Origin of the sequence: Vibrio sp. 16 (assembly GCF_963681195.1) — a bacterium.
Classification (GTDB): domain Bacteria; phylum Pseudomonadota; class Gammaproteobacteria; order Enterobacterales; family Vibrionaceae; genus Vibrio; species Vibrio sinaloensis_D.
In genome coordinates this window covers 230,686-288,356 of the sequence record NZ_OY808997.1, presented here as the reverse complement: position 1 = coordinate 288,356, position 57,671 = coordinate 230,686, and the positions used below count along the sequence as shown (strand labels likewise).

General features: G+C 45.7%; 51 protein-coding genes and 1 tRNA gene (2 of these 52 only partly in view). 24 read left to right on the top strand and 28 right to left on the bottom strand.

What is annotated here, in order from left to right:
* A protein-coding gene (locus U9J37_RS01275) for a diguanylate cyclase domain-containing protein (protein WP_005475994.1) crosses the window boundary here: on the top strand, positions 1–1,095 show its 3' portion. Its footprint begins 402 nt before the window's first position; only the last 1,095 of its 1,497 coding nucleotides appear in the window; its start codon lies off the left edge, out of view; the stop codon is at positions 1,093–1,095.
* A 64-nt stretch (positions 1,096–1,159) separates the two neighbouring features.
* Here U9J37_RS01275 and sucD read toward each other — a convergent pair whose 3' ends face one another.
* The 8 genes from sucD to sdhC form a co-directional block, all read right to left on the bottom strand.
* Complete coding sequence (gene sucD, locus U9J37_RS01270) at positions 1,160–2,032, bottom strand: succinate--CoA ligase subunit alpha (RefSeq protein ID WP_005476019.1); 873 nt, start codon at positions 2,030–2,032, stop codon at positions 1,160–1,162.
* Positions 2,032–3,198 (bottom strand): ADP-forming succinate--CoA ligase subunit beta, encoded by a 1,167-nt coding sequence (gene sucC, locus U9J37_RS01265; RefSeq protein WP_004744517.1) that lies wholly within the window; start codon positions 3,196–3,198, stop codon positions 2,032–2,034. Before sucC ends, sucD begins: the two co-directional genes overlap by 1 nt.
* A gap of 205 nt (positions 3,199–3,403) precedes the next feature.
* Positions 3,404–4,612: a 2-oxoglutarate dehydrogenase complex dihydrolipoyllysine-residue succinyltransferase gene (gene odhB / locus U9J37_RS01260; protein WP_005476020.1), complete on the bottom strand. Its 1,209-nt coding sequence runs from the start codon at positions 4,610–4,612 to the stop codon at positions 3,404–3,406.
* 28 nt (positions 4,613–4,640) lie between these two features.
* Positions 4,641–7,466, bottom strand: coding sequence for a 2-oxoglutarate dehydrogenase E1 component (gene sucA, locus U9J37_RS01255; RefSeq protein WP_005476032.1), 2,826 nt, complete (start codon positions 7,464–7,466; stop codon positions 4,641–4,643).
* 96 nt (positions 7,467–7,562) lie between these two features.
* A complete protein-coding gene (locus tag U9J37_RS01250) occupies positions 7,563–8,273 on the bottom strand; it encodes a succinate dehydrogenase iron-sulfur subunit (protein ID WP_005476046.1) in 711 nt (236 codons plus the stop codon).
* Between the two features lie 18 nt (positions 8,274–8,291).
* A complete protein-coding gene (sdhA, locus tag U9J37_RS01245) occupies positions 8,292–10,058 on the bottom strand; it encodes a succinate dehydrogenase flavoprotein subunit (protein WP_005476005.1) in 1,767 nt (588 codons plus the stop codon).
* The gene (sdhD, locus tag U9J37_RS01240) at positions 10,059–10,403 is read right to left on the bottom strand and encodes a succinate dehydrogenase, hydrophobic membrane anchor protein (protein ID WP_038140120.1); all 345 of its coding nucleotides are present in this window, start codon (positions 10,401–10,403) and stop codon (positions 10,059–10,061) included.
* On the bottom strand, positions 10,397–10,789 hold the full coding sequence (sdhC, locus tag U9J37_RS01235; protein WP_038140119.1) for a succinate dehydrogenase cytochrome b556 subunit: 393 nt from the start codon (positions 10,787–10,789) through the stop codon (positions 10,397–10,399). Before sdhC ends, sdhD begins: the two co-directional genes overlap by 7 nt.
* A 397-nt stretch (positions 10,790–11,186) precedes the next feature.
* Here sdhC and U9J37_RS01230 point away from each other — a divergent pair, with 397 nt between their 5' ends.
* Positions 11,187–12,476: a citrate synthase gene (locus tag U9J37_RS01230; protein WP_005476008.1), complete on the top strand. Its 1,290-nt coding sequence runs from the start codon at positions 11,187–11,189 to the stop codon at positions 12,474–12,476.
* Between the two features lie 82 nt (positions 12,477–12,558).
* Here the strand turns inward: U9J37_RS01230 and U9J37_RS01225 are convergent, their stop codons facing one another.
* Positions 12,559–13,317 (bottom strand): Nif3-like dinuclear metal center hexameric protein, encoded by a 759-nt coding sequence (locus U9J37_RS01225; RefSeq protein WP_043887421.1) that lies wholly within the window; start codon positions 13,315–13,317, stop codon positions 12,559–12,561.
* A 122-nt stretch (positions 13,318–13,439) separates the two neighbouring features.
* Here U9J37_RS01225 and U9J37_RS01220 point away from each other — a divergent pair, with 122 nt between their 5' ends.
* Positions 13,440–14,189, top strand: a complete 750-nt coding sequence (locus U9J37_RS01220; RefSeq protein ID WP_322413856.1) for a DUF1853 family protein — start codon at positions 13,440–13,442, stop codon at positions 14,187–14,189.
* 56 nt (positions 14,190–14,245) lie between these two features.
* Here the strand turns inward: U9J37_RS01220 and pgm are convergent, their stop codons facing one another.
* Together pgm and seqA are read right to left on the bottom strand one after the other, a co-directional pair.
* Entirely contained in the window at positions 14,246–15,892 is a 1,647-nt protein-coding gene (gene pgm, locus U9J37_RS01215; protein ID WP_043887419.1) for a phosphoglucomutase (alpha-D-glucose-1,6-bisphosphate-dependent), read from the bottom strand.
* 89 nt (positions 15,893–15,981) lie between these two features.
* Complete coding sequence (seqA, locus tag U9J37_RS01210) at positions 15,982–16,524, bottom strand: replication initiation negative regulator SeqA (protein ID WP_038140114.1); 543 nt, start codon at positions 16,522–16,524, stop codon at positions 15,982–15,984.
* 92 nt (positions 16,525–16,616) lie between these two features.
* On the opposite strand from seqA, the gene U9J37_RS01205 reads away from it, so the two are divergent.
* The 3 genes from U9J37_RS01205 (at position 16,617) to fldA (ending at position 18,274) form a co-directional block, all read left to right on the top strand.
* On the top strand, positions 16,617–17,381 hold the full coding sequence (locus U9J37_RS01205; protein WP_322413855.1) for an alpha/beta fold hydrolase: 765 nt from the start codon (positions 16,617–16,619) through the stop codon (positions 17,379–17,381).
* Between the two features lie 93 nt (positions 17,382–17,474).
* Positions 17,475–17,696 carry a DUF2788 domain-containing protein gene (locus U9J37_RS01200; RefSeq protein WP_004413180.1) on the top strand — a complete coding sequence of 74 codons (222 nt, stop codon included), beginning with the start codon at positions 17,475–17,477 and terminating at the stop codon, positions 17,694–17,696.
* Positions 17,697–17,740: 44 nt separating this feature from the next.
* The gene (gene fldA, locus U9J37_RS01195) at positions 17,741–18,274 is read left to right on the top strand and encodes a flavodoxin FldA (RefSeq protein WP_038140110.1); all 534 of its coding nucleotides are present in this window, start codon (positions 17,741–17,743) and stop codon (positions 18,272–18,274) included.
* Between the two features lie 46 nt (positions 18,275–18,320).
* Here fldA and U9J37_RS01190 read toward each other — a convergent pair whose 3' ends face one another.
* Positions 18,321–18,821 carry a DUF4442 domain-containing protein gene (locus U9J37_RS01190; protein ID WP_322413854.1) on the bottom strand — a complete coding sequence of 167 codons (501 nt, stop codon included), beginning with the start codon at positions 18,819–18,821 and terminating at the stop codon, positions 18,321–18,323.
* A 199-nt stretch (positions 18,822–19,020) separates the two neighbouring features.
* Here U9J37_RS01190 and fcrX point away from each other — a divergent pair, with 199 nt between their 5' ends.
* The gene (fcrX, locus tag U9J37_RS01185) at positions 19,021–19,470 is read left to right on the top strand and encodes a ferric iron uptake transcriptional regulator FcrX (RefSeq protein ID WP_038140106.1); all 450 of its coding nucleotides are present in this window, start codon (positions 19,021–19,023) and stop codon (positions 19,468–19,470) included.
* A gap of 120 nt (positions 19,471–19,590) precedes the next feature.
* Here fcrX and glnS read toward each other — a convergent pair whose 3' ends face one another.
* Both glnS and nagE read right to left on the bottom strand, forming a co-directional pair.
* The gene (gene glnS, locus U9J37_RS01180) at positions 19,591–21,261 is read right to left on the bottom strand and encodes a glutamine--tRNA ligase (protein WP_038140105.1); all 1,671 of its coding nucleotides are present in this window, start codon (positions 21,259–21,261) and stop codon (positions 19,591–19,593) included.
* Positions 21,262–21,519: 258 nt separating this feature from the next.
* Positions 21,520–23,094: an N-acetylglucosamine-specific PTS transporter subunit IIBC gene (gene nagE / locus U9J37_RS01175; protein ID WP_038140104.1), complete on the bottom strand. Its 1,575-nt coding sequence runs from the start codon at positions 23,092–23,094 to the stop codon at positions 21,520–21,522.
* A 480-nt stretch (positions 23,095–23,574) separates the two neighbouring features.
* Between nagE and nagA the strand changes: the two genes are divergently transcribed.
* From nagA to asnB, 4 genes are all read left to right on the top strand, one after another.
* On the top strand, positions 23,575–24,711 hold the full coding sequence (gene nagA / locus U9J37_RS01170; RefSeq protein WP_005476730.1) for an N-acetylglucosamine-6-phosphate deacetylase: 1,137 nt from the start codon (positions 23,575–23,577) through the stop codon (positions 24,709–24,711).
* Positions 24,712–24,713: 2 nt separating this feature from the next.
* Positions 24,714–25,928 (top strand): DNA-binding transcriptional regulator NagC, encoded by a 1,215-nt coding sequence (nagC, locus tag U9J37_RS01165; protein ID WP_038140102.1) that lies wholly within the window; start codon positions 24,714–24,716, stop codon positions 25,926–25,928.
* Between the two features lie 84 nt (positions 25,929–26,012).
* Positions 26,013–27,602 carry a cation:proton antiporter domain-containing protein gene (locus U9J37_RS01160; RefSeq protein WP_005476712.1) on the top strand — a complete coding sequence of 530 codons (1,590 nt, stop codon included), beginning with the start codon at positions 26,013–26,015 and terminating at the stop codon, positions 27,600–27,602.
* 221 nt (positions 27,603–27,823) lie between these two features.
* Complete coding sequence (asnB, locus tag U9J37_RS01155; protein WP_005476726.1) at positions 27,824–29,488, top strand: asparagine synthase B; 1,665 nt, start codon at positions 27,824–27,826, stop codon at positions 29,486–29,488.
* Between the two features lie 41 nt (positions 29,489–29,529).
* Here asnB and rfaH read toward each other — a convergent pair whose 3' ends face one another.
* Positions 29,530–30,027 carry a transcription/translation regulatory transformer protein RfaH gene (rfaH, locus tag U9J37_RS01150; RefSeq protein ID WP_005476728.1) on the bottom strand — a complete coding sequence of 166 codons (498 nt, stop codon included), beginning with the start codon at positions 30,025–30,027 and terminating at the stop codon, positions 29,530–29,532.
* Between the two features lie 308 nt (positions 30,028–30,335).
* On the opposite strand from rfaH, the gene U9J37_RS01145 reads away from it, so the two are divergent.
* On the top strand, positions 30,336–31,727 hold the full coding sequence (locus U9J37_RS01145) for a peptide MFS transporter (RefSeq protein WP_005476715.1): 1,392 nt from the start codon (positions 30,336–30,338) through the stop codon (positions 31,725–31,727).
* A gap of 96 nt (positions 31,728–31,823) precedes the next feature.
* Here the strand turns inward: U9J37_RS01145 and U9J37_RS01140 are convergent, their stop codons facing one another.
* A complete protein-coding gene (locus U9J37_RS01140; RefSeq protein ID WP_322413853.1) occupies positions 31,824–34,475 on the bottom strand; it encodes a beta-N-acetylhexosaminidase in 2,652 nt (883 codons plus the stop codon).
* 403 nt (positions 34,476–34,878) lie between these two features.
* Here U9J37_RS01140 and U9J37_RS01135 point away from each other — a divergent pair, with 403 nt between their 5' ends.
* Complete coding sequence (locus U9J37_RS01135) at positions 34,879–35,748, top strand: TraB/GumN family protein (RefSeq protein WP_005476721.1); 870 nt, start codon at positions 34,879–34,881, stop codon at positions 35,746–35,748.
* Between the two features lie 279 nt (positions 35,749–36,027).
* Here the strand turns inward: U9J37_RS01135 and U9J37_RS01130 are convergent.
* Positions 36,028–36,104, bottom strand: a tRNA-Pro gene (locus U9J37_RS01130).
* 265 nt (positions 36,105–36,369) lie between these two features.
* Between U9J37_RS01130 and U9J37_RS01125 the strand changes: the two genes are divergently transcribed.
* The 3 genes from U9J37_RS01125 to rluF all read left to right on the top strand — a co-directional run bounded on the left by U9J37_RS01125 (position 36,370) and on the right by rluF (position 38,381).
* Entirely contained in the window at positions 36,370–36,510 is a 141-nt protein-coding gene (locus U9J37_RS01125) for a DUF3149 domain-containing protein (RefSeq protein WP_005476401.1), read from the top strand.
* Positions 36,511–36,667: 157 nt separating this feature from the next.
* Complete coding sequence (gene smrA / locus U9J37_RS01120; protein ID WP_005476430.1) at positions 36,668–37,249, top strand: DNA endonuclease SmrA; 582 nt, start codon at positions 36,668–36,670, stop codon at positions 37,247–37,249.
* Positions 37,250–37,343: 94 nt separating this feature from the next.
* Positions 37,344–38,381 (top strand): 23S rRNA pseudouridine(2604) synthase RluF, encoded by a 1,038-nt coding sequence (gene rluF / locus U9J37_RS01115; protein ID WP_005476428.1) that lies wholly within the window; start codon positions 37,344–37,346, stop codon positions 38,379–38,381.
* Between the two features lie 60 nt (positions 38,382–38,441).
* Here rluF and upp read toward each other — a convergent pair whose 3' ends face one another.
* Positions 38,442–39,068 carry a uracil phosphoribosyltransferase gene (gene upp / locus U9J37_RS01110; protein WP_038140072.1) on the bottom strand — a complete coding sequence of 209 codons (627 nt, stop codon included), beginning with the start codon at positions 39,066–39,068 and terminating at the stop codon, positions 38,442–38,444.
* A 178-nt stretch (positions 39,069–39,246) separates the two neighbouring features.
* On the opposite strand from upp, the gene purM reads away from it, so the two are divergent.
* From purM to U9J37_RS01085, 5 genes are all read left to right on the top strand, one after another.
* A complete protein-coding gene (gene purM / locus U9J37_RS01105) occupies positions 39,247–40,287 on the top strand; it encodes a phosphoribosylformylglycinamidine cyclo-ligase (protein ID WP_005476400.1) in 1,041 nt (346 codons plus the stop codon).
* Between the two features lie 2 nt (positions 40,288–40,289).
* Positions 40,290–40,934, top strand: coding sequence for a phosphoribosylglycinamide formyltransferase (purN, locus tag U9J37_RS01100; protein WP_005476405.1), 645 nt, complete (start codon positions 40,290–40,292; stop codon positions 40,932–40,934).
* 103 nt (positions 40,935–41,037) lie between these two features.
* Positions 41,038–41,694, top strand: a complete 657-nt coding sequence (locus tag U9J37_RS01095) for a tellurite resistance TerB family protein (RefSeq protein ID WP_005476410.1) — start codon at positions 41,038–41,040, stop codon at positions 41,692–41,694.
* 106 nt (positions 41,695–41,800) lie between these two features.
* Complete coding sequence (locus U9J37_RS01090; protein WP_005476399.1) at positions 41,801–42,007, top strand: YaeP family protein; 207 nt, start codon at positions 41,801–41,803, stop codon at positions 42,005–42,007.
* The gene (locus tag U9J37_RS01085) at positions 42,007–42,198 is read left to right on the top strand and encodes a DUF4250 domain-containing protein (RefSeq protein ID WP_005476406.1); all 192 of its coding nucleotides are present in this window, start codon (positions 42,007–42,009) and stop codon (positions 42,196–42,198) included. Before U9J37_RS01090 ends, U9J37_RS01085 begins: the two co-directional genes overlap by 1 nt.
* Positions 42,199–42,270: 72 nt before the next feature.
* Here U9J37_RS01085 and U9J37_RS01080 read toward each other — a convergent pair whose 3' ends face one another.
* Both U9J37_RS01080 and purL read right to left on the bottom strand, forming a co-directional pair.
* Positions 42,271–42,597 carry a DUF3622 domain-containing protein gene (locus U9J37_RS01080; RefSeq protein ID WP_005476429.1) on the bottom strand — a complete coding sequence of 109 codons (327 nt, stop codon included), beginning with the start codon at positions 42,595–42,597 and terminating at the stop codon, positions 42,271–42,273.
* A gap of 209 nt (positions 42,598–42,806) precedes the next feature.
* Positions 42,807–46,703, bottom strand: coding sequence for a phosphoribosylformylglycinamidine synthase (purL, locus tag U9J37_RS01075; RefSeq protein ID WP_005476419.1), 3,897 nt, complete (start codon positions 46,701–46,703; stop codon positions 42,807–42,809).
* A 350-nt stretch (positions 46,704–47,053) separates the two neighbouring features.
* Between purL and mltF the strand changes: the two genes are divergently transcribed.
* On the top strand, positions 47,054–48,583 hold the full coding sequence (gene mltF / locus U9J37_RS01070; RefSeq protein WP_043887481.1) for a membrane-bound lytic murein transglycosylase MltF: 1,530 nt from the start codon (positions 47,054–47,056) through the stop codon (positions 48,581–48,583).
* A 210-nt stretch (positions 48,584–48,793) separates the two neighbouring features.
* The gene (locus U9J37_RS01065) at positions 48,794–48,931 is read left to right on the top strand and encodes a hypothetical protein (protein WP_005476415.1); all 138 of its coding nucleotides are present in this window, start codon (positions 48,794–48,796) and stop codon (positions 48,929–48,931) included.
* Positions 48,932–48,980: 49 nt separating this feature from the next.
* Here the strand turns inward: U9J37_RS01065 and tadA are convergent, their stop codons facing one another.
* From tadA to U9J37_RS01035, 6 genes are all read right to left on the bottom strand, one after another.
* On the bottom strand, positions 48,981–49,544 hold the full coding sequence (tadA, locus tag U9J37_RS01060; protein ID WP_005476413.1) for a tRNA adenosine(34) deaminase TadA: 564 nt from the start codon (positions 49,542–49,544) through the stop codon (positions 48,981–48,983).
* A gap of 253 nt (positions 49,545–49,797) precedes the next feature.
* Positions 49,798–51,357, bottom strand: a complete 1,560-nt coding sequence (locus U9J37_RS01055) for an AbgT family transporter (RefSeq protein ID WP_005476408.1) — start codon at positions 51,355–51,357, stop codon at positions 49,798–49,800.
* 271 nt (positions 51,358–51,628) lie between these two features.
* Positions 51,629–52,060 (bottom strand): type IV pilus modification PilV family protein, encoded by a 432-nt coding sequence (locus U9J37_RS01050; RefSeq protein WP_005476409.1) that lies wholly within the window; start codon positions 52,058–52,060, stop codon positions 51,629–51,631.
* Positions 52,050–53,375, bottom strand: a complete 1,326-nt coding sequence (locus tag U9J37_RS01045; protein ID WP_005476392.1) for a hypothetical protein — start codon at positions 53,373–53,375, stop codon at positions 52,050–52,052. Before U9J37_RS01045 ends, U9J37_RS01050 begins: the two co-directional genes overlap by 11 nt.
* Before the next feature lies 1 nt (position 53,376).
* Positions 53,377–54,012, bottom strand: a complete 636-nt coding sequence (locus U9J37_RS01040; RefSeq protein WP_039624197.1) for a PilW family protein — start codon at positions 54,010–54,012, stop codon at positions 53,377–53,379.
* Between the two features lies 1 nt (position 54,013).
* The gene (locus tag U9J37_RS01035; RefSeq protein ID WP_043887477.1) at positions 54,014–54,523 is read right to left on the bottom strand and encodes a GspH/FimT family pseudopilin; all 510 of its coding nucleotides are present in this window, start codon (positions 54,521–54,523) and stop codon (positions 54,014–54,016) included.
* A 103-nt stretch (positions 54,524–54,626) separates the two neighbouring features.
* Here U9J37_RS01035 and U9J37_RS01030 point away from each other — a divergent pair, with 103 nt between their 5' ends.
* Positions 54,627–55,064: a type IV pilin protein gene (locus U9J37_RS01030; protein WP_038140045.1), complete on the top strand. Its 438-nt coding sequence runs from the start codon at positions 54,627–54,629 to the stop codon at positions 55,062–55,064.
* A 133-nt stretch (positions 55,065–55,197) separates the two neighbouring features.
* Here the strand turns inward: U9J37_RS01030 and dnaJ are convergent, their stop codons facing one another.
* Together dnaJ and dnaK are read right to left on the bottom strand one after the other, a co-directional pair.
* Positions 55,198–56,340 carry a molecular chaperone DnaJ gene (gene dnaJ / locus U9J37_RS01025; protein ID WP_005476407.1) on the bottom strand — a complete coding sequence of 381 codons (1,143 nt, stop codon included), beginning with the start codon at positions 56,338–56,340 and terminating at the stop codon, positions 55,198–55,200.
* Between the two features lie 239 nt (positions 56,341–56,579).
* Positions 56,580–57,671, bottom strand: partial view of a molecular chaperone DnaK gene (dnaK, locus tag U9J37_RS01020; RefSeq protein WP_038215401.1) — the 3' portion only. 819 nt of this gene lie beyond the right edge of the window; 1,092 of the gene's 1,911 nt are visible here — the last part of the coding sequence; its start codon lies off the right edge, out of view; the stop codon is at positions 56,580–56,582.

Sequence of the window (57,671 nt, the reverse complement as noted above, 5' to 3'; positions counted from 1 at the left end):
GTAATCTACAATGTGCTTCCTAGGGCTATCGGCTTTTTACTTATCTTATGCGCTATCTCACTGCTGTTTAGCCGAATACTCACTTCTGCACTCAAAAAACCATTTTTAGACTTACAGCGGTTCGCCCTGCAGATCGCAAGTGGTGACTACCAAACACCTTCGAAAACCGACTCCAGCTTTGTTGAGATCACCAATATATTCCGCGCGTTAGAGACGATGCGTGCAAAGTTAAAAGAATCAATCAGCAAGCTAAAATTGAGCGAAGAACGTTATTCACGCACCTATAATTTGACCCAAGTCTGCTTGTTCGTTGTCAACGTAAAGCATGGCAAGATCGTACGTTCAAACCAAAAGTTCAATCAGGTACTCGAGCGCATCCCTCAATCAGTCAGGCAATCAGCACTTCAGCGCTTCATTGATGAACTGCTTACCTGCGCCTCTACCGAGAGCTTTCGACACTCACTCGACGTGGGTGGTAAACAACGATACTTTCAAATCAACCGAAGTGATATCTACAACCATGAAATTGAGTGCTCAGCGCTCGACATCACCGAACTGGTGACCGCAAAGCAGACTTTGGAGTCGCAGCTGGTTACAGATGTACTTACGCAAGTACCTAATCGCTATCGTTTTAATCAATTAATCTGGCGAGTGAACAACGGTGAGCTAAATACGGTCACGGTTCTAATGATTGACCTGAATGGCTTTAAGCAAATTAATGATACTTACGGACACGCCGCAGGTGACTATCTGCTGGTAGAAATCGCCAAGCGCATAAAGCAACAACTTAAGCTGTCGACTCAAACGGTATATAGACTTGGAGGTGATGAGTTTGTCGTGACCGTTCTCGATTCAATCACAAAAGATGAAGTACAAGATCTCGCCATGAGAATCCAAGCAGCGTGCAGCCAGCCAGTTCAGTACATAAACAAAAGCTTTAGCGTTAGCCTAAGTATTGGTGTCGAAAGTTTTAGCAGCGACATTCATCTCGACTTAGAGCGTTGCCTAAATAATGCCGACGCCGCAATGTATTTAGCAAAAACGAGCAAAACAGGTATTGTTTACGCGAGTGAACACCCTGAAAACTCTTTTTAGAAGTCAGAGTCGACGATCAAAAAAGGCTTGGTCAGACCAAGCCTTTGTTTACTAATTGGTTTGATTACCAACCAGTGATTTCACGTAGACCTTTACCGATGTCCGCTAGAGACTTCACGGTCTTAACACCTGCTGCTTCTAGAGCTGCAAACTTGTCTTCCGCTGTACCTTTACCACCAGAGATGATTGCACCAGCGTGGCCCATACGTTTACCTGGAGGAGCAGTCACACCTGCAATGTAAGAAACCACTGGCTTAGTGACGTTCTCTTTGATGAATGCTGCCGCTTCTTCTTCCGCTGTACCACCGATTTCACCAATCATTACGATTGCTTCTGTTTCAGGGTCTTCTTGGAATAACTTCAGGATGTCGATGAAGTTTGAACCTGGGATTGGGTCACCACCAATACCAACACAAGTAGACTGACCGAAACCTTCGTCTGTCGTCTGCTTAACTGCTTCATACGTTAGCGTACCTGAGCGTGAAACAATACCCACTTTACCTTTCTTGTGGATATGGCCAGGCATGATACCAATCTTACACTCGTCTGGAGTGATTAGACCCGGACAGTTAGGACCGATCATGCGAACGCCAGTCTCTTCTAGCTTCACTTTTACATCGATCATGTCTGTTGTAGGGATACCTTCCGTGATTGTTACGATAAGCTCAATACCTGCATCAATCGCTTCTAGGATTGCATCTTTACAGAAAGGTGCTGGTACGTAGATTACCGTCGCTGTTGCGCCAGTTGCTTCTACGGCTTCACGTACTGTGTTGAACACAGGTAGACCTAGGTGAGTTTGACCACCTTTACCTGGAGAAACACCACCTACCATCTGTGTACCGTATGCAATAGCTTGCTCAGAGTGGAAAGTACCTTGACCACCAGTGAAACCCTGACAGATTACTTTCGTGTCTTTATTAATTAGTACAGACATTATTTGCCCTCCGCAGCAGCAACAACTTTCTGAGCTGCGTCAGTTAGTGACTCAGCTGCAATGATATCAACATCAGAATTAGCAAGAACTTCGCGACCTAGGTCTGCGTTAGTACCTTCTAGACGAACAACGACTGGTACGCTTACGCCTACCTCTTTAACCGCACCGATAATACCTTCAGCGATCATGTCACAACGCACGATACCACCGAAGATGTTGACGAGTACTGCTTTTACATTGTCATCAGATAGGATGATCTTGAATGCTTCAGCTACACGCTCTTTGGTAGCGCCGCCACCTACATCTAGGAAGTTAGCTGGTTTGCCGCCGTGTAGGTTTACGATATCCATCGTACCCATTGCTAGGCCAGCACCGTTAACCATACAGCCAACGTTACCATCTAGTGCTACGTAGTTCAGTTCCCACTGAGCTGCATGCGCTTCACGCTCATCTTCTTGCGAAGGATCGTGCATTTCACGTAGCTTAGGCTGACGGTACATCGCGTTAGAGTCGATGTTGATCTTACCGTCAAGACAAAGAAGATTGCCTTCACCAGTAATCACAAGAGGGTTGATCTCTAGTAGAGCAAGATCGTACTGAGAGAACATGTTGCCAAGACCCATGAAGATCTTAACAAATTGTTTGATTTGGTCGCCTTCAAGACCTAATTTGAACGCAAGTTCACGGCCTTGGTAAGCTTGAGGACCGACTAGTGGATCGATAGCTGCTTTGTGAATCAACTCTGGAGTCTCTTCTGCAACTTTCTCGATTTCAACACCACCTTCAGTCGATGCCATGAATACAACTTTACGCGTTGCGCGGTCTACCACTGCACCTAGGTATAGTTCATTCGCGATGTTCGACGCTTCTTCAACTAGGATTTTTGTTACAGGCTGGCCGTTTGCATCTGTTTGGTAAGTCACTAGATTTTTACCTAGCCACTTCTGTGCGAACTCTTTCACGCCGTCTTTAGTGTCGTGTAGCTCTACGCCACCCGCTTTACCACGTCCACCAGCGTGAACCTGACATTTAACGACTTTTTTCTCTGTAGAGATACGACCCGCCGCTTCAAAAGCTTCTTGAGGTGTATCACACGCGTAACCTTCCGGTACAGGCAAACCGAATTCTGCAAACAGCTGTTTGGCTTGGTATTCATGCAAATTCATTTTGATATTCCGTTTATTTTCCCTTAAGGGATTATTATTTCCATAACGCCGCTATGTTGCGGGCGTCTGTAGGGTCTTCTCAAATAAATCACTAATTATTTCAACAACAAATAGTGACTCAAGTGAAGGCCAGACGCTGAGCCAGTCTAGCCTTTGAAACTATCGAACGTCTAGTTACCAACGGCAACTAGACGTTTTAGCGATATTAAACGTCTAATAGCAGACGTGCTGGATCTTCTAGTAGCTCTTTAATGGTTACTAAGAAGCCCACTGACTCACGGCCATCGATTAGACGGTGGTCGTAAGATAACGCTAGGTACATCATCGGCAGAATTTCTACTTTGCCATCAACTGCCATAGGACGTTCTTGGATCTTGTGCATGCCAAGAATTGCAGATTGCGGCGGGTTGATGATTGGCGTAGACATTAGTGAACCAAATACACCACCGTTAGTGATAGTGAAGTTACCACCCATTAGTTCATCAACCGTTAGCTTGCCGTCACGGCCTTTGATTGCTAGCTCTTTGATGCCTTTCTCTACGTCAGCAAAACCTAGTGTGTCGCAGTCTTTCAGTACTGGCGTTACTAGACCACGTGGCGTAGATACCGCCATGCTGATGTCGAAGTAGTTGTGGTAAACAATGTCATCACCGTCGATAGACGCGTTCACTTCTGGGTAGCGTTTTAGTGCTTCCGTTACCGCTTTCACGTAGAAAGACATAAAGCCTAGACGAATACCGTGACGCTCTTCGAACTGGTCTTTGTACTGCTTACGAAGGTCCATGATTGGCTTCATATTCACTTCGTTAAACGTCGTTAGCATTGCCGTGTTGTTCTTCGCTTCTAGAAGACGGTTTGCAACAGTCTTACGTAGGCGAGTCATTGGTACACGTTTTTGGCTACGAGCTGCTGCTGGAGCTTCTACTGCCGCAGGATCTTCTGCTTTAGGCGCCGCTTTCGCATTCGCTATGTAAGCTTCAATATCTTCACGAGTAATACGACCACCCACACCAGTGCCTTTCACTTGGCTAGCTTCTAGGCTATGTTCAGCTAGAAGACGGCGAACCGCTGGGCTTAACGCATCGTTGCTTTCTTCAGTTAGAGAAGCTTTGTGGCGCTTATCTGGAGACGCTTCTGTTGATTCAGTTGTGTCCGTCGTAGGCTCGCCGGCAACTGCACCTGGTTTAAGCTTAGCGATTAGCTGCTTAGAAAGTACTGTCGCGCCTTCTTCCTCGATGATTGCTTCAAGTACGCCTGCTTCTGGAGCTGGTACTTCAAGTACAACTTTGTCTGTTTCGATATCAACCAGAACTTCATCACGCTCTACCGTGTCGCCTGGTTGTTTGTGCCATGTCGCTACCGTAGCGTCAGCGACAGATTCAGGTAAATCTGGAACCAGAATTTCAATTGTCATATCGGTTTCTTCCTTTAACTTCTAGTTCTTAGTCCGAAGTTTTTGTATTCACGTTTAGTGCGTCTTCAACTAACGCTTTCTGTTGTTTCAAGTGTACTGACATGTAACCTACTGCAGGTGATGCTGATGCTGGACGACCAGCGTATTTAAGATCTGCACCTGCTGGAATGGCAGCACGGAAGTTATGTTGACTACAGTACCAAGCACCCTGGTTTTGAGGCTCTTCTTGACACCATACAAAGTCTTCTACATTGGTGTACTGTTCGATCGCCGCTTTCACTTCATCCATCGGGAATGGGTATAGCTGCTCAATACGAACAATTGCCACATCGTCTTGCTCATTATTGCGGCGCTGTTCTAGTAGGTCGAAGTAAACCTTACCTGAACAGAACACAACACGTTTCACTTTCGATGCGTCCAAGCTGTCGATTTCTGGAATCGCTGGTTGGAATGTACCTTCCGCCAGATCCTCTAATGTCGACGTACACAGTGGGTGACGAAGCAGTGACTTAGGTGACATAACAACCAGTGGTCGACGCATTGGACGAACAACCTGGCGGCGAATCATGTGGTAAACCTGAGCCGGAGTTGATGGTACAACAACCTGCATGTTTTGCTCAGCACACAACTGAAGGTAGCGCTCTAAACGTGCGGATGAGTGCTCAGGACCTTGACCTTCATAACCGTGAGGGAGCAACATCGTTAGACCACATAGACGTGCCCATTTCTGCTCACCAGACGAGATGAATTGGTCAATCACCACCTGCGCACCGTTGGCAAAATCACCAAATTGCGCTTCCCAAATGGTTAAACCACCCGGCTCAGCCGTTGCGTAACCATACTCGAATGCGAGAACCGCTTCTTCAGACAATACAGAGTCAAAAACTTGGAAAGGACCTTGTTTGTCATGGATATTTGCCAGTGGAATGTAAGTACTTGCATCATTCTGGTTATGAAGTACAGAGTGGCGATGGAAGAATGTACCACGCCCAGAATCCTGACCCGAGATACGAATACGCTTGCCATCGTCGACAAGTGTCGCATACGCCAACGTTTCAGCCATACCCCAGTCAATCGCTTTCTCACCACTAACCATCGCTTTGCGATCATTGTAGAGCTTGTTAACTCGACTTTGTAGCTTGTGACTCTCTGGGTAGTTACACAAGCGTTGACCAAGCTCAACTAAGCGGGTTGTATCAAACTTGCTGTTCCACTCTACATCCCAGTCATGCCCTAAGTATGGAGACCAGTCAACCGAATGCAGAGCCATCGGACGCCACTCTTTAACCACAACTTCACCATGGTCAAGCGCATCACGATACTCGTTCACGAGCTGAGTAGCGGTATCAATACCGAGAACACCTTTTTCCATCAGCACATCAGCGTATAGCTTGCGTGGTGTTGGGTGCTTCTTAATCTTCTGATACATCAGAGGCTGAGTCGCATTAGGCTCATCCGCTTCATTGTGGCCGTGACGGCGATAACAAACCAGATCAATCACAACATCACGCTTGAACTCATTTCGGTAATCCAGTGCGATACGAGTAACAAAAGCAACCGCTTCTGGATCATCAGCATTCACGTGGAAAATTGGCGCCTGTACCATCTTAGCGATGTCAGTACAGTACATGGTCGAGCGGGTATCATTCGGATTGGAGGTTGTGAAACCAACTTGGTTGTTCACAACGATACGCACAGTACCACCAACACAGAAACCACGAGCTTGCGACATATTGAATGTCTCTTGCACAACCCCTTGACCCGCTATTGCAGAGTCACCGTGAATGGTAATTGGCAGAACTGTACTGCCTGTCGTGTCGCCTAAACGGTCTTGGCGGGCACGAACTGAACCAATAACTACTGGGTTTACAATTTCAAGGTGAGACGGGTTAAACGCTAACGCTAAGTGAACATCACCACCTGGCGTTGCGAAATCCGCAGAGAAACCTTGGTGATACTTAACGTCACCCGTACCCCACGTTTCATCGTGCTTACCAGCAAACTCGTCGAATAGGTCTTGTGGTTTCTTGCCCAACACGTTAACCAACATGTTAAGACGTCCACGGTGAGCCATACCGATAACCACTTCGCGCATTCCACTCGCACCCGCGTGACGAATCAACTCTTTCGTCATCGGAATGAGCGCATCACCGCCTTCTAATGAGAATCGCTTCGCACCCGGGAATTTTGCACCTAGGTAACGTTCTAAGCCTTCAGCTGCTGTCAGCTCATCTAGGAAGGTTTGCTTTTCTTCATTAGTAAAAGAAGGCTGACCAACTACAGACTCTAAACGTTGCTGGATCCAACGCTTCTGCTCTGTGTCTGTCATGTGCATGTACTCTGCACCGATAGAACCACAGTAGGTTTTTTTAAGAGCTGAATAGATATCTTTCAACGGCATGGTCTCTTGGCCAACGGCAAAAGAACCTACGTTGAAAGTTTCTTCGAGGTCATCTTCGGTAAGATTGTGGAATGCTGGGTCAAGCTCCGCCACAGGTGGGCGTTGCCATAAACCAAGAGGGTCAAGCTGTGCCGCTTCGTGTCCTCGGAATCGGTAAGCATTGATTAATTGGAGTACTTTTACTTGTTTAGCGTCGACATCTGGATCACTAACCTGGACACTGTAATGCTTTGTTTCTTGAGCGAGTCGTCGGAAGTAGTCACGGACACGCGAATGTGGTTGTTCAACCACTTCTTCTGATGGCTTAGGTAAACCATCAAATACGCGTTTCCACTCCTCACTTACCAGATCGGGGTCACTTAGATACAGTTCGTAGAGGTCCTCTACATACGTAGCATTGGCGCCAGCCAAGTGTGAAGACTCGAGCCATGCCTTCATCACGCCGTTGTGCATATTTTCCCTTAACCAGTAGTTTTCACGTTTGCTTCGGTCTTATGCCGAGCTATTAAGAGCCGACCCGTTGGTAGGTCGGCAATTTTTGTTGTTAAATTAGACGGAGCGGTTTACCAGCATTGTCTTGATGTGGCCAATAGCTTTCGTCGGATTTAGCCCCTTAGGACAAACACTTACACAATTCATGATGCCGTGGCAACGGAAAACGCTAAATGCGTCATCAAGATTTGACAAACGTTCATCTGTCGCTGTATCTCGGCTATCAATTAGCCAGCGATACGCTGCAAGTAGACCCGCAGGGCCGATAAATTTGTCCGGGTTCCACCAGAAAGATGGGCAAGATGTTGTACAACATGCACACATGATACATTCATACAATCCATCTAAATGAGCACGCTCATCTGGTGTTTGTAGATTCTCTCGTGAAGGTGGCAACGCACCATCATCCATCAAGAATGGCTTAACTTTCGCATAGTTATCATAGAACTGTGTCATGTCAACGATAAGATCACGCACAACAGGTAAGCCCGGTAGTGGACGAATCACTATCTTGTCTGCTTTTAGTGCAGATAGTGGCGTGATACACGCTAGGCCATTTTTACCATTCATGTTCAAACCATCTGAACCACATACACCTTCACGGCAAGAGCGACGGAATGAAATGCTCGGATCTTGCTCTTTAAGCAGAATCAAAGCATCCAATAGCATCATGTCCGAACCTTCTTCTACCTCAAGCGTGTAGTCTTTCATGTAAGGCTTTTGGTCGACATCCGGATTGTAGCGGTACAAAGAGAAATTCAGTTTCATAATTATGTCCTCCTTTCCTTAGTACGTACGAGCTTTTGGCGGGAATGCGTCACGATGAACAGGTTCCATGTTCACGTCACGTTTCGCCATCGCTTCTGTTTCCGGATTGTAAATCGAGTGACATAACCACTGCGCGTCATCACGATCTGGGAAGTCAAAACGAGCGTGAGCACCACGGCTTTCTGTGCGGTAGTTTGCCGCTACAGCCGTTGCGTAAGCTGTTTCCATCAGGTTTTCAAGCTCTAGACATTCAATACGTTGAGTGTTGAACTCTGTCGATTTGTCCGCAAGGTGTGCGTTTTTCAGACGCTCGCGAATCACTTTTAGCTCTTCTAGACCTTTAGCCATTGCATCACCCTCACGGAATACCGAGAAGTTGTTCTGCATACACTGCTGTAGATCTTTACGGATTTGCGCTGGGTCTTCACCTTCAGTGCTGTTTTCCCAACGGTTGTAACGCTCTAGCGAACGCTCAATATCGGCTTCAGTCGCTGGTTTCGCATCTGCTTGTTTCGCTAGCGTTTCGCCAAGGTGTAAACCTGTTGCACGGCCGAACACCACTAAGTCGAGTAGCGAGTTGCCACCCAAACGGTTTGCGCCGTGTACAGATACAGAGGCAATCTCACCACAAGCGAATAAGCCTTGAACTTCGACATCTGCACCGCTTTCGTCTTGCTTAATCGCTTGACCTGATACTTGCGTTGGAATGCCACCCATCATGTAGTGACAAGTAGGGATAACTGGAATTGGCTCTTTCACTGGGTCAACGTGTGCGAAGGTACGCGACAGTTCACATACACCCGGTAGGCGTGACTCAAGCGTCTCTTTACCTAAGTGATCCAGTTTCAGTTTAATGTGAGGCCCCCAAGGGCCATCGCAGCCGCGACCTTCACGGATTTCGATCATCATTGAACGTGCTACCACGTCACGACCTGCAAGGTCTTTCGCGTTAGGCGCGTAACGCTCCATGAAGCGCTCGCCATCTTTATTAAGAAGGTAACCACCTTCACCACGACAACCTTCTGTAACAAGAACACCCGCACCAGCGATACCTGTTGGGTGGAACTGCCACATTTCCATGTCTTGCATTGGAACGCCCGCACGTAGCGCCATACCAACACCGTCACCCGTGTTAATGTGAGCATTAGTGGTAGACGCGTAAATACGACCTGCACCGCCAGTCGCAAGAACGGTCGCTTTAGACTTGAAGTAACAAACTTCACCAGTTTCCATGCTAAGAGCCGTACAGCCAAGCACAGCACCATCTTCATTCTTAACTAGATCAAGCGCATACCATTCAGAAAAGATCGTTGTCTTGTGCTTGATATTTTGTTGGTACAACGTGTGAAGAAGCGCGTGACCTGTACGGTCAGCAGCCGCTGCGGTGCGAGCCGCTTGCTCACCACCAAAGTTCTTAGACTGCCCGCCGAATGGGCGTTGATAGATTTTACCATTGTCGAAGCGTGAAAATGGGAGACCCATTCTCTCTAGTTCGATGACAGATTCTGGACCGTTCTTACACATGTACTCGATAGCATCCTGATCACCAATGTAATCAGAACCTTTGACTGTATCGTACATGTGCTGTTCCCAGTGGTCTTCGTGCGCATTACCTAGCGCGACCGTAATACCACCTTGAGCTGAAACTGTGTGTGAACGAGTTGGAAATACTTTTGAGAGCAATGCACATGAAAGGCCTTGCTCAGAGATTTGCAGTGCAGCACGCATACCTGCACCACCTGCGCCGATTACTACGGCATCAAATTCACGAACTGGAATAGACACTTACGCACCCCACAAAATAAATAGACCAGAGAAGAAATAACCTAACAACACAGCAATCACACCGAGTTGAAGGCCACCACGAAGCTTCGCGCATTTAATGTAATCCGTCAGTACCTGCCATAAGCCTATCCAAGCGTGGATAAGTACTGAAACGAGCGCTAGCATCGTGAACACTTTAGTGAACGTGCCACCAAAGAACTGAGTCCAAGATACGTAAGAAATATCTGTGAAAGCACAAAAGCTAACCAGATAAATTGTGTAAAGTGTCATGATGATCGCAGTAGCACGAATCAGTAAGAAATCGTGCACGCCATTACGACCAAAAGATGAAATATGTTTTACCACACCATGATCCCCGCTAATAATGACAATACGGCTGTCGCTGCGAATGCAACCTTAGCGCTCATTGCGCCAGATTCCAGCTCTTCAAAATGACCAAGGTCCATCAACAAGTGACGGATACCACCAGCAATGTGGTAGGCCAATGCCGTTAGGATTCCCCACAAGATAAACTTCACAAAGAAGCCATCTACGATGTCGACTGCTTCTGCATAACCGACAGGGGAAGATAAGGATATGGATAGTAACCAAAGTAGGATCCCGACCGCGACAAACGTAATTACACCGGAGACACGGTGTAAGATAGATGCGATTGCTGTGATCGGAAAGCGGATGGTCTGTAAATCTAAATTAACAGGTCTTGACTTTCTTTCTTTCACGGGCTTGCTCACTCAGCTCCATTGAGCATTTATAGTTATGAACGAATTTTGGTTGCAAAACCTGCAAAAGTTAACATTTACTTAACAATTAACCCTCATATTGGACTGGGTATTTTGTAAAATATTTGTTAACAACAAGACTAAAAACTTCACCTCACATTTGTTTCAAGCCTTGAATTTATTAGGTTTCCACCAAAATTTACTGCGCCACTATACGGCTGGCAACATTCTAATACAATTGATGTAACAATTTTTGCTACACAGCACAGATTTTTAACCTTACGTGTTCAAAAAATCATAACAAGTGCACACATCAGAGGAGAGAAATTGACTTTGATAACGAATACACGTACAAAAATGTCACACAAACATCCTGGACGGATTAAATAATAAAACAAAGGAGATTGTTATGGCGGATAAGAAAGCTACCCTTCATGTTGAAGGTCAAGCGCCAATCGAACTGCCAATTATGGAAGGTGCCCTAGGTACACCTGTAATTGACGTTCGTAAACTTGGAGCGAATGGATTTTTCACTTTTGACCCAGGTTTTCTTGCCACTGCATCTTGTGAATCTCAAATCACCTACATCGATGGCGGCAAAGGTATTCTTTTGCACCGCGGTTACCCGATTGATCAGTTAGCTAATAATGCTGATTATTTAGAAGTGTGTTACATCCTTCTTTATGGTGAAGCCCCTACCCGTGAACAATACGAGCAATTCAAAACGACAGTAACGCGCCATACAATGGTACATGAGCAAATCGCAAGCTTCTTCCATGGCTTCCGTCGCGACGCTCACCCAATGGCGGTTATGTGTGGTGTGGTTGGCGCACTCGCTGCGTTTTATCACGATTCACTAGACATCAACAATGACGAGCACCGTGAAATTGCGGCATATCGTCTATTATCGAAGATGCCTACACTGGCAGCGATGTGTTACAAGTACTCTATCGGCCAGCCATTTATCTACCCTCGCAACGACCTAAGCTACGCAGAGAACTTCCTACATATGATGTTCGCAAATCCTTGTGAAGAATATGAAGTTAACCCTGTTGTTGCTCAGGCAATGGATAAAATCTTCACGCTACACGCGGATCACGAGCAAAACGCATCTACGTCTACGGTTCGTTTGTCTGGCTCTTCAGGCGCTAACCCATTCGCATGTATCGCTGCAGGTATCGCTTCGCTATGGGGTCCTGCGCACGGTGGTGCTAATGAAGCATGTCTGAAGATGCTTGAAGAAATCGGCAGCGTGGAAAACATTCCTGAGTATGTTGAGCGCGCGAAAGACAAAGATGACCCGTTCCGCCTAATGGGATTTGGTCACCGTGTTTACAAAAACTACGACCCACGTGCTACGGTAATGCGTGAAACTTGTCACCAAGTACTGAAAGAGCTCAATATCAAAGATCCACTACTAGACGTAGCGATGGAACTTGAGCGTATCGCACTTTCTGATGATTACTTCGTGTCTAAGAAACTCTACCCGAACGTAGATTTCTACTCAGGTATCATCCTTAAAGCGATCGGTATTCCCGTATCAATGTTTACCGTGATCTTCGCTATTTCTCGTACTATCGGTTGGATTGCACACTGGAACGAAATGCACAGTGATCCTCTAAACCGCATCGGTCGTCCACGTCAGCTTTACACTGGTGAAGTACAACGTGACTTCCAGCCTATTCATGAACGTGAATAATCGCTTACAAGTAACTAAAAAAGGGTTGATGCGCAAACATCAACCCTTTCTTTTATCTTCAACATTCAAGAATATCTTGGCCCTATACGGGATTATCAATATCTATAAACTCAACATCCAAGCCATGCTCATCTGCCAACCACTCGCCTAACGCTTTCACACCGTATCGCTCAGTCGCATGGTGACCCGCGGAGAAATAATGGATACCCATTTCACGTGCCGTGTATGTAGTACGCTCGGAGATCTCACCTGAAATAAAGGCATCTACCCCCTGCTGGACAGCTAGCTCAATAAAATCTTGGCCACCACCAGTACACCAACCTACGGTTTCGATCATCTTATCCGCCCCTTCGGGAGCAATATGTAATGGCGCACGTTGCAACACCTTGTTGATACGCCCAGCAAATTCTTCACCAGAAATAGCCGTCTTGAGACGACCATACATGGCAACAGATTGAGGGTGCCCTTCCATCCCTCCTTCCACTTGAATATCTAGCAGCCTTGCCAGCTCCGCATTGTTACCCAGCTCAGGGTGGATATCCAACGGCAAGTGATAGCCAAACAAGTTGATATCATTTTTAATCAAGGTACGAATACGCTTGCCCTTCATACCGCGGATAGGTTCAGGTTCACCCTTCCAAAAATAGCCATGATGAACTAACAGCGCGTCAGCATTGAGCTCAACTGCTTTATCAATTAATGCCTGCGAAGCCGTCACGCCGGTTACGATCTTTCTTATCTGCTCCTTCCCTTCCACCTGCAAACCGTTCGGTGCATAGTCTTTGATTAGCTGTGGAGAGAGCTTCTCGTTAAGGATTCTTTCTAATTGCAAGTTGTTCATGACAGCTTCCATCTAATTGCTAACATTGTGCTTTATCTTAGTGAGCAAAGTGTATTCGAACCATAGCAACCTTACCAGCACCTCGCTACAATACTGGTGTTTGAGTAGATATAGGTTTAAGGATGAACGCTTTAGAACGTTTTTATCACTGGGTCCACGAGACGCCGTCACTGTTTGAGATAACACCACCCTTTGTCGATATCAAAGCACTGAATATCACTCCTCTAAAACAAGATGATTATCAGGGAAACCCTCGACTAGGTTTCATCTACCAACACCTATGTACAGAGCTCTTGAGGAATAGCGAAGAGTACTCGCTGCTAGAAGAAGAGATTCAAATCAACAAAACGTCAGGCCAAACATTAGGGGCGATTGATCTCATTTTAAAAAACCGTCAATGCCAACAAAATGAACATTGGGAAGTCGCCATCAAGTTTTACTTGTTACACCAAGGGATCTGGTATGGTCCTAATGCTCACGATCAACTCGATAAAAAGCTCGCTAGAATGCTCTCTCATCAACTAAAAATGAGCGCTTCCCTTGAGTTCCTTGAACAGTACCCTCACTACTCTGATCTCACTGAGCGTCTGCTAATTCAAGGACGGCTATATATCAATCCTTTTTCGCCAGAGACGACTCCGAAAGAATGCCTAGGGCTTACGATAAACCCTAGCCGAATTACTGGTTATTGGTGCTATCAAAGTCAATGGGAGCTGATAGACGAACCACTCTATGAACTCGAAAAGCCGCTTTGGGCTATTGGTCTGGAAGAGCTCAATACCCCAATCGACAAACCCAATGGACGATTTGTTCATGCTCAGACCCAAGGTGGTCAATTTTGGTTTGTTGTGCCTGATAGTTGGCCAAATTAAAGGTAAAAAAAGGGCTGACAATTGTCAGCCCTTAACAAAACAGGTCATCGATTGAATTACAGGCCTGCGTTAGCGAATACCTGATTTACGATCTCTTGCGCTTCTGCTTCGATCTGCTTTAAGTGCTCGGCACCTTTAAAGCTCTCACAGTAGATTTTGTAGATATCTTCAGTGCCCGATGGACGCGCAGCAAACCAGCCATTTTCAGTAGTCACTTTAAGACCGCCAATCGCAGCGCCATTACCCGGAGCGTGAGTAAGACGAGCCGTAATTGCATCACCCGCGAGTGTCTCAGCCGTTACCATTTCAGCAGAAAGCTTGGACAGCACGGCTTTTTGCGGGCCATTTGCTACAGCTTGAATACGGTTGTACTCAGACGCACCGTGTTTCGCTGCTAGCTCTTCGTAGTATTCTTGTGGATTCTTGCCTGTTACCGCTGTGATTTCAGCGGCTAGCAGACATAAGATGATGCCATCTTTATCAGTTGACCACGGCGTACCGTCTTTGCGTAGGAATGAAGCACCTGCAGACTCCTCACCACCAAAGCCGAACTTACCTTCATAAAGACCGTCAACAAACCATTTGAAGCCAACTGGCACTTCACAAAGTTCGCGACCAAGATCCGCGACAACACGGTCAATCAACGCACTTGATACCAGCGTCTTACCGACGGCAACATCTTTACCCCAACCCTCACGATGGCGGTATAGGTAATCGATACATACAGCTAGGAAGTGGTTAGGGTTCATCAAACCTTTTGGCGTCACGATACCATGACGGTCATAATCTGGGTCATTACCAAACGCTAGATCATACTCATCTTTAAGTGCTAGCAAGCCTGCCATCGCGTAAGGAGATGAACAGTCCATACGAACCACGCCATCTTTATCTAACGACATAAACTGGAACGATGGGTCGATGGCTTCACTCACTAGCGTCAGGTCAAGATTGTACGCTTGAGCAATTTGACGCCAGTAATCAATACCACTGCCACCAAGTGGGTCAACACCAAGCTTTAGATTCGCCTTTTGGATCGCTTCCATGTCGATAACATTCACTAGGTCATCAATGTACGGCTTAACGAGATCCATTTGAACGAACAGGTCTGACGCTTTTGCATCCGCAAGCGGCATACGCTTAACACCTTGCAGCCCCTCAGCAATGAGAACATTCGCGCGATCTTGAATCGCTTTAGTAAGTTCACCTTCCGCTGGGCCACCGTGTGTCGGATTGTACTTAATACCACCATCTTGCGGCGGGTTGTGCGATGGCGTGATGACGATACCATCCGCTTTATCTTCATGCTGAAGGTTATAAGTCAGAATTGCGTGCGACACACCCGGAGTTGGAGTGTAACCATTATCTTGCTGCACAATCACCTGCACACCATTTGAGATCAAAACTTCAACAACACTTGAAAACGCAGGCTCAGACAACGCATGCGTATCTTTACCAACAAACAGAGGACCTGTTGTGCCTTTTTCAGCGCGGACTTCTGCAATTGCCTGAGCGATTGCAAGAATATGATGTTCATTGAAAGTTGATTTGTCCGCCGTTCCTCTGTGACCGGATGTACCGAACTCGACTTTGTGATCAGTGATTGCAGGATCGGGTTGAAGTAAGAAGTAGTTAGAGACCAAAGCAGGAATATTGTGTAAATCCTGTTGTTGGGCTTTTTCTCCAGCACGTGGGTGCATAGCCATGTTGACATCCTTTCTTAAAATTATATAAAACAAAAAACCTCATAATACTGGAAGTGACTTGAGCATTATGAGGTTTTTATCAGACTTCTTTAAATTGAGTTGACAACTTTTTCTGTCAAATCTGACGGGAAATTCATTCTTCCCATCAGTTGATCGACCATCTGCCGTTTACGACTCGTGTTTGTGTTTGTAATCACCCAAAATGGTGAATGTGGAATCGCTTTCGGTTTAGTCGTATTACCGCTAGCTAGAAGGGTTTGCTCATCATTGGCAAAGTAAACGCGCTTACGGCCTTTCACTTGTGTTGCTTCGGAGAAACCATTTGGGTCAATGCGATGAAGAGTTGATAACACCAACATAAATCGATCAATCGCTTTTTTAAGCCCTGCAAACTCATCTGAAATCAATAAAGAACGCATCTCTTTGACAGTATCGACTGTCTCTTCCATACCTGCATCACGGCTTACGACAATGCCTTTTGGCTCAACCGGATTTGCAACAGGTGTTGGTTGCGCATTTTGACCGTCAACATTTAAAAGACGGCGCAAAATATCGGACGCACTCTCACCAATGTGTTGGGTTTGACTTGCGATGTAACGGTATAGATCCTCATCAACCTCAATTGTTTTCATTCGCTTTTCACAATCTCTATGTTTAAACTCTGGGGGATTATAGCGAGATCTTTACAGAGACTCTACGGTTAACCTGCTACGAATATAATAAAATGTCACAACTGCTCAACTACAAAGTCGAAGGGAATGGCCATCCGATCATATTGATCCACGGTCTCTTTGGTAACTTGGACAACCTTGGATTACTTGCACGCGACCTACGCGCAGACTACCAAGTGATTAGTGTCGATCTGCGCAACCACGGTCAATCATTTCAAAGCGACCAACACACATACGACTTAATGGCTCAAGACTTGATCCAACTGGTGAATGAACTCAAGCTCGAGACGTACACTCTTATTGGCCACTCGATGGGAGGTAAAGTCGCAATGCAAGTATGTGCCATCGACCACGATCGTGTGGAACAATTGATCGTCCTTGATATGGCCCCAGTACAATATACACAGAGCCGCCACGATAACGTATTCAATGGGTTAAAAGCGGTACTGAGCGAGCGTCCAACAAGTCGCAAACAAGCACTCGAAGTTTTAGCCAACCATATTGAGCTAGATGGCGTTCGACAGTTTCTCGGAAAATCGCTCTACAACTCTGGTGATCACTTTACCTGGCGCTTTAATGTTCAGAGCCTCTGGGAAAACTATTGGCAGATTCTCGGTTGGACCCCAATCCAACAAGTCGATACTCCTACCTTGTTCATAAAGGGCGGTGATTCCGACTATCTGACTGCCGAGCACCAGACTCACGTTCAACAACAGTTTTCCAATGTAAAGGCACATGTGATTGCAAATACTGGACACTGGTTACACGCAGAAAAACCTACCGAAGTTTTGCGTGTTATACGAAAGCATCTTAGGTAAAACAGATTGAGAGATGAGTTACATTCTCACCGTTAACTTTATCTACTAACAGTGGTATAGTGCGGCGCAAGTAATTTGGCATAAAGGGATTCCATGCTCTACGACTACATGAACATGCTCGAGTCAATTGGTCTCGATTTACTTTTTGCGTCTATCTTTTTTCTTATCGGTATGGCAATAAAAGATGTCTTAAAAGCGGGTAATGTTCCCCCTTTCGGTCGTCGTATTGTATGGTTAGTCCTTTTCCTAGGCTGTGCTGGGTTTATCGCCAAAGGTATTATTCAGCTTAGTTGGGAAGGTGGTGGTATCGGCTGATATTAACCGTGCCCACAACAGAAATTAGTAAAGGTAACGAATCTATGGCAAGTGTAGGCATCTTCTTTGGTAGCGATACAGGTAACACTGAAGCTGTTGCAAAGATGATTCAAAAGCAACTAGGTAAACAACTGGTTCACGTACAAGATATCGCGAAAAGCAGCAAAGAAGATATCGACAACTTCGATCTTCTGCTACTAGGTATCCCAACTTGGTACTACGGTGAAGCACAGTGTGATTGGGATGACTTTTTCCCAGAGCTTGAGCAAATCGATTTCTCGACTAAGCTAGTCGCTATCTTTGGTTGTGGTGACCAAGAGGACTACGCTGAGTATTTCTGTGATGCGATGGGTACGGTTCGTGACATCGTTGAAGCAAAAGGCGGTACTATCCTAGGTTACACATCAACTGAAGGCTATGAATTCGAAGCTTCTAAAGGCTTGGTTGAAGGCGACGACAGCCTATTTGTTGGTTTGTGTATTGATGAAGATCGTCAACCAGAATTGACTGAAGAGCGCGTAAACAATTGGTGTAAGCAAATTCACGAAGAGATGTGTCTTGCCGAATTAGAAGACTAATCGCTTTCTTCATATAACATTCAAAACCTCCGCGTGCGGAGGTTTTTTATGCCGTCTGCTGCTGAGCCTCTTCCCTATATTTTGGTTTTTTTCGTACATACAGCTTACGTTGAACCTCAGAAACCACATTGCCATTTTTATCTTTAACGTGAATGACAAACTCTGGAAAGCACTTCTCTCCGTTAGCGGTTTGACGAAGTATCTCTTCCAGTTGCTCAGAAGGCACAATAAAATCTGCATACAAATCGCTTTGTCCAGGTTTGATGAAGTTGATGCTCGCTTCTTTATCCCAAACATAGTATTGGTCACCCAGAATTCCCATTAGCATCAGAGAATAGACGGGATCGGTGAGCGAAAAAATGCTTCCGCCATATTGGGTGCGATTGGCATTTTTATTCCACCAACGCAACTTAAGTTTCATTTTAACTTCGCGGAAATCATCGCTGATGGAGAGAATCTTAATGCCAGCACCCCAGAATGGCGGCCAACTGTTCAATGCAAGTTTAACGATCTTCGGTTTGTAGATCTTAGACATCCAGTTTCCCATTCAAACTACCCTGAATAAATATGAACAATGTTACACAATTGTAACTGGTTAGACCTCTAATATCAGTGACGTAAACCTTGTTTATTAAAAATCCCTAGTAACCCTTTGAACTTCGTGGTTTATTGTTGCTTGCGACTGCCCTATAATGATAGGAATATTGAATTCTGTTAATTACTGCAGATCATCAACAGGAAAGTATATGTCAGACAATAACCAAGCGCTTAAGGATGCTGGTCTAAAGGTAACCCTTCCTAGACTAAAGATTTTAGAAGTACTCCAGCAGCCAGAATGCCAACACATTAGCGCTGAAGATTTATATAAAAAGCTGATTGATCTTGGGGAAGAGATCGGTCTTGCGACTGTGTATCGTGTCTTGAACCAATTTGATGACGCAGGTATTGTGACCCGCCACCATTTTGAGGGTGGCAAGTCTGTGTTCGAACTTTCAACTCAGCACCACCACGATCACCTTGTGTGTCTAGACTGTGGCGAAGTGATTGAGTTTTCAGACGATGTCATTGAAGAGCGCCAAAAAGAAATTGCCGCACAATACAATGTAACGTTAACCAACCACAGTTTGTACCTATACGGAAAATGCGCTGATGGCAGTTGCAAAGACAACCCAGATGCACATAAATCGAAAAAGTAATTCGATCTAAACGTCCAAATGACAACGTCAGCGATAAGCTGGCGTTTTTTATTACTCATTTTAGATATCGATAAAAAAGCCAGTCTCAAGGACTGGCTTTATGGCGATCACAAATGGTGATTACTTAGCTTCAATCTTAGCCCATGTATCACGCAAACCTACTGTACGGTTGAAGACGAGAGCTTCTGGCTTTGAGTCTTTCGCATCGGCACAGAAGTAACCCATACGTTCAAATTGATAACCCGCTTCAGCTTTCGCATTAGCCAAGCTTGGTTCTACAAAACCATTAAGCTTAACTAAAGAGTCAGGGTTTATCGTTTCTGCAAAGTTGTCTGCTGCAGCCGGGTTAGGTACTGTAAATAGACGATCGTACAAACGAATTTCAGCAGGAAGACCTTTATCCGCTGATACCCAGTGGATTACACCTTTCACTTTACGACCATCTGCTGGGTTCTTACCTAGCGTCTCATTGTCGTACGTACAGAAGATAGTTGTGATGTTACCTTCAGCGTCTTTTTCAATACGCTCAGCCTTGATCACATACGCACCACGTAGGCGAACTTCTTTACCTAGAACCAAGCGCTTGTATTTCTTATTCGCTTCTTCACGGAAGTCTTCACGCTCAATCCAAACTTCACGAGTAAACGGCACTTCACGCTCGCCCATTTCTGGCTTGTTCGGGTGGTTCGCAACCGTTAGTGACTCAACTTTACCTTCTTCGAAGTTTTCAATCACGATCTTAACAGGGTCAAGAACAGCCATGGCACGCGGTGCATTTTCGTTTAGGTCATCACGAATACAAGACTCTAATGAACCCATTTCAATCATGTTGTCTTGTTTAGTTACACCAATACGCTTACAGAATTCGCGAATAGATGCTGGCGTAAAGCCACGACGACGCAGACCCGAAATGGTTGGCATACGTGGGTCATCCCAACCATCAACCAATTTCTCAGTCACTAACTGGTTTAGCTTACGCTTAGACATTACCGTGTACTCAAGGTTCAGACGGCTGAACTCGTACTGACGAGGCTGACAATCAATCGTAATGTTGTCTAGAACCCAGTCGTATAGACGACGGTTATCTTGAAACTCAAGCGTACAGATAGAATGCGTAATGCCCTCTAACGCATCAGAGATACAGTGCGTGAAATCGTACATTGGGTAAATGCACCATTTATCACCCGTTTGGTGATGCTCTGCGAAACGAACACGGTATAGAACAGGATCGCGCAGTACGATAAAAGAAGACGCTAGATCGATCTTCGCGCGTAGACACGCTTTACCTTCTTCAAAGCCACCATCTCGCATCTTTTCGAATAACGCTAGATTCTCTTCAGGTGTACGATCACGATACGGGCTTGGCTTACCAGGCTGGGTAAGTGTGCCACGGTATTCACGGATCTGCTCAGGACTTAGCTCTTCAACGTACGCTAAGCCTTTGTTAATTAATTCCACTGCGTAACCGTAAAGCTTGTCAAAGTAGTTTGATGAGTAACATACATCACCGCTCCACTCGAAGCCCAACCAGCTCACATCATTCTTAATTGACTCAACGTATTCAACGTCTTCTTTTTCTGGGTTTGTGTCATCAAAACGAAGATTACACTGACCCTGGTAGTCCTGAGCAATACCGAAGTTCAAGCAAATTGACTTAGCGTGACCGATATGCAGATAACCGTTCGGCTCTGGCGGGAAACGAGTATGCACGCTTGTGTGTGTACCATCCGCTAAATCTTTATCGATGATTTGGCGAATGAAATTCGATGGACGAGCCTCAGCTTCACTCATCTATAGCACCTCAATTGTTGTAGTATTGTTCAGATAATTCTTTATCTTGACGGCATCTCCCACCGTCAAGTACATAGCGACTAATGATCCACAATTCTGGTGGAATACACAACAATATCTCGAGCGAAAACACCTTTTTTTTCATTGTCTGGTTAAGAAGCTAGCATTGTTTGTCCTCATATTTCATCACAAAGCTCATAAACACAAAAAAGCCTCCCGAAGGAGGCTTCTGTTACTTACTTAACTTACTCGAGGTAATTAAGGAAGTTTTACATCTGATAGGTCTTCGTTTGCACCGATTGCTTTCATTTCGCCAGCAACGATTTCCGCTAGAGGACCTAAGATAACTTGAAGGTTGTTCTCACCTAGCTTAACCACACCTTTCGCACCTAGTTTCTTAAGTACAGCTTCGTCAGCGACAGAGCGGTCTTTAAGAGTAAGACGTAGACGAGTGATACAAGCATCGATAGAAGTTAGGTTGTCATGACCACCTAGCGCTTTTAGGTATTGGCGTGCTAGGTCACCATTTTTCGCTTCGCCAGTTGACGCTGAGCCTGCAGCTTCTTCGTCATCTTCACGACCTGGTGATTTCAGGTTGAAAGCGCGGATTGCGAAGCTGAATGTGAAGAAGTATAGAGCACCGAAGCCAAGACCGATTGCACCCAGTAGTAGAGGCTTAGTAGCAAGACCGAAGTTCAATAGGTAGTCGATTAGACCCGCAGAGAAACCGAAGCCGTGTAGCGTACCAAACATGTTAGCAACAACTAGAGACAGACCTGTAAATACAGCGTGCATTGCGTATAGAGCAGGCGCTAGGAATACAAACATGAATTCTAGCGGCTCAGTGATACCTGTTAGGAAAGAACAGAATGCTACTGAGAATAGTGCACCACCAACTTGGCTACGTTTTTCAGCAGGAGCTGCTAGGTACATTGCAAGTGCTGCACCTGGTAGACCGAACATCATGATTGGGAAGAAGCCGTTCATGAATACGCCAGCACCTTTATCGCCACCGAAGAAGCGGTGTAGGTCACCAGATTTAACAGTTTCAGTAACTTCTTTAACTGTTGCAGTGATTTCTGGAGTTACAGAGTTAGCAAACTCAAATGTGTGAGTTTGGCCAGCAACAAGAGTCTTCGCTAGAGCTGGGTCAACACAAAGCTGTTGTAGTGACGGTAGAGCCTGACCAGCAGCTTGCGCGCCAGTAACTAGGATCTCTTGACAAGTACCCATACCGAACCAGAAGTATGAGTTAAGAACGTGGTGAAGACCTACAGGGATAAGTGCACGGTTAAGAGTACCGTATACGAACTGACCGATAGCGCCAGATGTAGATACTGCGTGTGCTAGAGCGTCAAGACCACCTTGAATAGTTGGCCATACAACACCACCGATAGCACCTGCTACTAGAGCAAACAGACCAGCCATAATAGGAACTAGACGTTTACCAGCAAAGAATGCTAGCCACTCTGGAAGGCGAGTTGCGTGGAAAGCGTTGTAAGAGTGACCCGCGATGATACCAGCGATAATACCGCCGAAGAACGACATGTTTACACTAGCGTCGATTGTTGTTGCCGTAGCAGTTAGTACGAAGTACGCTACCGCACCCGCAAGACCTGCAGCACCGTTTCCGTCTTTAGAAAGACCGATCGCGATACCTAGACCGAATAGTAGTGGAAGGTTACCGAAGATAGCACCACCAGCTTGTGCCATAAACGGAATGTCTAATAGGTCACCTTGACCTAAGCGTAGTAAAAGCGCCGCAACTGGAAGCGTTGCGATAGGTAGCATAAGAGCTTTACCTAACTTTTGCGCATATCCAAGAATATTCACCTTAAGTTCCCCCTATAGGATTTTTGTATTTTGGCCGAGCCACTTTTTTTAGTCGCTCAATTTAGTCAAGGTCAGTTTATGACATTAATTTTGCTCCGCAAATTAAAACCTCATCATTTGTGATCCTAATCACCAGAAACAGCCAATCGGGAAGGTTTTTGCTAGCTAGATCATAAAACTTATTTTACAATACGAAAAAATAGCAATCATCGGATAAGATTCGAAGTATTCTCTTATCGTAGAAAAGCTTTCAAGTATTGTCATACAACGGGTGAATAGATTCCCATCCTTTTACTCCTATTCTTTTCATGGCAAGCTTTTATCGCTCGAAAGCACGACATAGATTGAATCATTTTTCGTTTGCTAAAGATATTTTGCAACCTAATTGAAGCGTACAAATAAAGTCTCAGTTTGTGGCATAATGACTTCAATTAGATGACTAAAAAGTATTAAGAATCTAAACATAAGGATTAGCTAACCATGTATGCGCTAACTAACTGTAAAATCTATACCGGTAACGAAGTTCTCGTTGATCATGCGGTCGTCATCAAGAATGAGTTGATTGACGCTGTTTGCCCAATTTCAGAGCTACCTGAGGGCATTGAAACACGCGATCTTGGCGGCGCGAATGTTAGCCCAGGCTTTATTGACCTACAGTTAAACGGCTGCGGTGGCGTTATGCTAAACGATGAGATCACCGCAGACACCATGCAAATCATGCACGAAGCTAACCTTAAGTCAGGTTGTACAAGCTTCCTTCCTACGCTCATCACTTCATCAGATGAAGACATGCGCCAAGCGGTTGCAGCAGCTCGTGAATATCACGCAAAATACCAAAACCAATCACTTGGTCTTCACCTTGAAGGCCCTTACCTTAACGTAGCGAAAAAAGGTATCCATAGCGTCGATTACATTCGCCCTTCCGATGACAGCATGATCGATTTCATGTGTGAAAATGCAGATGTCATCGCTAAAGTGACGCTAGCACCAGAACACAATGAGCCAACACACATCGAACGCTTGAAGAATGCGGGGATTGTTGTGTCGATTGGTCACACCAATGCGACTTACGCGGAAGCTCGCCGTAGCTTCGATGCAGGTATTACTTTTGCGACTCACCTATTTAACGCGATGACGCCAATGGTTGGTCGTGAACCAGGTGTCGTTGGTGCAATCTATGACACGCCTGACGTATACGCCGGTATCATCGCAGACGGGTTCCATGTGGATTATGCAAACATCCGTATTGCTCACAAAATTAAGGGTGAAAAATTAGTATTAGTGACCGATGCCACAGCTCCTGCAGGCGCTGACATGGATTACTTTATTTTTGTAGGTAAGAAAGTATATTACCGTGATGGTAAGTGTGTTGATGAAAATGGCACACTTGGCGGCTCAGCACTCACTATGATTGAAGCAGTTCAAAATACAGTTGAGCACGTCGGAATCGCATTGGACGAAGCACTTCGCATGGCTACTTTGTATGCAGCGAAAGCGATCGGTATGGAAGATAAACTAGGCCGCGTTAAGAAAGGCATGGTTGCTAACCTGACCGTATTTGATCGTGACTTCAATGTTCAAGCGACTGTTGTTAACGGACAATACGAGCAAAATTAAGAATGAATGGCGGACAAATAGGTAACGTAGATTTAGTTAAGCAACTAAACAGTGCAGCTGTATACAGATTGATTGACCAGCAAGGCCCGATTTCTAGGATCCAAGTCGCTGATGTCAGCCAACTTGCTCCTGCCAGTGTTACCAAAATTACCCGCCAACTTCTCGAGCGCGGCCTAATTAAGGAGGTCGCGCAACAAGCTTCGACAGGGGGACGCAGAGCGATCTCTTTGACAACAGAAGTGGAACCGTTCCATTCAGTGGCAGTACGTATTGGGCGAGACTACATCCAATTCAGTTTGTACAACTTGGGTGGTAAAGAGCTTGCTTCTGACTACACAGAGTTCTTCTACACCACGCAAGATGAACTCGTTGACGGTTTACTCTCTCATCTCAAACAGTTCATCACTGATAATCACACGATTATCAATCAACTTATCGCCATCGGCATCTCTTTACCTGGTCTAGTCAACCCAGAAACAGGGGTTGTCGAATACATGCCTAACATCACTATTGATAACCTTGGTTTGGCTGAACTCGTTAAAAATACCTTCCACGTTCAGTGTTTTGTGGGTAACGACGTTCGTGGCATGGCGCTCGCAGAGCATTACTTTGGCGCCAGCAAAGACTGCCAAGACTCCATTTTAGTCAGTGTTCACAGAGGTACCGGTGCGGGCATCATTGTTAATGGGCAAGTTTTCCTTGGTTATAACCGAAATGTTGGTGAGATTGGTCATATTCAAATCGACCCACTCGGTGAACAGTGTCAATGCGGGAACTTTGGTTGTTTAGAAACCGTTGCCGCAAACCCAGCAATTGTTGAGCGCGTAAACAAACTGATTGCGCAAGGTTATGAATCAAGTTTAACAGCCTTAGAATCCATCACCATTGGTGACGTGTGTGAGCACGCAAATCTTGGTGATGAACTGGCCAAACAAAGCTTAGTGCGCGTCGGTAATCAATTGGGTAAAGCGATCGCGATAACCATTAACTTGTTCAACCCACAGAAAGTCATCATTGCGGGTAACATCACTCAGTGTGAGGATATCGTCTTCCCTGCAATTCGCCGCAATGTTGAAAACCAATCTTTAACAACGTTCCACAGTGACCTACCGATTGTTGCCTCTCAGATAGACAAACAACCAACCTTAGGTGCATTCGCAATGATCAAACGTGCGATGTTAAACGGCGTTTTGTTACAAAAATTACTCGAAGACTGATCGCCTACGCAATTAGTTGAGTTAGAATACGGGGCTATGTTGAAAGACATGGCCCTGTTTTTTTAGGATAGAATACAAACAACTATGGAACTGATCTTAATCACCACCGCCTTTCTTGCGGGCTTTATTGCGCTGAAATGCAACCTTCCGCCATTAGTCGGTTTTTTGCTCGCGGGCTTTGGCTTGCACGCAATCGGCTTTCAAACTAATGACACCATCATCACTCTCGCCGATTTGGGCGTGACTCTGCTGCTGTTTACTATCGGCTTGAAGCTCGATATCAAAACTCTACTGTCCAAAGAGATTTGGGCAGGCGCAACCATACATAACCTTTTGTCTACTGCTCTGTTTAGTGGTGCGCTTCTCTGCTTTAAGTTTCTCGGGATCAGCTCTCTGGCAGCAATGACCATTGACCAAGTGGTCTTGCTTGGCTTCGCATTGTCATTCTCCAGTACTGTGTTTGCGGTGAAATCATTGCAAGAAAAAGGCGAAATGAATGCGACTTACGGTACCATCGCTATTGGTATCTTAGTCATGCAAGATATTTTTGCGGTGGTATTCCTAACGGCATCAACAGGAAAATTGCCCGAGTGGTATGCTATTGCCCTATTCGCACTTCCATTGATGCGTCCACTCTTCTATCGCTTGTTAGACTGGGTGGGGCATGGAGAAATGCTAGTGCTATTTGGCATATTCTTCGCGCTCGTTGTTGGTGCAGGCTTGTTTGAATTCGTTGGAATGAAGCCAGACCTCGGCGCCCTGATATTGGGGATGCTACTTGCGGGGCATAAAAAGGCGTCAGAACTCTCCAAATCATTATTCAATTTGAAAGAACTGTTCTTAGTCTGCTTCTTCCTCAATATCGGATTATCTGAGCAGCCAACCCTGTCAGGCTTCGCCCTATCAATTCTATTCTTATTACTGTTGCCACTAAAAGGCATTCTTTATTTTGTGGTTTTAAACGCGTTTAAATTCCGCGTGCGCACCTCGTTACTAGCCTCTCTGTGCCTGTTCAACTTCAGTGAGTTTGGCTTAATCGTCGGCGGTTTGGCCTTTAAAATGGGTTGGATGAGTGGTGACATTCTGGTCGCTCTTGCACTCGCAGTATCGATTTCATTTGTCCTTTCTGCGCCAATCAACCGCTACGGACACCAAATTTATCAGCGCTCAAGCCGTTGGTTAAAAGAAACCGCCGCAGAAAAGCTCAATACTCGAGACCAATTAATTAATCCTGGCCACGCACAAATTCTTATCTTGGGCATGGGACGTATTGGAACAGGTGCGTACGACGAGCTTCGCAATCGATACGGAAAAATCAGTTTAGGGATAGAAGTGCGAGAGGAAGCCGCAAAAGAGCACAAAGCTCAAGGCAGGAACGTCATTGCGGGTGATGCAACCGACCCTGACTTCTGGGAGCGGATCCTCGACACGGCAAACGTAAAACTCGTGCTACTTGCGATGCCCCATCACCAAGGTAATCAAATCGCGCTTGAGCAGCTACAGCGCCGACACTTTAAAGGTCAAATCGCGGCTATCGCAGAATATCCCGACCAATTAGAAGCTTTAACAGAAAAAGGCGTTGATGCAGCCTTTAACATTTACAACGAGGCTGGTAGCGGTTTTGCACGTCACGTATGTGACCAATTGAAACCCGAGTTCAATCCACTTCGTTAATTCAAACTCCATTTCCTGGCTGCCATTTGGCAGCCTTTTTTTTCAGAAAACGCTCACTTAACCACCAAAACATCAATTTCATTCATCTAAAGCTCATTTTAATTAGATAAAATTCACCAAGAAGCGCTTTGTAGTACTTTTTTCATCAATCACGGTTGATTTTTTTAATCAGAATGGCAAATTGAACTCAGCAAGTTAATTAATTATTAAAGGGAAGTTGTATGTGTTCGATTTTCGGTATTTTAGATATAAAAAGTGATGCTGCGGCGCTGCGCCCAATCGCACTAGAAATGTCTAAAAAGCTTCGCCATCGTGGGCCTGATTGGTCAGGTATCTACTCCTCAGACAAAGCGATTCTAGCGCACGAACGTTTAGCCATCGTTGGCCTAAACAGTGGTGCGCAACCACTTTACAGCCCAGATAAAAAACACATCCTTGCCGTAAACGGTGAAATCTATAACCACAAAGAGATTCGCGCACGTTACGAAGGTAAATATGACTTCCAAACTGACTCTGACTGTGAAGTTATTCTAGCGCTATACCAAGATATGGGGGCCGATCTACTTGAAGAGCTAAACGGTATTTTTGCCTTCGTTCTCTACGATGAAGAAAAAGACACATACTTAGTAGGCCGCGACCATATCGGTATCATCCCTCTATACCAAGGTTATGACGAGCATGGTAACTACTATGTCGCTTCAGAGATGAAAGCACTGGTGCCAGTGTGTAAAACGGTCAGTGAGTTCCCTCCTGGTTGTCATTACAGCAGCGCAGATACAGAACCACAACGCTATTACATCCGTGACTGGAATGAATATGCTGCTGTTCAAGGTAACAGCACAAGTAAAGAAGAACTGACGGAAGCTTTGGAAGCCGCTGTGAAACGTCAGCTAATGACCGATGTACCATACGGCGTCCTTCTTTCTGGTGGTCTTGATTCTTCTATTACTTCTGCGGTAGCGAAACGATTTGCGGCAATGCGTATTGAAGACGATGAAAAGTCGGAAGCATGGTGGCCTCAACTGCACTCCTTCGCTGTCGGCCTAGAAGGTGCGCCGGATCTAAAAGCCGCTCGTGAAGTTGCGGACCAAATCGGTACGGTTCACCACGAGATGACCTATACGATTCAAGAAGGCTTAGATGCAATTCGTGACGTTATCTACCACATCGAAACCTATGATGTCACAACCATCCGAGCGTCTACCCCAATGTTCCTAATGGGTCGTAAGATCAAAGCAATGGGTATCAAGATGGTTCTGTCTGGCGAAGGTGCGGATGAAATCTTTGGAGGTTATCTCTACTTCCACAAAGCGCCGAACGCTAAAGAGTTCCACGAAGAGACAGTTCGTAAACTGCTTGCTCTGAACATGTTTGACTGTGCTCGTGCGAACAAATCGCTGGCTGCATGGGGCGTCGAAGGTCGCGTTCCTTTCCTAGACAAAGAATTTATCGACGTTGCGATGCGCTTAAACCCAGAAGACAAGATGTGTGGTAACGGTAAGATGGAAAAACACATCCTGCGTGAATGTTTTGAACATTACCTACCAGAGTCAATCGCATGGCGCCAAAAAGAGCAGTTCTCTGATGGTGTAGGTTATAGCTGGATTGATACCTTGAAAGAGGTTGCTGAAGAGAAAGTCACTGATCAACAGATGGAAACAGCGGCATTCCGATTCCCATACAACACACCAACGACTAAAGAAGGTTACGTTTACCGCGAAATTTTCGAAGAGTTGTTCCCACTACCATCAGCAGCTGAATGTGTCCCTGGTGGTCCTTCAGTCGCCTGTTCTTCGGCAAAAGCTATCGAGTGGGATGAATCATTTAAGAACATGGCAGACCCATCTGGTCGCGCAGTACAAAGCGTCCACAATGATTCCTACTAACCTCTAAAAATAAGGCTCCTAATATTAGGAGCCTTATTTCTTTACTGTAAATCTAAATCTTTGTTGTCAACCGTCACTTCGACTTGCTTACTTAGCATATTGACAAGCAATATGGAGCGCCTCTCGCCATCGGGCTCTTGATAAATCGCTTCCATCCCAGCGAACTGCCCCGTGGCGACATTCACTGTGTCTCCCTTTTCAGGTAATCCAGCCTGCATTAAGCCCTCTTGCTCTGTTTCGATCTCCTTGAGAGTAACGATCAAGTCACCTTGTAAAATTTGAGGAAGCGCTCCTCGACGAACGAAATCGACAACACCACGAGTAGAACGGATCGTCGTGAACGTCGGTCCCTGCTCTACATCAAACCGAGCAAATATGTATGACGGGAAGAGTGGCTCTTTTTTTACTTGTCTCTTACCACGAACCATTTTTTCGATTTGTATTTCCGGGTAGTAACACTCTACCCCTTGGTTTTCTAAGTGCATCTTCGCACGCTGCTGTTCACTGCGTTTACAGTAAAGCAAGTACCACTGTTTCATTATTATTTAGCCAACTGTTGTTTTGCCTAACATCCTAGCAATTTTCACTATTGTTAGTAAGGCTAAAATTGCAAGCATATTTAAGCGCGAAAAATAACAGCTGACTGTCATTTACAACCACCGATTTTGCAAAGTTAGTTTGTAGCACAGCGTTACCCCTCCCCTTTCTTGGCTTTTATTACTTATTTTCAAACACTTACAGAAAACATGAGAACAGATACCATCAAACCGCCCATTGCAGTCAATTAATCTGAGAGGTATATGTAATCAAAAATAAAATTCTTTAATAGATAAGATTAGTAATATTTATGTCAAACCAACATCAACAATTCTTCGGCCATCCTCGTGGCCTGTTCCTACTGTTCGGAACCGAACTTTGGGAGCGATTTTCTTACTATGCGATGCGCGCAATCTTGGTGCTCTATTTAACCGATACAACGATAAATGGTGGGTTAGGATGGACAACTAAGGATGCCCTTGACCTATACGGTACTTATACAGGGCTTGTTTACATTACACCTTTGATTGGTGGTTACTTAGCGGATAACTATTTAGGTCAACGTCGCTCTGTCTTGATTGGCGGTATGCTGATGGCTTGTGGCCAATTCACCCTCGCAATGCCAGCAAACGCTTTTGGCCTTGATACCCTCAGTGCCTTTTACCTTGGCCTGGCGCTATTAATTGCTGGTAACGGTATGTTTAAGCCAAACATTTCTACTATGGTTGGTAATTTGTACCAAGAGGGAGACAACCGTCGCGATGGCGCCTTTACCATTTTTTATATGGGGATCAACATTGGTGCCCTGCTAGCAGGGTTTGTGTCAGGTTCAGTCACTACTTCTTTTGGCTGGAAAGCAGGTTTTGTCGTTGCAGGTATTGGTATGGTCATTAGCCTTGTGATGCAAATGACTTTGGCTCAATCATGGCTCGGTGATATTGGCCGTGAACCCGCAGCGAAACGAGATTTATCGACTAAAAATTCGGTCCAAAAGCAGCCACTAACAAAAGAAGAGTTTGATCGTATCAAAGTTATTCTAGTGATGAGCTTGTTCACTATCGTATTCTGGGCAGGTTTCGAGCAAGCTGGCGGCCTAATGAACATCTACACCCAACAGTACACCGATCGCATGATTGGTGGATTTGAAGTTCCTGCTGCTTGGTTCCAATCTTTGAATCCATTCTTCATTATCACCCTAGCGCCAGTATTGGCCGTATTATGGGTTAAACTCGGCAAACGCGAGCCAAACTCTCCAGTGAAGTTTGCACTGGCTATGTTCTTCCTAGCGCTTGGCTTCTTATGTATGGTTGGCGCTGTAATGGAACAAGGTGGCGACACGACAGTGAAAACATCAATGCTATGGTTAGTCGGTGCATTTTTCTTCCATACCCTTGGTGAGCTTTGCTTATCGCCAATTGGCCTTTCTCTGGTAACTAAACTAGCCCCACTACGTCTCGCCTCGCTGATGATGGGTGCATGGTTTGGCTGTAATGCGATAGCTAACTACGTTGCTGGCTATGTGGGCTCTCACGTTGGTGAACTAGGTGCAATGGCAATCTTTAGCGGTATTGCGGTGACTGCAACGGTATCTGGTGTCATTCTGCTATTGTTCTCAAACACACTAGTTCGCTGGATGCATGGTGCAGAAAGTCCGATTAGCAATGCTGAGCAAGTAGAAGAGCAACAAACTCAAATCGCTTAATAGCGGCCTACTCGCTATAAAAAATAAAAACGCCCGACCATCACTGGCCGGGCGTTTTTCCCTTTCCATTCTGTTTAGATTGGCAGGGAGGGGGAATTACTTCACGCTAGTCACGCGGCTTGTCTTCTCGCCTGTCGCAGATACAGAGCGGATAAACACTTCACCTTTCACATTAGGACGAGCATTGTCTGCGTAAGTTAGCCAGTTCTTGCCGTCTAGAGAGTATTGAAGCTTCACACCTGGGAACTGAACGTTCATTGCAAGTTTGCCATCTTCTACTTTCGCACCTGGTACAGGTAGGCGGTAGTCGATACCTGATTTCTCTAGCTTAGCCAGTTCACGCTGGCCAAGTAGGTTCGCAAAGCGGTTGTAGTCTTGGTTTAGCGCAGCTTTGTCTACTAGGTTAGAGTTTTGCGAGTATTCAACACCCACTTTGTAGTCGTTTTCCCAATCAGCACGGTGCCACGCACGCTCAGCCGCCGCTAGTACGCGAGGGAATACCATGTACTCGTATTGCTCATCGTTACGTACTGTCTCAGACCAAAGCTGTGCTGATAGACCATAGAAAGGTTTCGCTTCAATTTCACCTTTACCAGTAAAGCCATTGCCATCGCGGTCTAAAGACGTTTCTGCGTTCTGAGGCATGTTCTCTGGTGCAAAGCCAAACATCTTACGAGTGTCTGTTGCACGCGTTGCCCAGTAGTAACCACGCTCTTTCGGGTCAACTTCGTATGGCATGTCCATGTAAACGTAGTCTGGGTTAGAAACGATCACGTCGTAACCTTTCTTAGACCACTCGTAAACTGATGATGTGCCACCCCAGTAAAGAACGTCCCAGAAGTTAACACGTGTGTTTTCTGTTGCGAACGCTTTCTCACCTTCACTGTACTTTAGGCCATCTTGCCAAGCTTGGAAGTTTGCAATGCCTTTCTCAGCCACAATCTTCGACACTTCTTCTGCGAAGTGGCTTGGTAGATGAGCGAAGTCGCTTACCGTACCGTCTGCAATTAGCGTCTGACATTGTGGAGACTGTGCGAATGGCTTATCTTGTTTAGACAGGTCAATCGTACCTTTCCAGCTCACTTTGTCTTGTGCGTTCATATCTTGGAAACCAGCGCCTAGCTTAATGTTCTTCGCTTCGTCACCACCAAAGTGCCATGTTTTTAGCGGAGCGCCTGCCTCAGCATGCATTGCCGCCACTTCTGAAATAACTTTATCAACAAAGCGAGTTGAAGATTCCATACATGGGTTGATGAAGCTTTGCTTGTTGTAGAACTGAACCGTCGTTACATTCGATGTATCTTTAGGATCCATCAGGCGGTATTCGTTCGCTTCTGCTTCTTTACCTTCTTCCATTAGACGGTCGTAACGCGCTTCCATTGATACTACTGCTGCACGAGCGTGCGCTGGCATATCAATTTCAGGAATCACTTCGATGTTACGCGCTTTCGCGTACTTCAAGATTTCTACGTAGTCTGCTTTGCTGAAGTAGCCAGAGCCAAAGTTGTCTGATGTTGGACCAGAGCCAAGCTGAGGCAGTAAACAGCTTTTCTCTTGTATATCGAAACAACGGTTAGCACCCACTTCTGTCAGCTCAGGTAGACCCGGGATTTCTAAACGCCAGCCTTCATCATCCGTTAGGTGAAGGTGTAGTTTGTTCATCTTGTACGCAGCGATTTGGTCTAGCGTTGCAAGAATTGCGTCTTTAGAGTGGAAGTTACGAGCCACGTCCACCATCACACCACGGTAATCAAAACGAGGCGCGTCTTTAATAGACAGTTGTGGTAGAGAATCAGCATTTTGGCTATCTACCAGGCCAAAGATAGATTGTACTGCGTAGAAAGCACCTGCTTGGTCAAACGCTTTAATCGCAATACCGTCGCCTTTGATGCTCATCTCGTAAGCACCAGATTTTGCTAATTCACCGGTGAAGTCTGCAGGAACAACAGTGAGGCTTACAGGAAGGGAGCCTTGAACGTCCACACCTACCACTTCTGCACGATCTTGAATTGCCGCGTATTGAGTCGCATCGAATGCGTCTTTAGGCAGAGCGATACCCGCCGCGATATCTACTGTGCCTTTACCTGCTTCAACAGACAGTGGCGTTGGTAGTAACGTGGTTGATACGTCTTGTTTTGCTAGGTCTTGGTTTTTCTCAAAACGAGACACTGCGTTAGCAAATACGTTGTTGTCATCTGGCGTACGTTTTAGGTTGTTACCCTCAAGGCCAGTTACGAAAGATGCAACATCTTCTGTGTTAAGAGAAGCGATCATCTTAGGCTCTGCATTCGGTGCAGCGACGAAAGCGCCTGGCATGAAGTCAGTTTCAAATAGCTGCCAGTATTCAGCAACAAGAGGAAGCACAACCTCTTCACCTGCAGCAAAGCCATCAAAACTATCGGTCGGTTCTAGTTTGTGTAGATCACCCGTTACGCGAGAAATTTTGAATTGCTCGTTGTCTACATCCAGAATCAGACGAATGCTGTGGAAGTAAATAGCCCAATCTTTAGAGTCAACCGCTTGACCTTGGTTAACTAGCGTCATGTTTACCTTGTTACAAGACGCCCACTCTGCGCCCATCTCTTGGCATGCAAGGCCTTCGTTAGCACCATGGTTAGTGAGTACTTCGTATTGAACACCTAAGTTTGCTGCAAGTGAGTTAACAACATTTTGTTCAGTAGACTGGAATGATGCGCAACCTGCTAGCGTAGCCAACAAAGAAGTCGCGATGAGCGTTTGTTTAAACATCTTACTTACCTTTAAAAGTGGAGCGAAGCCTGAAAAAGTAGGCGTCAAAATCAAGATGTAATCACAATAGCCCGAGTTATTTTTCATCGTAAAATTAATCATCTTCGAAAGTGATCAATTTCAAACTTTATAAATCCCCAGACTTATAAAGCCATATAAAACATAAACTTATAATTAACGTCAATTTCGTTGGACTTATTTTGACGGGATTACTGAGAAGTAAGTCACAGCTTTTCACTAGGTTTAGATTAAATAACGAATAAAGATCACACTGGCTTAATTCATGTCTTAAAATAAAATTGACTCATGACGTGAAAAGCGTGAATTAACGCACACTTTCCACTCGTCAAAACACGTCGTTTTTTTTAGTTTGAACAATTTTTCAGTAAAGGCTGTATCTCATATGCGAATTCTCATCGCCACGCTGGCTGGCTTACTAACTAGCCCCGCATTGGTAGCCGAACCGCTTTTTTGGCAAGCGAACAAAGGCGCGCTCACCTACTACATATTCGGTTCAGTCCATGTCGGAGATGAGAGTATGTACCCTCTCCCCAATAAAGTGACAAATAAGCTTCAGGAGAGCGATGGGTTGATTATTGAAGCCGATATTCGAAATACACAAGGGATCAGTTATCCACCCATCACCCTTTTGAGCAAAGATGTCCTAACGAACAAACATAAGGATGAGTTGAAGGGCATCGCGACTTTGCTCGAATTGAACTCCGACCAATTACTCAACTCACCGCCATGGGCAGCCGCCTTGGCTATTCAGATGAAACAAATTGAGTACTTAGGCTATCAAGCCGAGAAGGGAGTCGACACGCACTTGATGGACAAGGCATCGTTAAGAGATACGCCTATCATCAGCCTAGAAAGCCTTCAGTCGCAAATCGATTTGCTGACAGGGCAAGCTCAATCAGGGAAAGAACTACTCGTAAGTGCGATTGAAGAGTTTGACCACTCTGAAGACGCAACTCGCTGCTTGATTAAAAGTTGGCAAGCGGGTGACTTAGATAAATTAATCGAGTTTTCCTCTCTTACGGAAATGTCACCAGAGTTTGAACAGTCATTTTTAATAGATCGTAATCTAAATTGGGTGAAGCAGTTGGCCAGTCCTGATTGGTCTAAAGGCAATAAAGGCTCTTACATGATGGTCGTGGGTACACTACACCTCATTGGTGAGCACAGTGTGATTGAGTTACTCAAACAAGATGGCTTTGCGGTAAAACAACTTTCAGAGAGTAAACAGGCATTTTGTGAGTTTCAGTATTAGTCCCGCAGGTCTCCCGCCAGTTCGTTAGCCTGCTACGAAAGCACGCTCTCTTAATGTGGTTAGTGAAGAGACATTCTTTGAACATCAGGCGAACCCACCTCGGCTCGAATCTCTAAACCACAAATGCAAAAAGTGCCCTACATTTCTGTAGAGCACTTCTTTAAATATGACCGCTGAAGAGCCAGATTCTAATTTCAGACGAACCCCACTCGGGTTCTAATCCTATTTCCTATGCTCTAAAACGAGGAAAGCCTGCTATAAAAGCAGGCTTTCTTAATGTGGTCGGTGAAGAGGGATTCGAACCCCCGACCCTCTGGTCCCAAACCAGATGCGCTACCAAGCTGCGCTATTCACCGAGATGTGTCTTCGAGCTCATTGCCCGTCAACGAGAGCGTATATTACGGATTCTCGAAGCTAACGCAACCCCTATCGATTAACTTTTTCAAATTATTAGTTTGTTTGACTAAAACAACATCAACGGGCCACAAACTGTGAGCAAAAACACACCAACAAAAACAAAGCTGCAACCTAATAACAACATTTGATCCAGATCAGTGTTGCATAATTAACCAGAGTTTACGGTATCTCCTGTCATCTCACTTTGTACTCGATGGAGGAACTATGGACTTTTGGCTTGATCTCCTATTTGGTAATGCGGTAGGTCTATCTTCAATGATTGTGATCTTTGGCGCCTTAGGTCTAATGCTATTCTATGGCGGTTTCATCATCTACAAAGTGATGAACGACAAATCTCCTCACTAGAATCGCTTAGCCCTATTCACAGAATAGATATTCGCTATGCACCGAAGTAGATACATTGTCTGCTTCGGTTTTTTATTTTTTGCTCAGTCAAATAGTGATCATCCTATGCGGCCAAAGGTATAATGTCGGTATTGATTTCCTACCCTGAGATATCACTATGTCTCACGATGACGATTTCGCCCTCTTTCAACAAATGATGGGCAACGTAAAACCTATCCATAACGATACAGCAGAGCTAAAGAAACAACATAAAGTATCTGAAGCTCAACTTGCCAAGCGTGAAGCCGCTATTTGGTTGACCGAAGAGGATCCAGAATACCTCTCAATCGATCACGCTGAAATGCTCAAGCCTGACGACATTATCGAGTTTAAGCGAGATGGCGTACAAGACGGCGTCTATAAAAAACTGCGTCTAGCAAAGTACCCTATTCAAGCCAGACTAGATCTACACAAACGGACCCTAGAGCAAGCGCGAGATGAAGTCGTCAAGTTTTTAAAGCAATGTATGCGGCTGGACATCCGCACCGTGGTCATTGTTCATGGCAAGGGTGAACGCTCTAATCCACCAGCCCTTATGAAAAGTTTCGTCGCACAATGGCTGATGCAAATCAAAGAGGTGCAATGTGTTCACAGTGCCCAACGCTTTCATGGTGGCACTGGAGCGGTGTACGTTTTGTTACGAAAAAGCGCTGAGAAAAAGATTGAGACACGTGAGCGACATCAAAAACGATTGGGTTAACGCCCCTGCGGTGCTAGAATGCGCGCCCTCAATGTGCTGATGTTTTCATCAGCACTTTTTATTAACCGCCGTTGTGAAACGTTAGGAGAACAACATGTCACAAGATAATGCAAAACGCCTCAATAAGTTCATCAGCGAAACGGGCTTTTGCTCTCGCCGAGAAGCTGATCGATTGATTGAGCAAGGTCGCGTCACCATCAATGGTCAAGTTCCTGAAATGGGGACAAAAGTGATGCCAGGAGACGATGTTCGCGTCGATGATAAACCAATCAACGCGGTCACTGATAAGCCTGTCTACATTGCGCTAAACAAACCAACAGGTATTACCTGCACCACGGAGCGCGATATTCCGGGCAATATCGTTGATTTCGTTGGCCATAAAAAACGCATTTTCCCTATTGGTCGCCTTGATAAGCCTTCAGACGGTCTTATCTTTCTGACCAACGATGGTGATATCGTTAACAAAATACTTCGTGCTGGTAATAACCACGAAAAAGAGTATGTGGTTCGAGTCGATAAACCAATCAGCGATGACTTCATCAAGAAAATGTCTTCGGGCGTGAATATTCTCGATACCATCACCTTGCCGTGTAAAGTGACCAAAGAGACCAAGTTTTCATTCCGTATAGTTCTAACTCAAGGCCTCAACCGTCAAATTCGCCGCATGTGTGAAGCCTTGGGCTATGAAGTATTCAAACTTCGCCGTGTGCGTATTATGAATATCTCTCTTGATGGTATTCCGAATGGCCAATGGCGCTACTTAACAGATGCGGAAGTGGCTGAAATTCTTGCCATGTGTGAAGGCTCAAGTAACACTGAAGAAGCTTCAAAGATCGATGCTAAAGGTAAACGTATTCGCAAAGCGACAGACGCTAAACTGTTTGATAGCCGAGAAGAAAACCAAGACTCGACCGCTCGTCGCAACCAGAAACAACGAACCTTCAAAGGCCGTAACGCGGATGAATTCCGTCACGCACCGAACTCTAAGAAAGGTCGCCACAGCGGTAAGCAAAGTGAGTTTAAAGGTAAGCCAGGTGGCAATAAAGGGAAGACCTTCCATAAGCCTGCGTCTGAGAATAGTCAACGCCCTAGCAAGCCAAAGCGCGGCGGCACATTAAGTCTGAAGAAATAATTAGCAAACGAAAAGGGAGCCAACAATCGGCTCCCTTTTTAAATCATAGCTATCGACAACTTATAGCGTACCGAAGATTTTATCGCCTGCGTCACCAAGACCAGGGACGATGTAGCCTTTATCGTTTAGCTTCTCATCGATCGCAGCAGTGAATAGCTCAACATCTGGGTGTGCTTTTTCTAACGCTTCGATACCTTCAGGAGCAGAAACTAAAACGAGAACTTTAATCGCTTTACAACCTTTCTCTTTAAGTAGGTCGATAGTAGCGATCATTGAACCACCTGTCGCTAGCATAGGGTCAACAACAAGCGCAATACGCTCATCCATGTTAGACGCTAGCTTGTTGAAGTATGGTACTGGCTCAAGTGTTTCTTCATCACGGTAAATACCAACAACGCTGATACGAGCACTTGGCATGTGCTCAAGAACACCATCCATCATACCCAAACCTGCACGTAGGATAGGCACAACGGTTACCTTTTTACCTTTGATTTGGTCAACTTCAACAGGACCATTCCAACCTTCAATGGTTACTTTTTCCGTTTCAAAGTCTGCAGTCGCTTCGTACGTTAGTAGGCTACCAACTTCTGTGGCTAGCTCGCGAAAGCGCTTCGTGCTGATGTCACCTTCTCTCATTAGACCTAGTTTGTGCTTAACAAGAGGGTGTTTTACTTCAACAACTTTCATTTCCATCTCCGGCTTATGTGGTGATTTTTAAACAAACCTTCAGATTATAAACGATTTCGTTCTCAATTTCTTGCGTAAAGACAAAAGAAAAAACTCACGCAAACGTTTGCTATATGGGTTTATCCGCTGTTAGAATAGCGCCGTTTTCATATCCAACTTAAAAACCGAGGACTTCCCTGTGAGTGCTGATAACACATCTCTTAGCTATAAAGACGCTGGCGTAGATATCGATGCAGGCAACGCGCTTGTTGACCGTATTAAAGGTGCTGTAAAACGCACACGTCGCCCAGAAGTAATGGGTGGTATTGGTGGTTTTGGCGCATTGTGTGAACTGCCAACAAAATACAAACAACCTGTGTTGGTATCAGGTACTGATGGCGTAGGAACCAAACTTCGCCTCGCTTTGGATATGAACAAGCACGACACAATCGGCGTTGACCTTGTTGCTATGTGTGTGAACGATCTTATTGTTCAAGGCGCGGAGCCTCTATTTTTCCTAGATTACTACGCTACGGGCAAACTCGACGTTGACACCGCAGCAGACGTTGTCTCTGGCATCGCTGATGGTTGTATTCAGGCAGGTTGTGCGCTAATTGGTGGTGAAACCGCTGAAATGCCAGGCATGTACGAAGGCGAAGACTACGACGTCGCTGGCTTCTGTGTCGGCGTGGTAGAAAAAGAAGACGTGATCGACGGCACCAAAGTTGCTGCTGGCGATGCGCTTATCGCGGTCGGCTCAAGTGGTCCACACTCAAACGGTTACTCATTAATCCGTAAGATCCTTGAAGTATCTGGCGCAGACAAAAACGAAGAGCTAGCAGGTCGCACAATCGGCGAGCACCTACTAGAACCAACCAAGATTTACATCAAATCAGCACTGAAAATGATTGAGAAACACGACATTCACGCGATTTCTCACATCACAGGTGGTGGTTTCTGGGAAAACATCCCGCGCGTACTTCCTGAAGGTACTAAAGCGGTTGTTGATGGTAACAGCTGGGAATGGCCAATCATCTTCAAATGGCTACAAGAGAAAGGCAACGTAACGACTCACGAAATGTATCGCACATTCAACTGTGGTGTTGGCCTAGTGATTGCTCTTCCGAAAGATCAAGCTGATGCAGCGGTTGAACTTCTAAATGCAGAAGGTGAAAACGCTTGGGTAATCGGTGAGATCGCTTCTGCTGAAGCCGGCGAAGAACAAGTAGAGATCAAATAAGCATGAAGAGTATCGTTGTTTTAGTTTCAGGAAACGGTTCTAACCTACAAGCAATTATTGATGCTTGCAGCAAAGACATTACTAACGGTCGTGTCACGGCGGTCTTTTCCAACAAAGCGAATGTCTTTGCCTTAGAGCGAGCAGAAAAAGCAGGGGCAGCCGCTCACTTCCTTGATCCTAAAGCTTTCGATACTCGTGACGCGTTTGATAAAGAGCTCATGAAGCAGATCGACGAATATCAACCTGATGTCGTTGTACTTGCTGGCTATATGCGTATTCTGAGCGGTGAGTTTGTTCGTCACTACCAAGGACGTATGATCAATATTCACCCTTCTCTTCTGCCCAAATACCCTGGCTTAAATACCTATCAGCGTGCCATTCATGCTGGTGATGAAGAGCATGGCACCAGTGTTCACTTCGTAACAGAGCAACTTGATGGCGGCCCTGTCATCCTACAAGCTAAAGTGCCAATTTTCGATGAGGATACGGTCGAAACATTAACTGAACGCGTACAAACTCAAGAGCACAGAATCTACCCACTGGTCGTAAAATGGCTAGTGGAAGAGCGCTTAGTAATGAAAGATGAAAAGGAAGCCTACCTTGATGGAGAGCTTCTGGGTATTCATGGCTACGCTGCCCAAGAGTAATTTGGTTTTCAATCCATTTGGCGAGCTTTCATGCTCGCCTTTTTTTCATCTCTCGTTCATCTTGGGTTAGGTAAATTCAGATTGAACGCATAGGAGAATAGTCATGGATTTAAAAAGTTTACTCAATCAAGCACTCAACTCAGATATAGTCCAGCAAGGTCAAAAACAACTCAAACAGCAATCCAGCTCAGGTACGCTCAAATCACTTGGAGCTGGAGCAGTTGGCGGCGGATTAGTGAACCTTCTGATGGGCTCCAAGAAGAGCAAGAAGCTTGGCAAAAAAATGAGGGTCAATGCGTTAAAAATTGGAGGTGTCGCTGCACTTGGCGCACTGGCCTATAAGGTATACAACGACTCTCAAACCAATCAGGCCTCTCCTGAACCTCAAAATGAGTTTCGCGAAGATGATCCAATACATAGTGAACTCATCTTAAAAGCCATGATCGCAGCTGCAAAAGCTGACGGCCATGTAGACACACAAGAAATGGAGCGCATCGAGAACGCACTCAAAGAGTCGGGAGTTGGCCACCAACTTCAAAGCATTATCCACAATGAGCTGAATAAACCACTCGACCCAAATGAAGTCGCACGTTTAGCCGCGACACCACAGCAAGCCGCTGAAATTTACCTCGCCTCCTTGATAGTGATAGACGAGCAGAACTTTATGGAAAAAGCCTATTTGCAAGAGCTTGCTAAACAAATGCAACTGGCGCCAGAAGTTATCAACCAGCTTGAGGCACAACTGCGTATTGAGCAATAATTGGTCGACAGCCTCTTGGTCTTGCGCTAGAACAACCTTAGCTTTTGAGTTTGTTCAGACGAGTGTGTATATTTGAGAGCAGTTATCATTTATTGGAGAATTAGCCATGCAAGTATACGGCTGTTGTGAATTGGTTCGTGAGCTGTACGCTCAGATCGGTAGTGGCGATCAAGCTTATGTCCCTCAGGCAATATCTTGTGCAGTACGAGCACTAAATGACATCGCTGCGGATGACTCTTTACCAAAGGAAGCCAGAGAAAAAGCCGCTTTCGCTGCTGCTAATCTACTTATCTCGGACTTCGAGGATAAGTAATGAACTTAGCCAACTTTGAAACGATGGATCCTATCATGTTGATGAGCATCGTGAACATGAAACTACGTGATGACTTTGGTGGTGATCTGGACAAACTCGCTGCTTACTTCGATATCGACAAAGCGGCGCTTGAAGCAAAATTAGCGACCGCTGGCTTTGACTTCCTACCTGATGCTGGCCAATTCCGATAATAAGAATCCACTATTCTGTTACAAAAAAACCGCCCCGTTTGAGGCGGTTTTTCTTTAAGACAATCTAGACGATTACTCTTCGTCAAACATCTCTTCTTCACGGGCTGCTTTTGCCGCAAGGTAACGAGATTTTTTGTCAGCCGCTTCTTGAGCTAGACGCGCTTCGCGTTCTTCACGCTCTTTGCGAGCTTCGCCTTTACGCTCATTCCGCGCGGCTTGGTTTTTGATGAAACCCGCTAACTCTTTTTCTGCCCATTCTTGAGCTGCAGCTTCTGTTTCAAAACCTGACTCACGTTTTGATACTGTCGTCTTACGTGATGTAACTTGGCGAGTAATTTCTGCACACCAACCGTTACGTTTTTCAGTAGTACGGATGGCAAATTTTCTATTTTTAGACATTTTTCATTCCTAAGGGATTAATCAGGGATTCGGTCAACTTGATCACTCCATCTAAGCTGAGCTGTTTAACACCATCCCTTGGTAAGCGCGGTATTAGAGCATAAAAGTGAGATCTATGCTGCAAATTTTTCGTCGTATTGTACCAAAAATAAAGCGCTGGTCTCTCAACCAGCGCTTTACTATTTTTGTGAACCTTCGACTAAATCAAGTTAACCTAAGTTCTTACGTGCGTTTTGGAACATACGCATCCAAGCACCGTTCTCGCCCCAACCTTCTGGAGACCATGAGTTAGCCACTGTACGGAATACACGCTCTGGGTGTGGCATCATGATAGTTACGCGGCCATCTTGAGTCGTAAGACCTGTGATTGCGTTTGGTGAACCGTTCGGGTTGTTCGGGTATTGCTGCGTTGGGTTACCGTGGTTGTCCACGTAGCGAACCGCAACCGTACCTGATGCTTCAATCGCCGCTAGGTGGTCAGCGTCACGAACTTCTACGCGACCTTCACCGTGAGATACTGCGATTGGCATACGAGAACCTGCCATACCATCGAAGAATACAGAGTCAGACTTCTGAACTTCTACTAGGCTGAAGCGAGCTTCAAAACGCTCAGACTCATTGCGAACGAAGCGTGGCCATAGGTCTGCACCTGGAATTAGCTCTTTCAGGTTCGATAGCATCTGACAGCCGTTACACACACCTAGAGAGAACGTATCTTCACGCTGGAAGAAGCCTTCAAACTGGTTGCGAGCTTGTTCGTTGAACAAGATAGATTTCGCCCAACCTTCACCGGCACCTAGAACGTCACCGTAAGAGAAGCCACCACAAGCTACTAGACCTTGGTACTCTTCTAGCACAGCTTGACCGGTTAGGATATCGCTCATGTGAATATCAGTTGCTTCAAAGCCAGCACGGTCGAATGCTGCTGCCATCTCAACGTGAGAGTTAACACCCTGCTCACGTAAGATTGCCATCTTAGGCTTAGCGCCTTTCGCGATATATGGTGCGGCAATATCTTCGTTCACATCGAAGCTTAGCTTAACGTTCAGACCTGGGTCAGAGTTGTCTTTCTTAGCTTCGTGCTCTTGGTCAGCACATGCTGGGTTATCACGTAGACCTTGCATCTTGTGCGTAGTCTCAGCCCAGATTGTACGTAGTTCAGTACGGTTACGCTCTAGAACGACTGTGTCACCAGAAGTAATCACTAGCTCATCAGATGCTTCTACAGAGCCAATAACGTGTGAACATGCTTCAAGACCGTTTGCTGCTAGCGTTGAAAGTACAGCGTCCAGGTCATCATTCTTAACCTGAAGTACCGCACCTAGCTCTTCGTTAAATAGAGAGGCTAGAGCATCGTCACCTAGGTCAGCAATATCTGCTTTCACACCACAGTGACCTGCGAATGCCATTTCAGCTAGAGTAACGAATAGACCACCGTCACCCTTATCGTGATAAGCCACTACTTGATCGTTCGCTACAAGAGTTTGAACGCCGTCGTAGAAACCTTTTAGTTGCGCTGCGTTGTCTACGTCTGCTGGCTTGTCACCAAGCTGTTTGTAAACCTGCGCTAGTGCTGTTGCACCTAGACGATTTTGACCGTTACCTAGGTCAATAAGTACTAGTGACGTGTCACCTTTGTCAGTGCGAAGCTGAGGAGTGATTGTCTTACGAACATCTTCAACACGAGCAAACGCAGTGATGATCAGAGATAGCGGAGACGTGACTTCTTTCTGCTCGCCATTCTCTTCCCACTTAGTCTTCATCGACATTGAGTCTTTACCCACAGGGATAGTCAGACCAAGTGCTGGACATAGCTCTTCACCCACGGCTTTCACTGCTTCGTAAAGACCAGCATCTTCACCCGGGTGACCTGCTGGAGACATCCAGTTTGCAGACAGTTTAATGTGTTTGATATCACCGATGTTTGTCGCGGCGATGTTAGTGATCGCTTCACCCACCGCTAGACGAGCAGAAGCACCGAAGTCTAGTAGAGCAACTGGCGTACGCTCACCCATTGACATAGCCTCACCGTGGTAAGTGTCGTAACTTGCTGCTGTTACTGCGCAGTTAGCAACTGGAACCTGCCACGGGCCAACCATTTGGTCACGCGCAACAAGACCAGTCACCGTGCGGTCACCGATAGTGATTAGGAATGTTTTTTCTGCAACCGTTGGAAGACGTAGAACGCGATCCACTGCTTCGTTTAGCTCGATACCGTCACGGTTAACCGCTGGGTTGTTTGCTTTTAGCGTTTTCGCATCACGGTGCATCTTAGGCGTCTTACCTAGAAGCACATCCATTGGCATGTCGATTGGCGTGTTCTCGAAGTGTGAATCTTCAAGTTTCAGTTCACGCTCTTCTGTTGCCACACCAACTACTGCGTATGGTGCGCGCTCACGCTTACAGATCGCATCGAATACTTCCATATTCTCTGGCGCAACTGCCATTACGTAACGCTCTTGAGATTCGTTACACCAGATCTCAAGTGGGCTCATGCCCGGCTCGTCATTTGGCACGTCACGCAGTTGGAAGATACCACCACGTTCGCCATCATCAACAAGCTCTGGAAGTGCGTTAGAGATACCGCCCGCGCCCACATCGTGGATGAACGCAATTGGGTTAGCATCGCCAAGTTGCCAACAACGGTCGATCACTTCCTGACAACGACGCTCCATCTCTGGGTTTTCACGCTGTACTGAAGCGAAATCTAGGTCTTCTGCTGATTGACCAGATGCCATTGAAGAAGCTGCACCACCGCCAAGACCGATGTTCATTGCAGGACCACCCAATACGATTAGGCTTGCGCCGACTGGGATCTCTTTCTTCTGCACGTGCTCGTCGCGGATGTTACCCATACCACCAGCAATCATGATTGGCTTGTGGTAACCACGAACCTCAACACCGGCGTGAGAGTTTACTTTCTCTTCATAAGTTCGGAAGTAACCAAGTAGGTTTGGACGACCAAATTCGTTGTTGAACGCCGCGCCACCAAGTGGGCCTTCTAGCATGATATCTAGGGCGTTAACGATGCGACCTGGCTTACCGAAATCTGTTTCCCATGGCTGTTCAAAACCAGGAATACGTAGGTTTGAAGTGGTGAAACCAACTAGACCTGCTTTTGGCTTACCACCGATACCCGTTGCGCCTTCGTCACGAATTTCACCGCCTGAACCAGTCGAAGCGCCCGGCCAAGGAGAGATCGCTGTCGGGTGGTTGTGCGTTTCCACCTTCATTAGGATATGCGCTTTCTCTTGGCTGTAACCGTACTGGCGAGTTTCTGGGTTCGGGAAGAAACGACCTACATCAGAGCCCACCATGACTGCTGCGTTATCTTTATAGGCAGATAACACATTGTCTGGTGTTACTTCGAATGTATTTTTGATCATCTTGAACAGAGACTTCTCTTGCTTAACACCGTCGATAGTCCAGTCTGCGTTGAAGATCTTGTGACGACAGTGCTCCGAGTTCGCCTGTGCAAACATCATTAGCTCGATGTCTGTTGGGTTACGATCTAGCTTGTTTACGAACGCATCGTAAAGGTACTCGATTTCATCATCTGCAAGTGCAAGACCGAGGGTAACGTTTGCGTTTTCAAGCGCAGCACGACCACCATTGAGTAGGTCTACATCTGCTACTGGCGCTGGCTCTGCTACTTGGAAAAGTGCCGCTGCTGAATCGAAGTCAGTGAAGATAACTTCCATCATACGGTCGTGCAGAATCGCTTTAAGCTCAACCAGTTGAAGCTCTGAAAGTTCAGAGGATGTTTCGATGTAGTAAGCAGTACCGCGCTCTAGGCGTACCACTTTGGCTAAACCACAGTTGTTGGCGATATCGGTCGATTTTGAAGACCAAGGAGAAATAGTGCCCGGGCGAGGAGTTGCGAGCAGAAGCAAACCTTCTGGCTCATGCTCTTCAATTGTTGGACCGTAAGTCAGTAGTTTTTCAAGTTTCTCAACTTCTTGATCATCTAGCTCTGCTGAAAGTTCAGCAAAATGGGCAAACTCAGCGTAAATGCCTGTGACAGGCAGGCTAAGTTCACGACAAAGCTCTAGAAGCTTGTTAACACGAAATTCAGATAGAGCTGGGGAGCCACGAAAAATTCTCATGTGCTTAGGTCTCTTATGCAATTGATGAAGGTGATATTGGAATAAATTCAGTGGGTTAAATGTCACACAAGGCTAATTCACCTTATGCTATTCACTGTTTTCTTCGAAGCTATTCCCGAAGGTTTTCCAAACCTATGCCGATTCCACCTCTTGGTTGCGGGCGCATTATATAGCAATTGTTTTTGTGATGTAACACCAAAAGCAACCGTTTGCGTCATTTTTTTTGTCAATTTTGAAATACAACATAATTCCGAAATTAAGATCACTTCTCCCGAAGCCACACTGATTATCTTGCCTTGTTATGACACTTTGATATAAATGCCCTACTGGATGTACGAGATTGTCATTAAATGAATAAGAATTACCTGTCCCGACTGCACACGTTAGCTACTGTGCTGCTTGGGGGGCTCCTACTATCAGGCTGTCAAATTGAGTCAGAACCTAAGAGTGAACTGGAGCAAATTAAAGAGCGCGGCGTGCTAAGGGTTGGAACATTAAACAACCAACTCTCTTACTATATTGGTCCTGATGGCCCCGCTGGACTTGACTATGAGTTAGCTCGAGAGTTTGCCAATGAGCTCGGCGTGCAGCTCGAGATGAAGCCTGCCTATCGTATTTCAAGCCTCTATCCTGCCCTACGAAACGGCGAAATCGATATTATTGCGGCTGGGTTAAGCCAATCGCCGGAAAGATTGAAAGCGTTTAGACCAGGCCCCGCTTACTATTACGTGAGCCAACAGGTGGTCTATAAAAAGGGTCAATGGCGACCACGTAACTTAGAACAGTTACTCGAACTGCAATCCGAGTTAGAACAAAGTAATGACAACGAACCGGTTATTCAAATTGTGGGAGATTCACATTTCAACCAAACCTTGGCGGCCATCCAACAAGAGCACCCACAATTTATTTATAAAGTCGACCCAAACGCAGACGTTAACGACCTGCTCAAAAAGGTCTCTGAAGGAGATTTGCAATTTACGGTTGCGGACTCTGTTGAAGTTTCACTCTCTCAACGTATCTATCCTGAGATTGCATTAGCCTTTGAGCTAACAGAAGATCAGCCGACTTCTTGGTTTCTGCGTCGCTCCCAAGATGAGAGTCTCTACGCCTTACTTATTGAGTTTTTTGGCTATATCAAACAATCAGGGCACTTGGCATCACTTGAAGAGAAGTACATCGGTCATGTCGACTCATTTGACTACGTGGATACTCGCGCGTTCATTCGTGCTCTCGATTCTAAGCTGCCTAAATGGTCACCACTGTTTAAAAAGTATTCCGATGAATTTGATTGGCGTTTAGTTGCAGCACTCGCCTACCAAGAGTCGCATTGGAATCCATTGGCGAAATCTCCTACCGGTGTCCGCGGCATGATGATGCTAACACTGCCAACTGCAAAAAGTGTTGGTGTTACCGATCGTTTAGACCCAGAGCAATCCGTGAAAGGTGGTGTAGAGTATTTACGCCGTATGGTTGCACGTATCCCCGACTCCATTGAAGAACATGAAAAAATCTGGTTTGCTCTCGCATCCTACAACGTAGGCTACGGTCACGTTATGGACGCAAGACGCCTAACCAAGCGGCAAGGTGGAAATCCAGACGCTTGGTCAGACGTAAAAGACCGCCTACCGTTACTGCGTCAGAAAAAGTACTACAGCCAGACTCGCTACGGTTACGCTCGCGGTGATGAGGCGCGTAACTATGTCGAAAACATTCGTCGCTACTATCAAAGCATCATTGGTCATGTTGAGAAACAGACATTGGCGGAAGACAATGACAACGTTGATGACTTGACCGTTATTCAAGTGCCGGATCAAGTTACCTCACAAGCGCAACCTCTTTCTGCAGCTGAATCAACCGTTGACCAGTTAGAAGCTGACTAGCTTCACCCTCAAGCGCGCAATTTTTGAACAAAGATTGCGCACTTGAAATCCTCCACTGCAACCCATACATAATATCGTGTGCTCGATCACTTGCGAAGTTTCTTAAAATGGTAACAATTGGCGAGTATAAAACCGATACGATCAGATAATCATGAACATTCATCAATGAATGTCAGTAATATTGTATTCACTCATAGAGGAGGTTGTTCTATGACTAGACGTAAACTACAGTCAAAACGCCTTAACAAAACCGTTGCTGCTAACCGCCGTAAACGCTTGCTTAGCAATAACAAGAAAAAGGTGATCGCACGTCACCGAGCATTCATGCAACTCATCTGTGCAGCGTAACACCAAGGAGCAAACATCTTGTCGATAAGATGTTTGCTTAAAACGACTATTATGATTTCTTTCGTCCCTTCTTCGCTTCATTCACCTGCTGAGCACGTGTTGCTTTACGCTCTGTCTTTTTCTCCTTGCGACGACGTTTGAAAAAGGACTGAAGTTGTACTCGGCATTCCTCCTCCAAAAGCCCCTGCTCTACATCTGCATAGTGATAAGCCGCTTGATGTTCAAAAAGGTTTAATACCGTTCCTGCAGCGCCAGCCTTCAAATCTGGTGCGCCAAACACAACACGCTTGACACGACTGTGCAACAACGCGCCCGCACACATAGGACAAGGCTCAAGCGTTACGTAAAGGGTGGTATCCAGCAATCGATAGTTCTCAAGTACTTGACCCGCTTTTCTGATGGTCTGCATTTCGGCATGCGCGGTGGCATCATGACAACCAATAGACTGGTTCCAGCCCTCTGCGATGATTTCACCATCTTTCACAAGCACGGCACCGACCGGGACTTCACCTTCAGTTTCCGCATGTGCTGCAAGTTCCATTGCGCGGCGCATATATTGTTCGTCTTGAGGGGTAAACTGGGAATCTGACACTGGGGCTCCAAAATCTAGCATAAATGCTGTGGGCCACGATTTTACCCTTAACCCACCAAGAGTAAAAGCGCACTGAATGGGCGAAAATACAAACAAAAAAACGCTGGCCTCTCGACCAGCGCTTTCGAATTACCAATACCTAAATAGTTGGTGTTGTTGCTAGGCAACAAGCAAGTTCAGCCCTATGAGCATAGAGGCTCTATGTGATTAGGGCGGCCGGCGCTCCGGGGAACTTGCGCAGTTAACAACGCTACAGCGCCAAATATGACGGTATTTACATAGTGTAAGTGTATGGCGCTTGGATACCTAGTGGAATACCCAGTGCCCAATATGCTACTAGGAAGATAGACCAGCCAATAAGCATTGCAATTGAGAATGGCATCATCAGTGACGCCAAAGTACCGATACCCGTCGACTTCACGTAACGCTGACAGTAAACAACCACTAGAGGGAAGAAGACCATCAGAGGTGAAATGATGTTTGATACAGAGTCACCCACACGGTATGCCGCTTGAGACAGTTCTGGAGAAATGCCTACAGCCATTAGCATAGGAACTAGGATTGGACCGATAAGTGCCCACTTCGCTGATGCAGAACCAATTAGCAGGTTTACAGAAGCCGTTAGAAGAATCATACCAATGATGGTCGCTTCACCCGGTAAGTTCATCGCTTTCAGACCTTCCGCACCGTATAGCGCTAGCATGGTACCAATGTTTGATTGTGCAAACGCAGAAAGGAACTGAGCACAGAAGAACGACATTACGATGTAAGCCCCCATCGTCGACATGGTGTCAGACATGGCCTTGATGATGTCGTTGCTTGTTTTGAATGTGCCCGAAACTTTACCGTAAACGTAACCTGGGATGATAAATAGAATGAAGATCAATGGAACGATTGACTTCATTAGCGGTGCTGAGAACGCTGTAATTTCGCCTTCCGGAGAACGTAGTGCTGAGTTTTCAGGGATGATTGCTGCGATCAAAACAGCAATACCTGCCATCATCGCCCAACCCGCGTAACGGAATGCTTTCGATTCTAGTTCAGTGAAAGAGCCAAGATCAGGCGCTTTTTCTGCGTCTTCATCGATTGGCGTGTTCGCTAAACGTGGCTCGATAATTTTCTCAGTGACGTACCAACCGATAGCAACGATGATGACTGAAGATAGACCCGTAAAGAAGATGTTCGCTAGAGGGTTAACCACGTACTCAGGATCCAGAACCTGCGCCGCTGTTTGCGTAAAGCCAGCTAGTAGAGGGTCGATACCTGAAGGGATGAAGTTTGCAGAGAAACCACCTGATACACCCGCAAACGCCGCTGCGATACCCGCTAGAGGGTGACGACCTGCCGCGTGGAAAATGATACCACCAAGAGGAATAACCAATACGTAACCCGCATCTGCTGCGGTGTGCGATACGATTGCGACAAGAATTAGCATTGGCGTAAGCAGCTTAGCTGGCGTGAAGTTCAGCATCTTCTTAAGGCCTGTAGTAATAAAGCCTGAAGAATCAGCAACGCCCACACCTAGCATCGCAACTAGAACGATACCTAAAGGTGCAAAGCCGGTGAACGTAGTCACCATATTCGCTAGGAAGCTTGCTAGAGATTCGCCAGTTAAAAGGTTGTTGATTGCAAGCGCTTCACCTGTGCGAGGGTTTAGCAGATCAAACGAAACGTTTGAAAGGAGAGCAGACGCCGCCCAAGTAATAACAAGAGCCCAGAAAAACAAAATTGCAGGATCTGGGATCTTATTACCTGCGCGTTCAATAAAGTTTAAAAAGCGATCCATACCACTCGGCTTATTGGATGGCGCTTGATTTACAGCTTGGTTACTCATGGTAACTCCATAGTGTGATGTTGTTGCCTCAGGCTTCTGGTTATTCTTTTTTCAGCCTATGATTCACCACACATTCTATTAAATAGGCTCATAAAAAGCACAAGGTTCTAGAGTTTTTTCCATATATGGAGACATATTTTGCAAAAACACCATTAACGTGCAACAAAATAAGAACACAACCCGATCAGGTTATGAAACAATTTAAATACTATTTTGAAAAATATAACGCACGCTTGTTAGTAAAAAATCACAACACCGTCTAGATATACAACTAGTTACTGTCGAACTCGCTATATTGTGAGATTGCACTCTTTAACGTCACGGATTGTTTGTCACCGAATCGGTCCCACCAGCACACTTCAACGGTCACTACACTCAGCGCGTTACTCAAGCTGGCAAAAGGGGAGACGTCACATTGGGTTATAAATCCGGAGGCTTTCGTAGAGCATAAACTTGAACTCACGCAGCTATCATCTGCTATATCAGAGTAACGGTATGACCCAGAAGCAGAAGAGATCCCCCTGCGCGTAAAAGACTCAAGTTTGTTTTCTGCAAGATAAAGCGCTTCAAGGCTCAGCTCTGCAAAATCGGCTTTGGACTCAGCCACTGCCTGCAACTTGATGAGCCCCATCGCTCCTACCCCTATCAATACAAAAGCGATCAACACTTCGATTAAACTGGCGCCCCGCTGCTTACAAATCATGCCATGATCCTCTGTACCATTTCACCACTTTGAATTTTTTTGACGGCCCCTCTATAACATCTCGATTGAAAGTAAAGTTAAGGGATGCATTGAACAAAGCATAAGTCCCAGGCGCATCCATCACATAGCCACCACTTGGATTAAAGGCTCCGTTTTGGAAGTAGCCAATTTTCTCTTTGGGCATTATTACCGTCGACCCCAAAGCTGAAATCACCCCTTCTAAAACACTACTTCCTCCTCCGGCACTCGTGTCATTTTCGGTGAGAGGCCAATCGCTAAAGTCCAACACTTGACCGCTGCTGTCGGTAAACTCATCGGAAACAAAATGGTATAACATTCCCTTAAATGCTTGAGAGCCTGTAACGGACAATATACCGTTATGAATCACTAGTATGATTCCGCTACTCAAATGGGTGTCAATTGCCGTGCTGATTATGTCGAAGTCTGCATCATTAATTTCACACCCACCGTACACCCAAATAGTGTCTTTGCCCTGCTCGATATTCTTTTTAATCTCTTCCGCACATTGAGTATTAAAGGTTGGGGAGCCCAGGTCTTCCACTTTTGTTAACGTTTCGCCATTCAATGTATAGGGCACATAGCCGAAAAGGCTTTTATCTGACATTAATGGAAACCACTCGGCTCTTGGGACGTTAAACACGTCTCGAAATGGGTCCATATCGGTATCTTTCTTAAAGTCTTCCGCCGTATCTGCTAAGTCCAATACCGACCATGAGTGATTAGCTGGCGAGCATTTTTGGAAATTTGGATTAATGCTGTCAGGAAAAGTCGCATAGGGCTTGATTGTCTCAAAGGGGTGGAAAGTGTTATATCCGGTTTTTGCATGAAAATAATTAAAGTATCGTACAGAGGTACACTCCCAAAGATTTGAACCCAAGCTTTTACCTGGGTCTGGGGAAGATGTGTAGGCACCATTGATAACTAAATCAGACTTTGAGCGAATGGCTCCTGTACTGGAAACAATCGGTGAAACAAAAGCTTTTTTTAAGGTGATATAACCACTCTTGGAATGAATGACATTTGGGGTGCCGCCAACAATATTAAGAGAATCTAAATTCAATAGATTTTTGCAATCGGAAACGGAGGCAGGAACAGCATTCAACTGTTTTGCTTTGGTATAAACACACTCCAACCCTCCCTCTGCCGCCCAGTGATCTTTGCGCGCTTGAACTTCATTTTGTGCACGCTTCACTTGGTAAAACAGTCCTTTGTAGCTCCCTAAAACCACAAGTAGTGAGGCAACTAACAGCAAACTAGTAATAAGAAGCGTCGCTAAACCTCGATCTTTCTGCATATCACCAGTTCCTTTGTTTTGTCGTAAACGAGAGTGACTTGGTATAAGTTGGCGCATTCTTTAGTGAGGTTTGAAGCTCTACGGTCACCATTGCTGACGAAATATTGCTTCCCGGTAACTCAACTAAAGTGAGATTAAATCCATCAACCTTAATGCGATCTTTATGAAATAGGGTGTTGCAGTTGTAGCCCACTCTTCCAGGAAAGTCTTGAGCATCCAACACTGACATCACCGTCGATTGTTTTTTTTCACATATGCGCAATACATCATTTGCGCCAGAGGTCTGCTCATACACGACATTTGAGTAGGTATAAGAAGCACCTGAGACTTCGGCAACATACGCATAAGCGAGCAGTCCCGTTGTGGCCGAATTTTCAACGTAAAAAGTATGATCCGCGCCAGATAGCTTGACCAAGTTTGGGGAGACGCCATTGTACCCAGCACGATGCATGTCCAATTTCATCATCTGCAGTACGCTATTGGTTGACTGTAATAAAGTGAGCTCTTGCGTTCGCTTAGTCGCCGTTTTGTAGCCGCTTAAAAACATCGAACCTATGATGCCCAACGCGAAAACACCGATGGTCGCAGCAACCATAAACTCAATAAGACTCGCCCCTCTCTCCTTCGACAACTTCATATCAACACTTCTCATAACTTAAGTAGGTATTGGCACTAGGAGAACAAACGCGAACAATGGCGCTGCGATGGTAAGTACGTAAGTCCAGTGCTGATGATGGGCTGCTCTTGGGGTGAAAAGTAAAACGTCCAGCTTTTGGTCGCCCATGAGTCTCATCGAAACTGATTTGATTAGAGGTGTATGTTGTTGAAAGCGTGACTCCCTCAAACGGGACACCAGACAACGCCGAATAGACGTCGCCTGCACCATTGACATCGCTATTGGTCAGTTCTAAGCGCCAATCTCCATTGCTGTCTGATGCTCCAGACATAATCAAGTGAACCCAAAGTCTTTCACGTCTCAACACGGCCTCTGATTTGGCCATCAGAACGAAACCATTTAACTCTTTGGCCAGCCTTCGCATTTTGACCGTACCCGTCATATCGCTGTAACTCGGCAGCGCCCAAACCATCAATGTGCCGAGCACCGCAATAGAGACCAAGAGTTCTAATAAGGTAAAGCCGCGAGACATTTCCCAAAATCCTATGCAAAAACAGTAAGTAACCGTATTCAGTCTTGCGCAAAGACTAACACCAAAGAAAAATAGCCAGACAGCTAATAAGGAACTACGCGGAATGATTCGAAGAAATGGATGTAAAGTAGGAAAGAAACGACTAAATGGAATGACATTGATCGAATTAATGATCGCAGTCTCTGTCGTAGCCATACTGGCAGCGATCGCCTACCCGAGTTATCAAAGTTACGTACTCAAGTCATATCGAGCGAAAGCCATTGCTGACCTTTCAAAAATTCAGCTCAAGTTGGAGTCGAGTTACAACAGTGGCTACAACTGGAGTGGGATTATCTCAGGAAGCAACTGTAGCGTGTGCGATACCCCTTCGAGCCGCTATGTTTTTTCCATCGCGAGTCAAGCTGGCAAGGCTTATGTCATTAAAGCCGAGGCACAATCAGGGAGCGGACAAACAAAAGACAAATGCTTAACGGATGAGAGTGTGGATTACATGACGCTTGATGCGACGAATGCGCAATATCCCGAGGATTGCTGGATTTAGGCTAGCCATTTATTGACGTTGTTTGACAGAGAGTGACTCTCAACCACCTTGAGCCACTTAACTTCTAACTCGGTTGGCTGAAAACTAAAAAGCCTGCGTTAGTCGCAGGCTTTAAAATACTCTTCTAACCCGTTTAGCTGGTTAAATCATCAAAGAACTTCTTCACACCGTTGAAGAATCCTTCAGATTTCGGCTTGTGTTTCGTCGCCGCTTCACCGCCGCAAGACTCTTCAAACTCTTTAAGTAGTTCTTTTTGACGCGAGCTTAGGTTAACCGGAGTTTCAACCACTAGTTTAACGATCAAGTCGCCAATACCACCGCCACGAACGCCTTTGACACCTTTACCACGCATACGGAACATACGACCCGTTTGCGTTTCTGTTGGTACTTTCAAGTTTACGCGGCCATCAAGAGTCGGAACTTCGACCTCACCGCCAAGCGCTGCCATAGCAAAGCTTACTGGTACTTCACAGTACAAGTTGTTACCGTCACGCTCGAAGATATGGTGCTCTTTCACGTGAACTTGTACATATAGGTCGCCCGCTGGCGCGCCCATTTCACCTGCTTCACCCTCACCAGATAGACGAATGCGATCACCAGTATCCACACCAGCTGGAATCTTAACGTTAAGTGTTTTGGTTTTCTGCTTGCGACCTTGGCCATGACAAGACTTACATGGATTCTTGATGATTTTGCCTTTACCGTGACAGGTAGGACAGGTTTGTTGAACCGCAAAGAACCCTTGACGCATTTGAACTTGGCCGTGACCGTGACAGGTACCACATGTCTCTACTGCTGAACCTTTCTCAGCACCGCTACCATCACATGAATCACATTCTACCAAGGTTGGGACTTCGATCTCTTTAGATACGCCACGCACGGCCTCTTCAAGAGTCAACTCCATGTTGTAACGCAGATCTGCACCACGCTGAGCACGTTGCTGACCGCCACCACGACGACCACCACCGAAGATATCACCGAACACATCACCAAAGATGTCTCCAAAATCAGCGCCGCCACCACCGAAGCCGCCGCCACCCATACCGCCTTGTTCAAAAGCAGCATGACCGTATTGATCATAAGCCGCTTTCTTTTGCGGATCGAGAAGAATTTCGTACGCTTCTTTTACTTCTTTAAACTTATCTGCTGCGCTATCATCACCCTGATTACGGTCTGGGTGGAATTTCATTGCTAGACGCTTGTACGCCTTTTTAATATCACGCTCTGACGCATCGCGGCTTACGCCTAATACTTCGTAAAAATCACGTTTTGACATGTTCTTCGTCACCAATGTAGTACTGCAAACGGAGGATTTATCATTACACCGCTTGGTGTTTGTATCATTCTAGATAAAGATTCGAGAGTTAATTTTCGAGAACCATTATCTAGACTGACAGGTTAGTTACAAACATACGGGCGTATGAGTTACCTCAAACGCCCGCATTAAGTCAGGACACTAATTTCAAAACAGATGACTTGAGTTCTAGAAGGAAATCAAGTCACTCTGTGAAGAAATTACTTCTTGTCTTCTTTAACTTCTTCAAACTCTGCATCTACAACATCGTCGTCTTGCTTAGGCTGTTCACCCGCTTCCGCGCCTTGTTGTGCTTGAGCTTGCTGCTGAGCGATTTCCATAAGCTTTTGAGCCGCAGTCATAAGTGCTTGAACTTTCGCGTCGATCGCTTCTTTGTCTTCGCCCTTACGTGCTTCTTCTAGCTCAGAGATAGCTGCTTCAATCTTCTCTTTCTCTTCTGCAGGTAGCGCTTCACCAGCTTCTTCTACTTGCTTACGAGTACCGTGAATCATTTGGTCAGCTTGGTTACGTGCAGTCGCTAGCTCTTCGAACTTCTTGTCCGCTTCTTTGTTCGCTTCTGCTTCTTGTACCATTTTCTCGATGTCTTCATCGCTTAGACCGCCAGAAGCTTGGATAGTGATCTTCTGTTCTTTACCAGTCTGCTTATCTTTCGCTGATACGTGTAGGATACCGTCCGCATCTAGGTCGAAAGTAACTTCGATTTGTGGCATGCCACGAGGTGCAGGCTGGATGCCTTCTAGGTTGAATTGACCTAGAGACTTGTTGTACATCGCTTGCTTACGCTCACCTTGTAGAACGTGGATGGTTACCGCGTTCTGGTTGTCTTCTGCTGTAGAGAAAACTTGGTTCGCTTTTGTTGGGATCGTTGTGTTCTTCTCAACTAGCTTAGTCATTACACCGCCCATCGTCTCGATACCTAGAGACAGAGGAGTAACGTCTAGTAGAAGTACGTCTTTAACATCACCAGCAAGTACACCACCTTGAACTGCAGCACCCATTGCTACTGCTTCGTCAGGGTTCACGTCACGGCGCGCTTCTTTACCAAAGAACTCAGCAACCTTCGCTTGAACCATTGGCATACGAGTCTGACCACCCACTAGGATTACGTCAGTGATATCGTTTACCGATAGGTCTGCGTCAGCTAGAGCAACTTTTAGTGGCTCAAGAGAACGTTGTACTAGGTCTTCAACTAGAGATTCTAGTTTCGCACGAGTAACCTTCACGTTCATGTGCTTAGGACCAGTCGCATCTGCAGTCACGTAAGGTAGGTTTACGTCAGTTTGAGAAGTAGA

What these genes read in the sequence shown, in the direction of transcription:
- U9J37_RS01190 (WP_322413854.1), bottom strand. Translation starts at nt 18,821, where the DNA reads ATGGGAAACTGGATGTCTAAGATCTACAAACCGAAGATCGTTAAACTT.
- mltF (WP_043887481.1), top strand. Translation starts at nt 47,054, where the DNA reads ATGAATAAGAATTACCTGTCCCGACTGCACACGTTAGCTACTGTGCTG.
- rluF (WP_005476428.1), top strand. Translation starts at nt 37,344, where the DNA reads ATGTCACAAGATAATGCAAAACGCCTCAATAAGTTCATCAGCGAAACG.
- asnB (WP_005476726.1), top strand. Translation starts at nt 27,824, where the DNA reads ATGTGTTCGATTTTCGGTATTTTAGATATAAAAAGTGATGCTGCGGCG.
- fldA (WP_038140110.1), top strand. Translation starts at nt 17,741, where the DNA reads ATGGCAAGTGTAGGCATCTTCTTTGGTAGCGATACAGGTAACACTGAA.
- U9J37_RS01065 (WP_005476415.1), top strand. Translation starts at nt 48,794, where the DNA reads ATGACTAGACGTAAACTACAGTCAAAACGCCTTAACAAAACCGTTGCT.
- glnS (WP_038140105.1), bottom strand. Translation starts at nt 21,261, where the DNA reads ATGAGTGAAGCTGAGGCTCGTCCATCGAATTTCATTCGCCAAATCATC.
- upp (WP_038140072.1), bottom strand. Translation starts at nt 39,068, where the DNA reads ATGAAAGTTGTTGAAGTAAAACACCCTCTTGTTAAGCACAAACTAGGT.
- U9J37_RS01040 (WP_039624197.1), bottom strand. Translation starts at nt 54,012, where the DNA reads ATGAAGTTGTCGAAGGAGAGAGGGGCGAGTCTTATTGAGTTTATGGTT.
- nagC (WP_038140102.1), top strand. Translation starts at nt 24,714, where the DNA reads ATGAATGGCGGACAAATAGGTAACGTAGATTTAGTTAAGCAACTAAAC.
- U9J37_RS01125 (WP_005476401.1), top strand. Translation starts at nt 36,370, where the DNA reads ATGGACTTTTGGCTTGATCTCCTATTTGGTAATGCGGTAGGTCTATCT.
- odhB (WP_005476020.1), bottom strand. Translation starts at nt 4,612, where the DNA reads ATGACAATTGAAATTCTGGTTCCAGATTTACCTGAATCTGTCGCTGAC.
- sucA (WP_005476032.1), bottom strand. Translation starts at nt 7,466, where the DNA reads ATGCACAACGGCGTGATGAAGGCATGGCTCGAGTCTTCACACTTGGCT.
- purL (WP_005476419.1), bottom strand. Translation starts at nt 46,703, where the DNA reads ATGAGAATTTTTCGTGGCTCCCCAGCTCTATCTGAATTTCGTGTTAAC.
- U9J37_RS01050 (WP_005476409.1), bottom strand. Translation starts at nt 52,060, where the DNA reads ATGATTTGTAAGCAGCGGGGCGCCAGTTTAATCGAAGTGTTGATCGCT.
- U9J37_RS01055 (WP_005476408.1), bottom strand. Translation starts at nt 51,357, where the DNA reads ATGAGTAACCAAGCTGTAAATCAAGCGCCATCCAATAAGCCGAGTGGT.
- U9J37_RS01220 (WP_322413856.1), top strand. Translation starts at nt 13,440, where the DNA reads ATGAACGCTTTAGAACGTTTTTATCACTGGGTCCACGAGACGCCGTCA.
- U9J37_RS01250 (WP_005476046.1), bottom strand. Translation starts at nt 8,273, where the DNA reads ATGAAACTGAATTTCTCTTTGTACCGCTACAATCCGGATGTCGACCAA.
- U9J37_RS01225 (WP_043887421.1), bottom strand. Translation starts at nt 13,317, where the DNA reads ATGAACAACTTGCAATTAGAAAGAATCCTTAACGAGAAGCTCTCTCCA.
- U9J37_RS01135 (WP_005476721.1), top strand. Translation starts at nt 34,879, where the DNA reads ATGCGAATTCTCATCGCCACGCTGGCTGGCTTACTAACTAGCCCCGCA.
- tadA (WP_005476413.1), bottom strand. Translation starts at nt 49,544, where the DNA reads ATGCTAGATTTTGGAGCCCCAGTGTCAGATTCCCAGTTTACCCCTCAA.
- U9J37_RS01095 (WP_005476410.1), top strand. Translation starts at nt 41,038, where the DNA reads ATGGATTTAAAAAGTTTACTCAATCAAGCACTCAACTCAGATATAGTC.
- U9J37_RS01035 (WP_043887477.1), bottom strand. Translation starts at nt 54,523, where the DNA reads ATGTCTCGCGGCTTTACCTTATTAGAACTCTTGGTCTCTATTGCGGTG.
- sucD (WP_005476019.1), bottom strand. Translation starts at nt 2,032, where the DNA reads ATGTCTGTACTAATTAATAAAGACACGAAAGTAATCTGTCAGGGTTTC.
- U9J37_RS01230 (WP_005476008.1), top strand. Translation starts at nt 11,187, where the DNA reads ATGGCGGATAAGAAAGCTACCCTTCATGTTGAAGGTCAAGCGCCAATC.
- U9J37_RS01085 (WP_005476406.1), top strand. Translation starts at nt 42,007, where the DNA reads ATGAACTTAGCCAACTTTGAAACGATGGATCCTATCATGTTGATGAGC.
- purN (WP_005476405.1), top strand. Translation starts at nt 40,290, where the DNA reads ATGAAGAGTATCGTTGTTTTAGTTTCAGGAAACGGTTCTAACCTACAA.
- U9J37_RS01205 (WP_322413855.1), top strand. Translation starts at nt 16,617, where the DNA reads ATGTCACAACTGCTCAACTACAAAGTCGAAGGGAATGGCCATCCGATC.
- nagA (WP_005476730.1), top strand. Translation starts at nt 23,575, where the DNA reads ATGTATGCGCTAACTAACTGTAAAATCTATACCGGTAACGAAGTTCTC.
- pgm (WP_043887419.1), bottom strand. Translation starts at nt 15,892, where the DNA reads ATGGCTATGCACCCACGTGCTGGAGAAAAAGCCCAACAACAGGATTTA.
- seqA (WP_038140114.1), bottom strand. Translation starts at nt 16,524, where the DNA reads ATGAAAACAATTGAGGTTGATGAGGATCTATACCGTTACATCGCAAGT.
- fcrX (WP_038140106.1), top strand. Translation starts at nt 19,021, where the DNA reads ATGTCAGACAATAACCAAGCGCTTAAGGATGCTGGTCTAAAGGTAACC.
- U9J37_RS01145 (WP_005476715.1), top strand. Translation starts at nt 30,336, where the DNA reads ATGTCAAACCAACATCAACAATTCTTCGGCCATCCTCGTGGCCTGTTC.
- U9J37_RS01200 (WP_004413180.1), top strand. Translation starts at nt 17,475, where the DNA reads ATGCTCTACGACTACATGAACATGCTCGAGTCAATTGGTCTCGATTTA.
- dnaJ (WP_005476407.1), bottom strand. Translation starts at nt 56,340, where the DNA reads ATGTCAAAACGTGATTTTTACGAAGTATTAGGCGTAAGCCGCGATGCG.
- U9J37_RS01045 (WP_005476392.1), bottom strand. Translation starts at nt 53,375, where the DNA reads ATGCAGAAAGATCGAGGTTTAGCGACGCTTCTTATTACTAGTTTGCTG.
- smrA (WP_005476430.1), top strand. Translation starts at nt 36,668, where the DNA reads ATGTCTCACGATGACGATTTCGCCCTCTTTCAACAAATGATGGGCAAC.
- U9J37_RS01080 (WP_005476429.1), bottom strand. Translation starts at nt 42,597, where the DNA reads ATGTCTAAAAATAGAAAATTTGCCATCCGTACTACTGAAAAACGTAAC.
- U9J37_RS01090 (WP_005476399.1), top strand. Translation starts at nt 41,801, where the DNA reads ATGCAAGTATACGGCTGTTGTGAATTGGTTCGTGAGCTGTACGCTCAG.
- sucC (WP_004744517.1), bottom strand. Translation starts at nt 3,198, where the DNA reads ATGAATTTGCATGAATACCAAGCCAAACAGCTGTTTGCAGAATTCGGT.
- U9J37_RS01160 (WP_005476712.1), top strand. Translation starts at nt 26,013, where the DNA reads ATGGAACTGATCTTAATCACCACCGCCTTTCTTGCGGGCTTTATTGCG.
- rfaH (WP_005476728.1), bottom strand. Translation starts at nt 30,027, where the DNA reads ATGAAACAGTGGTACTTGCTTTACTGTAAACGCAGTGAACAGCAGCGT.
- U9J37_RS01140 (WP_322413853.1), bottom strand. Translation starts at nt 34,475, where the DNA reads ATGTTTAAACAAACGCTCATCGCGACTTCTTTGTTGGCTACGCTAGCA.
- U9J37_RS01030 (WP_038140045.1), top strand. Translation starts at nt 54,627, where the DNA reads ATGATTCGAAGAAATGGATGTAAAGTAGGAAAGAAACGACTAAATGGA.